Genomic DNA, 57,671 nt, shown 5'->3' on the forward strand with positions numbered 1-57,671 from the left:
AATTTATTCAATTCAAATACTGTATTTATGATGTTAAAGAAGGAAAAGTAATTGATGTAGAAACAGGAGAAAACAGGTTTACGCTGGCTAATCCTTTGGAAGATGTTCTTCAGATAGTTTCCAATCATTATTTCAGATTTAAAGGATATCAGATGTATCATGATGCGGGAGTAGCCGTTCCTGTGTTTTCTCTGAGAAGCGAAAATGGTTTTGGAGTAGGGGAATTTTCTGATATTAAAGAGCTGGCAGACTGGACAAAGGAAACCAATCTGGGAATTATCCAGATTCTGCCAATCAATGATACTACAGCTAATTATTCCTGGACGGATTCTTATCCTTATGCAGCTGTTTCTGTGTATGCACTTCATCCGCAGTATATTTCATTGGAAAGCCTTGATTTCCCTTTACCGGAATCTTTAGTTTTAGAGTATCAGTCTGAAAAAGAAGCTTTAAATGCCCTTGATCTGATTGATTATGAGAAAATGATTGAAGGCAAATGGAAATATCTAAAAGCGGTTTTTAACGCAGAAAAAGATAAGATTTATAAAGACCGGAATTTTAAGAAGTTTATAAAAGATAATGATCATTGGCTTCTTCCTTACGCCGCTTTCTGTGTGCTTCGGGATAAATATAAAACTCCGAATTTCAACGAATGGAAAACCCATAAAAAATATATTGCAGGGAAAATAGCTCCGTTTTTCACCAGCAAGAGCAAAGATTATGATGCTTCAATGCTTCATGCATGGGTACAGTATCAGCTTCATTTGCAGTTGAAAGATGCTGTGGATTATACCCATAAATTGGGGATTTCGTTAAAAGGCGATCTTCCAATCGGTATTTACAGGTATTCTGTAGAAGCATGGACAGAACCGGAATTGTTTGGAATGGATTTCCAGGCAGGAGCACCACCAGATCAATTTACAGAATTAGGACAGAACTGGGAATTCCCAACGTATAACTGGGAAGCTATGAAGGCCGATGATTACAGATGGTGGAAAAATCGTTTCAAAGCATTGGAACAATATTTTGATGCGATGAGAATTGATCATATCTTGGGCTTTTTCAGAATATGGAGAATGCCGATCTCCGCTGTGCAAGGAATTTTGGGATATTTTTATCCGGCAGTTCCTATCGTTACAGAAGAATTTAAGGCATGGAATATCTCATTTGATTTTAACCGATACTGTAAACCATTTATCAATGACAAGATCCTGTGGGATTACTTTGGTGAAAATACCACTGAAGCATTAAAATATATTAACCATAATAGTGACGGAACCTATTCATTTAAAGAAGAATTTGATACTCAAAGAAAAATATCCGATTTTTTTAAAAAGAATCCTGGAAGCTCAATAGAAGATAAGCTTATTTCACTATGTGCGAATGTATTGTTTCTTACTGAAGAGAGAAACGGAGAAACGGTTTATCACCCGAGATTTAATGTTTATAACACAGAGTCTTACCAATACCTGCCTGAATGGGATCAGAAAGCAATTTATGACTTGTATCACGACTATTTCTTCAGAAGACAGGACCATCTTTGGTATGAGAAAGCCATGGAAAAACTTCCGGTTATCCTGAATGCAACCAAGATGCTGATCTGTGGAGAAGACCTTGGAATGGTACCTTCCTGTGTACCTGTTGTCATGGATGAACTGGCTATTATCGCCCTGAAAGTGCAACGCATGCCTTCTGAAAATATTCCGTTTTATAATCCTAAAAATGCAGATTATATGAACGTGGTAACTGCTTCTTCCCATGACAGCTCTACTTTACGGCAATGGTGGAAGGAAGATCCTGCTTTGACACAGAAATACTTTAATCAACAGCTGATTCAGTATGGAAAAGCCCCTGAAGAAATGGAGGCACATCTGGCGGAAATCATCATAAAGCAACATCTTTACAATGAGGCGATGCTGGCTATTTTCCCAATTCAGGAATTTATGGCAACAGATCCGGAGCTGACAAACAAAAATATAGATAACGAAAGAATTAACGACCCTGCCGTATTTCCACATTACTGGCGTTACAGGATGCATCTGAAACTGAAAGATCTCAAAGCCAGCACAAACTTCAATGAAAAGATAAAACATTGGATAAAAGATAGTGGTAGAATGTAAAATTAACAATTGATTATCAGTCATTTAATAATAAATTGAAAGAAGTTTTATCTTAGGATTTAACTTCTTTTTTTTATTTACATCAAAGAAGTAGAATAGAGATATTCTGCTATATACTAACCAATTAACGACTATCGGGATGAAAAAAATATTTTTGGGATTTGCTTTGGGACTGGCAGCTTTGTCTTCCGCCCAGCAATATCCAAATAACGGATGGGGAGACGACGGATATTATCAAAATGGGAACGGTTATTATTCTGATGAAGATGACCGAAATTATTTCCCTGATGATTATTACTACAATTATCCTCAGGATTATTATCCAAGCGAGTATTACCAGAACTATTATAGCGACTACCGAAACAGTGTTGTCAATATCAACTGGAATGTTTTCTTCAGACAAAACGGGCTGAACCGTTGGCAGATTGATCAGATTTTGCGGCTGAATAATCTGTATGCAAGTTTTTCAGCTTGGGATAACTTTTACCGATATAATCCGGACAGATGGTATTACGACAGATTCTATGCGCTGGAAAGAATTTTAGGACCAAGAGTATTCGTGGTATTCCAGAATAATTATTATCACGGAGGAAGCCCAATCGTTTATTTCCAGAATTACAGAAGAACATACTATGCTCCGAGATATGCAGTAATGCCGAGATACAGAAATGTGAATATCAATATTTATCGTGTTGACCGGTCAAGATTCAGCAGAATGGATAATCCTAGTTTTAATGGATTCAGAGGAAGTGACAGACCGAACAACGGATTCAGAGGACCGGTAAGAGACGGCAGCAATAGTGGCGGTTTCCGTAATCAGGCAGATAACAGAGACAGATCCAATAATTCCGGAGGATTCCGAAACGACAATAACGGGGGAAGAAGTAATGGTGGATTCAGAAGAGAATCTGATAACAATAACGGAACCAGAGGTGGATTTGGAAATAATGGAGGTTTCAGAGGAAACAGTGAAATAAAAAGAGATGCTCCGAGAAGAGAAAACAGTAACGGAGGATTCAGAGGAAATAATAATGGTTTCAGATCTGAAAGCTCCTCTCCAAGACCGCAGAACAATAACAACAGTTCCGGAGGTTTCCGAAGCAGATTAGCAAATAATTAATTTTCATATATTATATTTAAGTGGTGTGAAGGGCAGGTTTTAGGATCTGTCCTTTTTTTTATTTAATTATTATTTTGATAATAAAATTTAACAATTTTTATGAATATGTTCATTTAACTTCTGTTTTAACTTATAATCAAAAAGATGTATAACAATTAATTAAATATTTTTTAAGATGAAAAAATTAGTTTTAGCAATAGCAATGATCGGAATAAGTGGTTTGGCAATGGCACAACAGACTACTCCTCAGGACAGACAGGCAAGAGCTGTAGAGATGAAGCAGAAAATGCAGCAGAAAGAACAGGAACGTATGGCACAGATGCAGAAAGATCTTAACCTGAACCCATCTCAGGTAGCTCAGATTAAAGCCCTTCACGAACAAAGAAAAGCTGAAATGAAAGCCAATTTTGAAAAGAACAAAGATGAAAGAATGGCTAAAATGGAAGAAATGAAAGCGAAAAGAGCTCAAATGGATGCCGATATGAAAAAGATCCTGACCCCTGAGCAATATGATAAATGGCAGGCGGACAGAAAAGCAAAGATGGAGGAAAGAAGGGTAGCAATGAAGGAAAGAAAAATGATGAAAAAGCCGATGAACACGGCTGTTCCTGATGCAAAATAAACGTTCATAATTTTGATTTTTTAATGTGTGAAGGATGGGATTTTTCCCGTCCTTTTTGTATTAATTTTCATTAAAGCTTTTGATTTCGGGCTTTTATTCCCTATTTTTGACTATAAATTTATACTTATGATCAGCGAAAAAATTGCAAAATTAATTAACGAGCAGATTGCTCACGAACAATATGCTGCACAATACTATCTTTCAATGTCTGCCTGGTTTTCAGGACAGGACCTTGACGGAATTGCCAACTATTTCAGAGTTCAAAGCAAAGAAGAGTTGATGCACGCAGATAAAATGTTTGATTACCTGAATGATGTAGGCGGAGAAATCATTATCGGAGAAATTGCAAAACCACCGCATCAGTTTGAAAATGCAACAGATATTTTCGAGAAAGCATTGGAGCATGAGAAAAAAGTAACAAAGAGCATTTTCAATATTGTAAAGAACGCTAATGATGAAGGAGATTTTGCAACAACATCTTTCATGCAGTGGTTCATTAATGAGCAGGTAGAAGAAGAAGCAAGCGCTTCGCAGTATGTGACGAAGATCAAGATGGTATGTGACAACCCTTCTGCATTATATCTTTTCGATCAGGAGCTGGCTCAGAGAGTTTTTACTCCTAATACTACCGCTTAATATCCATAATAAGCTAAAGAAATAGCCCCGCCGTTCAGAGAACGGCGGGGCTATTTTATTTTATTAAAAGTCTGGAATGGGTAGATTCCTTAATGAAGATCAGATAATCGAAATCAGCGGCAATATTGGTTTTCTGAAACTCTTCCGGAACTACCGTGGAACCGGCTCTTCTGAATTTTATTTCATCCCTGGTTATCCATCTTGCAGCCTCATTATTTTCTTTTTTAAGGCTTTTAAGGTCCAGAATGAAGATAGGAATGTCTAGGGAGTTCAACAGATATTCTGCTGTACCTTCATAGGCTGTTTGTGCAGGAAAAGGACCAGTTGTTTTGGACTTTCGGTCAAAAGCAGTATAATTTCCGCTGTAAAATGCAAACCCGAAAGTGACATAATCATTTTTTAAATCACGTTTTAAATATTCTCCCATCTTTCCTTTGTAGCTGTTGATATGACCGTTATGAGCTGAAATAATCATTCTGAAATCAGGATTTTGAGAGATGATCCATTCAATATTCTGGGCCATATAAAGATCTCTTTTCATCGCTGATTTATCTATATTCTGTTCAATGATGCGGAGATTCTGAAGAAACCAGTTCCTTTCTTTCTCATCTTTTATTTTCTGGGAAGATACTTTGAGATTTTCAAGAAGAGTGTTCAGAGTTTCTTTTTGACTGCCGGTAATATCCGTTTTTTTAGATTTACCATTACTTTGTGCAAATATTTCAGAAATCTGGGCGGCATCATTTTGTGAAAAATTGTTGGCTGTGCAGATTTTCTTTATTTCTTCTGTAGCACCGTTAGTAAACAACATATCAAATCCTGTGAATTGTACTTGATGAGAACTGGTCTCATTGTATTTTTTAATCCAGTTGATGATTGATAGCATTTCCTCAGTCTGCCACGTCCAGAATCCCATTTCATCCAGAAAAGCTTTAGGATCCCCTTTTCCACTCATCGTATATTCGTTCATCATGTAGGATTCAGGCATGGACGCCTCAAGAGAAAATATACTGAAATTTTTATTAGGAACCAGGTATCTTACCAGTCGGTCTTTCATTTTATAAATCTCGCTGGAACCATGGGAAACTTCTCCCAACGCAACAATTTTAGAATCTCCGATTAATTTATCAAATACATTCAGATCAGAAGTTTCAGGATACCCCGGTTCAACAGATTTTAAAGGATAAATGAATTTTTTTAGATAAGTTTTCTCTTCCTCCATCAAACTTTTTTTCTGTGCCTGGACATTGAAAGATATAAGAAAGATGAGGAGAGTAAAGGTTGCTCTGTAATAATGTGTCTTCATGGCTTATTTTTTGTACCGCAAAACAAAGTCAAAAAATAATTTATTTAAAAAAATCAGACATAAAGTTTTATTAAATTTTGTTTTAAAAAGTTAATAAAACTCTAATTAAGAGCCTGTACTTAACATCAGTCTGTAATAAGAATTTCTGATTTTAATATAGGTTTGAAGCTGGGAGGGGGAAGAGGGAAGTTATGAAGGTCATTAAGAATAATTATTTATTTGTTTTTTACTTTTCTTATAATATTAAAATTTTATAGTGACTGTCAATACATATAACTAAAAGTAACTTCCAGCTTCCAACCAATTTCCTTAACCCTAATCCATTTATCCTTTATCTTTTCTGCCTTCGCCTCAGTATTCTGACAGAAATGAAGAAGGAGAGAATGGCCGAGAGAAAACCATATACCAAAGCAATAAAAACATTTCCCGTAGGCATATATCGGTGGCCATCTGTTGTTATAGGTGGCCAGATATAGTCTGCTGTCTCATAAACTGCCACCATTGTAATAATCAGTATGGCAATACTTATAAGAAAAGAAATAAGGTAAATTTTCATGGTATAGAGCTTTCATGTTTATCCCTTAAAAATAAGAATGTTATCCGGATTAGAAGTGAAAATAAGATGAAGAATTACTGAAGTTTTTAAAATAAAAAAAGACCATCTTTAATGAAGATGATCTTTATATATGGTAATAAGCAGGAATTAAGACGGCCAGAAACCGAAGTACTTAGAGTTACCGTAATCGATAGTTTCTGCACTTACGATAAAGCTGATCAGCATACTGTTTTCATCCACTGCATCAAATTCTACCTGATGCTGGACTACATAGCCGTTTTCCCAGCTTAAAGTAATAAGAGTACCTTCTTCGTGAGATTTATTGAATGTAATTTCTCCTGTTGTAGGCTTATACTTTCCGTTGAGTAAGCTTTCCAGAATGTCTGATTTTTCCGTTGCTTCTACTGTAATTTTAATAAGTGCATTAGAGGGATCTGACGCTACACGTCCTGAAACGTCTGTAGATCTAGATACGCTGTAGTTCAGCTTTAATAATTTCTGACCTTCCCCACCATTGAATTTTAAAATTCCTCTTGAGTTTGCTGCCATGATAATAAATTTTTAATGGTTAATAATATTTGCATCAGTGATTGTACTACAAATGTATATTACTTTGTATTATTCTGGAAATTTTTTCACATAACTTTCAGATTTTGTAGTACTTCTACGATTTGATGTAGTACTTCTACGATTATGGCTAATATAAAAAATTTATAGATAGATCAGTTGTATTTTCAAAACTTTTCTTCCCAGCTTTTCCAGAATATTCCGGTATCCTTCAATCTGTAGCTGATCTTTTTCTGTTGGCTCTCCGGTTTTGAAATCCACGATAATATATCCTTTATCATTTTTTAAAATACGGTCGGGCCTGAATAGATGACTTTCACCATTTTCAGAGATCATAATATCCTTTTCATTGATCACCTGCCAGCTTTCATCAAAGAATTCAGCATACTTTTCAATGATATGGAGTAGCGTTTCCTCTATCTCGTTCTTTTCTTCCACGGTGATCTGTCCTTCCATCACATACCGTTCCAATACTTTGGCGGTATCTTTTTTCGTATTGATTTTTGAAAGCAGCTCATGTACAAAAAGCCCTATTCTTACCTTTTCATTTCGAACCTGATAGTTTTTGGATGGAGTAGCGATTTTAATAGAAGTACTCTTTTCATTCACATTTTTCAGATGCTGAATATCTTTGGTCTTAAAGGAAGATATTTTATCTTTTGAATGCTTCTTTAGACCTTCAGGAGTTGTTTCATACAGATCAAACTCATCCGCCTGATTTGTATTTTTACCATTGAAAAACTCAAGTAACTCAAGATTGTTGGACGTTTTATTGGCTTTTTGAAGATAAAAGAACAATTGCTCAACAGGACGGGTGGTTGCTACATATTGAAGGCACAGTCTGTCAATAAGGTTTTTATAGGAGTTTTTTTTGTTGAATTTTTCAATTTCTTCATCGTAAACTTCCAGTGTTTTGCTGAACTGATTGATATTGACGGATTTCAGAGCATCATCATTCTGAGTATCAAACCAATTGGTAAATTCGCCGTCCCGGTTCTTGTTCATCATCGGAATAAATACGATCGGGAATTCCAGCCCTTTAGACTTATGGATAGTCATAATCTGCACCGCATCTATATTTTCCGATGCCTGAATGGTATAGGCAGATGCTTCTTCATCCCAATATTTCAAAAATTCTTTGGTGCTGGCTCCGGCATTCTGGGTGAAATTGAAAAGCATTTCCAGAAAGTTCAGGAGAAAATCGGTTTCTTTATTTTCAACAGAAAATTCGTTGATATAATATTCCACAAAATTATACAGATTGAATCTTGGGAAATGATCCTGCTTTAGCTTTAAAGTATATTTTATCTGAATGAACTGAAGAATGTCCTCATGTTTTTCAATCTCCAGGATCTCTTTCATTTCCAGAGTGAAATCTGCCATATGAATCCTGCCTAAAGTATTCAGATAATACATCAGCATGATCAGATTAGTTCTGTTTTTGGGATTAATCTCCCACCTCAGGAATTCAATAACCGCTTTCAGGGTATTGGAAAGTTCCAGAGTAAGCCCTTTATCCGAAATCGTCTTGATGTTGGTTTCCTCACCAAGGTAATTTACTTTCAGATTTCCCAGTTTCTGTGAATAGCTGAAAATATCAAAATTTCCACGGCATAAGATCGTGATATCAGAAAACTTAAATCCGTTGTCAAGGCTTTCCTGAATATCTTTCCGCATTCTTTCAGACGTGTCGTTGTAAAAATCTTCATTGGTGAGATTTTCAATGAGATTTACCTTTACACGACCGTCAATCTTCGATTTCGGGTTTTGCTCAGCATCTGTTCCGAAAATATTCTGATGTTCCTCTTCCAGCCCCTCAGAATGATACCGATAAAGTTCGTTGTTGAACTGAACAATATTTTTAGCACTTCTCCAGTTGTCTTTCAGTACCAGAAGATCAGCCTGTCTCGGAGCAAATTCCTTTTTATTGATAATATCCAGCATCAGCTTGCTCTCCCCGCCACGGAACCTGTAAATACTCTGCTTGGGATCGCCCACCAGTGTAAAAGAAGTATATTCTGTAGAAACACTGTGGTCACGCAGCGGAACAAAATTCTGCCATTGAAGTTCCGAGGTATCCTGAAATTCATCAAAGAAATAATGCTGAAACTGGGAACCTACCTTTTCATAAATAAAAGCAGACGGCTCATTTCTGAGATTTTCGTTGATCAGAATATTGAATTTTGATAACAGTACCAGATCATTCTCCTCTTCAATCTTTCTCAGTTCATCCTGAATATCCTTATTAACCTTCAAAGGCAGTAGGGCCGATAGGATTTTTTCTTTCTTTTGGGTTTCAATATACAAAAGGATCAGCTGCATCCTGTTAGCAAGAAGCTGATCGAGAATCTCAAAAATTTCAGGTTCCTTATTCTTTGATTTAGAGGAAGCCCCTTTTCTGTAATTATTGACAACGGATTCTTCCTGGGTCGTTGGAAAAGGAAAACCAGGTCTTTTCTGCTGATAAAAGTCAATAACTTTCGTGAAAAATCCTCCGATTCCGTTTTTACCCTGCGCAAAATCTTCAATCTCTATATTTCTGGAACGGAATAATTTCACTGATTCTTCAGCTAGTTCTGCCGATTTTTTTTTATTCTGAACAATCTCTTTCCGAAGCGTATTTTTGATATTCTCATAATTCGTATCATCAAAATCTTTATTGCTTTTCAGATGCTCGTAATGGATATCTTTTACGAATTCTTTGGCCGAATCGTAAAGGTTTTTATTGAGGTTGATCCTTTCGTTGTTTTCAAGACTGTAATCCACATAATCCATGAAGGAGTTCGAAATCGCATCATTTTCCCCGATCTGATCCAGCATTTTATCAACGGCCTCAATCAGGAATGGTTCCGCTTCGATTTCCAGATTGAAGTTTTTGGCTAATCCCAGCTCATAAGAAAAACTCCTTACCAGCCTGGAATTAAAACGGTCAATCGTTCCGATGTTCAGGGTTGAATAATTATGAAGTACATAATCCAAGAGTTTCTTTGAACGGATATGAAGCTCATCGAGGGTAATTTTCAATCCTTCTGCTTCAAATGCCAGTTGGATATTTTTAAGATCTGCATTGTCTGCAAAATTATCCGCAGTGAAATTTCCCAGCCATGACAAGATTCTTTCTTTCATCTCGTTGGCAGCTTTGTTGGTAAACGTAAGTGCCAGTATATTCCTGATCGACTGCTGCTGATTAGGATAACGGAGACAAATCATCAGAAGTCTCTGAACAAGGGCATATGTTTTTCCCGAGCCCGCTGAAGCATTGATGACCGTATAAGAATTATGCATTGCTGAATTTAGAATTGAATCTGCAAGTTAGCTAAAATTTAAGTGAAATTTTAACAATTATAATGGGCTCTTTAACACTTTTACAGGCAAAATTCAAAAAGAAATCCTAAAACACGTTAACTGTGGTTAAACTTGTAGTTTGCTTTGAAAATAATTTTAGATTTGTTGCATAAAAAACTGCCAGTGAAACTCAAACTATTCTTTATTTTATTCACTCTTTTTTCCATTTATTCTCATGCCCAGAATTATATCTTCGGAAAGGTAACTTCTGAAGATGGTTCCGAAATGCCGGACGTGACGGTTATCAATATAAGAACAGATGAAACCGTTCTCACCAACAGGGATGGTCACTTTATGGTTTCCGGAAGAGGCGGGGATGAATTAAGGTTTGTAAAGCTTGGATATGTGCGCCTTGTAAAGAAAGTAACTAAGGAAAACATTGAAGCTCCCCTCAATATAAGCCTGGAAAGGGAAACCATACAGATTGCTGAAGTTGAAGTAAAAAAGGGTGTTACCGGAGATTTGAAGATTGATTCCAAAAATCTTAACAGACCCAAAAAAGTAGAGAAGCTGATAAAAGATATAGACCGTTATATTGCCCAGAAATCAGATCCAAGGATACTTGCTGCAAAACCCGGTGAATTTGTACAGCCTAATGGAGGTGGATTCTCCATTGGGAAAATAAAAAATAAATGGGATGATATTGATCTGGGAAGTTACCTGAAAACAGCTCTTGGTGAAGAATATTTTGCCGATCTTAAAATAGAACCTTCTCAGGTAGACCATTTTATCAGCTATGTTCTGGCTGGTGGTTTTGAAAGAAAAGCAATTCTGAAATACGGCTTCTGCAGTGATACTGATCTGAACCGTTTTAAACGGTTCGTTATGATGAGAATATCATCTTACAGAGCTCCACAGACGAAAAGATAACCTAATGAAAGCCTATAGTAAACAATATCTCAGTGGGACTCTGGTCCTGATCTCTGCCACTGCTTTTTCACAGCAAAAAGTAACCGGGAGAATTACAGATAACAGCAGTACAAATATCAATCCGGTGCTGGTGATCAATATCTCTAATCAGAAGAACGTATTAAGCAGTACTTCTGGTGATTTTACCATTGATGCCTCGGAAAATGATGAGATCAGGTTCGTAAAAGAAGGGTATTACCGCTTTGATAAAAAGGTTTCAAAGGAAGATTTCAATACTCCTTTATCCATAAGTCTTAAGAGAATAGAAATTGAGATTCCTGAAGTGAAAGTGACTTATACACCCACCGGAAATCTGGAAAAAGATAACAAGTATCTCAATGAATCGAGAAAGATTGGGGCTTTGAAATCAGGATTAAGTGAATATATGAGAAGCCCTTTGAATGAGCCGCTGCCGGTTAATTCCATTTCCCAGAACTTTAAAGGTCACGATTTTAAAGCCGGGTATGTAAATGTGTTCAGTGTTCTTAAAGTAGCTGCTAATTTCATCAAAAAATCAAGGAAACCTAAAATTACCAAGGCTAATTTTACGGAAACACAGGATTTTATAAGCAGAATTAAAACAGACATCGATTTGGGATTTCTTAGAAAATATGGAATGGAAGATGAACAGATAGATCATTTTCTTATTTACGCCAATGATACGCGGACCATGGCGAAGAAATATAGGAAAGATTTTAAAAAAGACGTTATCATCATGGAGCTGCAGGTTGCTTTTGCTGAATACAGCAAATTGAACAAACTGGATAACCAATAACAGCTCTGAGTTTATTACATTTGAAATAAAAAGAATTGGATTATATAGACAGAAATATTGAATTTTTTAAAGGAAGGAAAATTTTTCTTTTCTTTATTTTCCTGTTCAATACCTTCTTTTCCCAACAGACTGTTACGGGCCGTATCACAGATAATGATGGCGAGACTATCAGCTCTGTGATTGTCATCAATATGTCTACCGATCAAAAAACATACTCTAATACAGCAGGTATTTTTGCTATTGAAGCTTTCCCCAATGACGAGTTGAGGTTTGTAAAAGAAGGCTTCAACAGGGGCTCAAAAAGAGTGCTTACAAACGGTATTAATTCAGAGTTTATGATTACCCTTATTCCGATACCAAAAGACGTTGGAGAAGTAAAAGTGGTGAGAAAACCAACAGGAGATCTTGCTGTAGATTCCAGATTAGCTGCCAGAGAAGATAAAGGTGAAAGAGTGAGACAGGCGGTAGGGCTTCCTCAGCCTGTAGGAAAAATGAGGGAAAGGCCTGCTGAGGTTAAGAAGGTTTTACTGCCGATACTTTTAGGATCGCTGGATGTACAGGGAGCTTTTGACCTGATCAGCGGTAAGGCAAGGAGGCAGAAAAGGAAGTACAGATATGATGATCTTCAGACGGATATTACCTGGGTAACAGATAGAGTAGATAAAAGTTATTTTACGGAGGTAGGAATTCCTGCAGATAAGGTTTCTGAATTTATAGAATTTTCATTTGCCCAACAACCTCTGGTTCGTAGTTACGTAAGATCCAAAAATATATCCGGTGTTTTACTGAAAATGGAAGATCTGATTCCTGTTTATGTTGAACGTCTGCAGCAGCGTAAAAACCAGGAATAATGTTAAAAATTCTTAAAAAGGGAATGGAAATTGATGTAGATGTAACTTAAATATGCATCAAATCAATATTTTATGAACAAAAATAGTATCGCAGTAGCAATAGCGGCATTAGGCTTCGTTATTGGACTTGCCTTTTTAGGCAATGCTGTCAAGAACAGAAATAAATCCGAAAATACAATAGCTGTGACAGGACTTGGAACGAAACAGTTCGTATCTGATCTTATTACCTGGTCCGGAAGTTTTTCTAAAAATAACATAGATTTAAAATCAGCTTATGATGAGCTGGCATTGGACCGGAAGGTGATCCATGATTATCTGACCTCAAAAGGAGTGAAAGAAAATGAGATTGTCTTTTCTTCTGTAGATATTCAAAAACAGTTCAGAAGCTATAACGATTCCAACGGAAACTATGTACAGGGAGAGTTTTCAGGCTATAATCTAACACAGAAAGTCTCTATTGAAAGCAAAGATGTGGCAAATATTGAAAACCTTTCCAGAAACATTACCGAGATCATCAACCGCGGTATCGAATTTACGTCTTCTTCACCTTCCTATTTCTATACCAAGCTGGCTACAGTAAAGCAGGAAATGATTGCAAGTGCTACAAAAGATGCTAAGGAAAGAGCAGAAAAAATTGCAGAAAACTCAGGAAGCAGCCTGGGCAGCCTTAAAAAAGCAACGATGGGAGTGATTCAGATTACTGCACCCAATTCCAATGAAGATTATTCCTACGGTGGAACATTCAATACTTCTTCCAAAGAAAAAGAAGCCAGTATTACCATAAAACTTGAATATCAGGTGAATTAGAACTAAAAATATCATAATCCTCAAAGAGTTTTAAAAGACATAAAGATAAAACGCCGGAGAATATTCTTCGGCGTTTTTATATTTTAATGATCCACATATCATCAATTTTTATAATTAATTTATCCATTCACAAATAATGGTGAAGTTATCTTGTTTGTCATTATTGGAGGTATACAACTTAAATATACGGCTTGCATTTTTTGGAATTTTTGCAGAAGAAGCAATTACACCAATTTTAAAAGCCTCCCCGGCTTGTAATACTTTTGGATAACTATCCACAATACAATCGCTTGCAGCCGACCGGATGGAATTTATAAATATTGTTTTATCTGACTTATTTTGTCCCAATATCTCAAATTTTTCATTGGAGAGCTTAACAGCAGCGGTGTTTAATAAAAGTCCGGAATTGTTGGTCGTGGTGTTAATCTGTACACTTCTTTCTGAGATTTTTTCACTTTGTAAGGTTTGCCCTGCAGGTTTTAGGCTGATTAACAGGGTATCGGTTGGTAATTTTGAAAGATGAAGAGTTGTCGATTGGTCTATATAATAAGAATTTACAAAGTTTAAATATATTTTCCTTCTGGAATAATTGGCTTTTACAATAGCAGTAGCTACCCCTCTGTAATCAGTTAATATTGAATCTATTAGTATTGAAGCCGGAATTTTATTCTGATTATTCATTTTATTATATTTCCTGAGCTTAATAGGTTTTGATGTTAAAATAACCTTATACGATGGAATAGCCTCGTTAATTTCATCGACCAATTTAATAACAATTTTTTTCTGAGTAGTATTTTGTGAATACAGAACAGTATTTGCCAATAATATGCTCATCAAAAGGGTGATAATTTTAATCATAACATTTTGTTTTATAGATTATTAAAGGTAGTTAAAAAATCCTTACCATCATTTTTTATACTTTTGAATTTATAGCAGAGGCCATAACTTTAAGTATTAGGTTAAAAGAAAAAAAGAAAGGGATAATTTTAGAGTAGAGAATCTTTATCCTGGAGAATAATAAATATTTAAAGAGAAGTGATGAATAAAAAATAAACTTCCCTGTTTTGCCATTTTAAAGTTGACCTAAAAAATAATGCAAAAAAGGGAAGCCTTCATTGAGTGGAAATTATATTTTAATGATATACTACATCATAAATTTCTTCTTTGATCTCCTTCAGGTGTTCAGGGGCATAGTTCGCAAGCAGCCACAGATCTAATGGCTTTTTGCCTTCACCATAACTGGGCTGTACATACATTTCATCAATCAGGGTGAATCCGTTTTTCTGATAAAAAGCATAGCGTCTTTTAGCATCTTCTCCCAAATGATCCGGCTCTATTTCCAGAACAATTCGGGGATAAGTTTTAAACAGGTATCCTGTAATGTGTGATCCTAGCTTTTGGCTTCTGAAGGTCTCAAAAACCTCAAAATGTTCTACAAAAACATAAGAACTCAGTTCCCAGATGATCAGGTATCCTATCGTCTGTGAATTGTGCAGTACAGAGATTACTTTTACATGAGGATTGGAAAAAAGAGCAGTAAATTGATTCCAGTCTCTTCGCTCGTCTTCAGGAAAAGTTGAGGTATAAGAAGAGTAGATTTCCTGAACTCTATAGTCTTCAGCGGTAGTAATTGGTAAAAATTCCATAATTATAAATCAAAAACACTGGGTCTTCTGGTAATAAAAATATCTTTGATCCAAAGCGTGAAAGCCAATCCAAGATAGATCAGAAAGAAGAAGCCGGCAGTGGCAAAAGTTGAATAGATAAAGAATATCCTTAGCTTGGATACAGGAATTCCCAGTTTAGCCCCGGTTCTCGTAAGAACACCGAACCATTCTCTTTCCATCTTATGGCGGATATTATCAAACATTTGAAGATTCTTTTAAAAGTTTAAATCCAATACTGCAATTTAAGCAATTTTTTTCGGTACACGAGTTTTTGTAATGATAAATCAGGCTCTGGCTTTCCAAAGCATTTTTACAGTTCAGACCTATTTTTTTCCATCCGGAGGTTATCGTATTTTTTTCAGTGGTTATATTCCGGTAAAAGTCAAGGACTTCACCTGCAATTTCTTCTTTATGGTATTTATGGTAGGTATATTTTAAAGGTAAAACTGTATTCAGGATAACCAGTTCAATAAAATCTCTGCTCAAAATTTTGGGCTGAACCTTTGAGATTGTTCCGAAATTAAAATGACAATCCCAGTATTCCGATGCTTTGATGGGTGAGAATACATGATACAATTCTTCCGTACTTTCCGCCCTGATGAGTTTTGAAAATAAATTCTGGTGTTGGTAATAAAGATCGGCCAGCTGAGAGAGACGGATAGTAGGGAAATTAGGAGGACGCAGGCGTAAAAATTTAGGATGAAATTTCAGATCAGTAATATTGAACTTCTTCTTAATAAATTCAAATTCCCGTTTCCAGAGCATCATTTGCCCGTCCATAGGTTGATCAAGCCATCCTGAAACTCCGAAAAACAAGGATTCAAGCTGTATTTCATTCTGCCGGATTTTATTGATGATACTAAAATCAATGCTTTCTGCAATCTGTCTGAAGATATGAGCATTTACTTTTAAACCGAAAGAGTAGGCTAGACTGTGAAAAAGTACCGCCTCAAAATTGTTTTTATGAAGATCCAGACTCTTTTCCAGTTCCAGAGATTTTTCATCCAGTTTTTTCAGGATATTCTCTTCATGAAAAGCAATCGGAATTTTAGCAGGATTGAAAATATTTTCACAGGGAATGAAAGTCTTACCACTTACCAGCTTTTCATATTTCCAGAGAACATTTTCATCAATATGATCTTTCAATTCCAGAGTGGGAACATTTCGCCGGCTGAGGTCATCAATTTCTGCATCGTTCAGGAATACCACATGAAGAATAATATTCTGGTAATTAGGATCTGTGGAGTGATTGTGAAAGATCCAGTCCGAGGTTCTTATGTGTAGCTCTATATTTCCGGCAATCAGAAGCCCTTTTGTTTTAATCTGGGCGTCTAAGAAATCAGGACCAGCATTCGTATTCCATTTCCCGTAATGGATGATTTCAACAGGGTTCCCCTCAGTGTCTCTGAAGTCAAAATGTTGGAAAATTTTATAATTCCAAAGATATTGAAGGAGTTTTTCTGTCATCAGTGCTAGCATAAAAATACTCTAAATAACAGATATTTCGTAACCGCTTTTTGAAATTTTCAGCAGTTGTTCTATACATTTCTTTATTAAGAGAAAGAATGTTTTTCAGATCTTATTTTTTAATTTATTCTTTCATTATACTTTAGGTTTTAGATAAAAATTATACAAATTATCTGTGGGCTGTGCTATAAAAAAATATCTCCCGTTTTCACAGGAGATATTCACTATTTTATGCTTGTTTACCGTATTGTCAGTTGATTCCTGCAACGGTTTCTTTCTTGAAATTTTCTATGGTTGTTCTGTACATTTCCTCATAGATCGGAAGAATGTTTTTCAGATCAAACTTGATCGCCTGGTCTTTGGCATTCTGCTTCATCTGGGTTAAAAGCTCATCATTGCTCAGGAGCTTGATCGTATAATTGCTCATGGCTTCCACATTTCCGATCTCAGCAAGGAATCCGGTTTCTCCCTGAATGTTTACCTCAGGAATTCCGCCCGCATTGGAACTGATGACCGGAGTATAAGCAGCCATGGCTTCCAAAGCAGCCAAACCAAAACTTTCCTGTTCTGAAGGAAGAAGAAATACATCGGAAAGCTGTAAAATTTTATACAGGTCATTTACTTTTCCTAAAAGACGGATCTTGGAAATAAGATCAGGATTTTCCTCCAGAAACTGATTAACCTTTTCCATATCCGGACCTTCACCAATGATGATCAGTTTTGATTTTACCTTTTTCTCTACATTCTTGAAGATCTGAAGCACTTCTTCCACGCGTTTTACCGGACGTAAATTGGAAACGTGAATCAGGATTTTTTCGTCAGGATTGGCAAATTGTGTTCGCTGGCATTCCGAACAGTCATCAAATTCAGAATTATCAATAAAATTGGTAATAACCTGAATCTCTTTTTTGATATTGAAAAACTGAAGGGTATCTTTTTTCAGACTTTCAGAAACAGAAGTGATAGCATCTGACTGATTAATGGAAAACTCCACAGCATGTTTGTAGCTTGGATGTTGTCCCACCAGCGTAATATCTGTTCCGTGAAGGGTGGTTACCAAAGGTATGTCATTATTGTCTTCTTTCAGCATCTGTTTGGCGGTGAATGCTGCATATGCATAAGGAATAGCATAATGAGCGTGAAGCAGATCCAGCTTATAAAGATTCACGACACGATAGATCATCGAACTTAAAGCAATATCATAAGGCTGATACTGGAAAAGCGGATAAGTCTGAACATTTACCCTGTGAAAGAAAATATTGGGATTGGTGATGTCTAATCTTGCGGGAAGCGCTGAGCTGATGAAATGTACTTCATAGCCTTTATTAGCAAGAGACATTCCGAGTTCTGTTGCTACAATTCCGCTTCCTCCGTAGGTTGGATAGCAAAGTATGCCTATTTTCATTAGATTATTGTTGTTTTGATGTTGATGAAACGGTTGTGTTCACGCCGGCATTAAGGTCTATACCCATACCTGCTTTAAGCTGGTCGTTAACCAGAACAGGCAGTCTGCCCCAGATTTTTGTCTTTCCATTCAGAGCATTGGCTGCAGCTGTCATTGAATCGTCATTGTTTTCGTAAGATACAAGAACAGTAGACACATTTGAAATATCAATGTCTTTCAGCGCGTAAGCACTTCCGAACACATTTAAAATAACGTTTTGTTTTTTGGTAAGGTCAGCTAGTATTTTCTTTGATTCTGCTGAAATCTTATAAGGTTTATAAGCCGTTGAATTATCTTTATGGAAACCAACGATTACCATTGATCCTGCAGGAATAGTATTGATTTCACTGGCTTTTTTGATCATAACATTAGACCCAAGCTGATTAGCGAATGTTTGATACGGAGCTTCTTCCAATGGAACGTAATAGACCTGCTTTCCTGTAACAGGAAGTAATTTCTTGTCGTCTTTTAATAAAGTCAGAGCATTGGCATAAAGATTCTGAACAAGGGTTTTATGAGAGTCATTGTTCAGGTCGCTGTTGATATTTTCCGGGTTTTTTGGTGTGTATTTGTCAAGGCCGAGAAAATATTTCGTCAATAAAATTTTCTTTACACTTTCTTCTACTCTGGATTGTGAAATTTCACGATTATCAATAGCTTTCTGGATTAATTTTTTTCCTTCGGAAACTCCTTGGGAGAATAGCATGATATCATTTCCTGCCTTAAACGCTAAAGCATCAAGTTCACCCGGTTTATATTTATTGGCTACAGCACCCATATTTAATGCATCAGTGATAATTAAACCTTTATAGCCTAATTTATCTTTCAGTAATCCTGTAATAATATTTTTAGAAACCGAAGCAGGAATGCCTTTTCCGGATTCTAAGCTCGGAACATATAAATGGGCTACCATCACTCCTCCGATTCCTTTATCCATTAAAGCTTTAAAAGGAGCCAGCTCAACAGTGTTCAGTCTGTCTAAGTTATGGGAAACAACAGGCAGATCAAGGTGAGAATCTGTACTGGTATCACCATGTCCCGGAAAATGCTTGATGGCAGCGAGGATGGTATTATCCTGAAGACCGTTGGAATAGGATAGGGCAGAGCTGATGACATTATCTACTTCCGATCCGAAGCTTCTGTTTCCGATGATCGGGTTGCCTGGGTTGGTATTAACGTCAACAACCGGCGCAAAGTCCCAGTTGATCCCCATTCTGTGACAGTCGTCAGCAATTTTGGCAGACATCTGGTAAATAAGGCTCTTATCCTGAATAGCACCAAGAGTCATAGCCCATGGAAATTTATGAGCTGTAGCGATCCTCTGGAACAATCCCCATTCAGCGTCCATTCCGATCATCATCGGAACTTTGGATTTCTGTTGAAATTCATTCACCAGACTGATTTCTCTGGCAGCGTCATCCTGCATCAGGATCAGACCTCCAATCTTATCATTAACCACGATGTTTCTTACCTGCTCAATATAGCCTTCGCCTTTATTCGTGTACAATGCTACGATAAACAGCTGGCCCAGCTTTTCATCCTGGGAAAGTGATCTGTAGGTCTTGTCTACCCAGTGATGGGCCTTTTTCAGATCGTCTTTGGAAAGGTTTTTGGGCTGGTACTGTGCTTTGGCAGCAGGGCTTATGAATGCACAAATAAAGAGGGAAGTATATATTAATTTCTTCATGATCTTTTCTATAAGAACAAAAATACAATTAAAAAAATGATGAAAAACAAAGTTTTTGAAATTTTTGGTATATGATTTGAATACGCTATATAAATAATAACTAAACTTTTATGAAAATGAAAAAAATAATTCCATTTTTACTTCTTGCCTTTGCAACATTGTTTGTGTACAGTTGTGATAATAAGGATGATGTAGTGGGGGATGGAGATACCTATTCCAGAATGAGAGATATCACAGGATCATTAACCAATGCAAACGGTTATGCATTTACACAGGGAATTAATATTGAAGCAACAGATGTAGTCCTGGTATATAGAGCAGCTGGTAATGCATGGCAGCAGATTCCAAAATCTGTATACCTTCCCAATGTAACGGGTATGCCGAACAACAGAGTATTTGATTATAATTTTGTTTTTGATTCTCAGAACGTACAAATCAGAGTTGATGATGAAAATTTCGATCTTGATACACAGTTGACACCAACTGAGAGAGCCGATTATTTAAATAATCAGAGATTCAGAATTGTACTGGTTCCGGCTTCAGCAAGCAAGAATGCAGCAACAGTAGATACAAGTGATTATAATGCCGTAGTAAAATATTATAATCTGGATGAAACTAAGGTAAAAACTACCAAAGTGAATTAATTAAGAATATCTTTTCAGTTTTTTATAATTAAAAAAGCCTCAGGAGCAATCCTGGGGCTTTTGATTTTTTAGTCATAAAGAAAGATATAATAATATAAAATACTAGTGCTTAAGATAAAAACAACGCGATCTTGTTTATCTTTGAAACATCGGCTGCTATTTAACCCGAATTGAGATTGGTTCTATTTTTGTAAAAATGGAGGTATTTGAACTTTTTTCAACATACTTCTTAGGAGCACTCTGTTCATAGAATTTAATACATTATTCAAGGTAAGCTCCGTAGGAGCGACCTGATAATTATATTGATTAACATGTCATTCTTGATTTTACAGAGGTTTTCAGTATTTATAACTAAAAGTAACTTCCAGCCTCCTTCTTCCATCTTCCAACCTTTTATATTTAAACTCCTTAACCCGATTCAGGATATTTACTTTAGAAATGCATGATTTTTTTCTCTTCTTCTAATGATTGGGCATAAAAAAAGCTCCAGAAATCTGAAGCTTGTATTATTTTTATTTAATTATCATTGTCATCCAGCAGATGTCCGAAGAAGTCTTTTTTTGTCTTCAGATAGCCTTTGCTTATTTCATTGGCCGGAATCTGTAAAGGAATCCGTGAATTAAGGTGTACATTGCTTTCTGTTACATATTTTACCTTTTCAGGATTGTTGGTTAGCAAATTGACATCTTTTACATCTAACAGATTAAGGATCTCAATAGCCACTCCGAAATTTCGGTCATCAGCAGGAAGTCCCAGTTCCAGATTTGCCTGTACAGTGTCCAATCCTTTTTCCTGAAGCGAGTAGGCTTTCAGCTTATTGATGATTCCTATATTTCTTCCTTCCTGACGAAGATAAATAATCATTCCTCCGTTCTCATGGATATATTTCATTGCGGCATCCAATTGTTGTCCGCATTCGCATTTTTTTGAGTGAAAAACCTCTCCGGTAATGCATTCTGAATGAAAACGTACGTTCACCGGTTTTGTGAAGTCTGTATTTTCTGCTACGATGGCCATGTGGGGCATCCAGTCATTTTCGTTTTCAGAGAAAGCGATCATTCGGAAAGTCCCGTGCTCTGTGGGAACATTGGCTTCCGCCTGAATTTTAATCATTAATACTGCAGTTAATTATTAATTTTTCAAAGAATCTTCAATAACAGAGATATTCGTTTTCAGACGAACCAGATACCTGTTAAGAACCTCATTGTCATCCTTTTCAATATTCTGTCTGAGTTTTTGAATTTTCTTATATGATTTTTCGAAGCTTTTAATCGCTCTGTTTTTCCCGTTTAAATTATTAGCGTCAATAGCATACAGATAATTCTGAAGGCTGTATTTTAAGCTTGTTATCTCTTCATTCAGACCATCATTCTTAAACTTTGGAAAAGTAGAAATAAGGTTTGAGATTTCAGAAGCGTTAACATTTTCTTTGATATTGATATCAAAACTCTTCTTTGAGCCTCTATCTGAATCAGAGCCTTTAGTTTCGCTATAAAAATTATTGGACAGCGGAGAAAGGTTAAGCTTTTCCGTTGCACAGGAAGTGATGATGATTAGTACTCCAAAAAAAAATAGTTTTTTCATTTCTGTTGCCCCTTTTGATAGAGGATTGGGTTAAGACTTTCATCGTTATACATTTTCATTTGTTTGTATACCTTCATCTTAACTTTACCGTTTTCAATATCAGCAAGCAACTGATCTATAGAAGTGGATAGGTCTTCTTTCTGGGTAAGCAGTACATCCAGTTTTGCCTGGCAGTTTGCACGGTGCTCTTCAGAAGCGGAATCTCTATTAGCTTCTAATGACATATGATAAACCTTTAATGCAAGAATTGATAACCTGTCTACTGCCCAAGCGGGAGTTTCTGTATTGATTTTTGCATCAGGTTCAGGAGTTATATTTTCAAACTTTCTAAGGAACCAGCCGTCGATATATTCTACCAGATCTGTTCTTTTCTGGTTAGAAGCATCAATTGTTCTCTTCAGTTGAAGAGCTTCAGCAGGATCGATATTTTCATCTCTAATAATATCTTCTAAATGCCATTGAACGGTATCAATCCAGTTCTTTGCATACAAAATCCGTTCCAAACTGTCTTTTTCAAACGGGTTATTAATTAGAGTGTTAACGTCATCAGACACGTGATAGTCTTCAATAGATTGATTGAAGACTTTCCATGCAGTTTCAGTGAAATTCATTAATTCTGGGGCTTTTTAGTTGCTGGAAGAATTATTATTTGAGTTAGAAGACGTTTTGTTTTCTGAGCCAGGTTTGTCTTCTTCCTTTACCGCATCTTTAAATTCTTTGATCCCTGAGCCTACTCCTCTCATTAGTTCCGGAATTTTCTTTCCTCCGAAAAGTAAGACCAAAAGTATGGCTACGATCAGAACGTGCTGCCAAGATAAGGCAAGTATTGTTAGTGTATTCATCTCTTAAAATTTTTGCAAAGTTACGCTTTTTTTAATATGAAATCCAACCTAATGGATCAACTGGTGTACTTCCGTTCCATACTTGGAAATCAAGGGTATAAGCACCGTCAAAATCCTGAGCAACGGTACCCACTGGCGTACCGGCAGAAACCTGCTGTCCTTTGGAGACACTTACGCTTCCTAAGTTGGAATAGATCGTAAAATAGGTTCCGTGTTTCACAATAACGGTTTTTGTTCCGTCACTGTTAGCCATTACTGAAGAAACAGACCCCGGATATACAGACTTCGCGCGTGTTCCTGAAGGAACTGAAATTTTAACACCGTTATTTTCTTCCGTAATATTTTTGAAAACCGGGTGCGGCTGTCTTCCAAATCGGTGGGTAATCTGTCCGGCTCTGTCTGCTGGATATCCCAATCTCCCTTTGCTCTCTGCAAAATTACTTCCGGCAGGAGCTGCAGACACCCCGTAATTGGTCATCGCTTTAGTTTCTGCGGCTTTTTTCTCTTCTTCTTTTCTCTTGGCAAGGGCTGTTTCTGCTGCTTTGGCTGCTGTTAGTTTTTCTGCAGCTTCTTTGGCTCTGGCATTCGCTTCGTCATATGCTTTTTTAGCGGCAACTCTTCTGGCTTCGTCTTTGGCATTGGCTTCAGCTCTTGCGGCTTCTTCGCTTCGTTTTTTCTCTTCTTCAGCTCTTTTAGCGGCGAGTTCAGCTGTTTTTTTAGCTTCTGCTTCAGCGAGTTTTCTTTCTCTTTCAAGAGCTTCTGCTTTTGCTTTTGCTTCTGCTTCAATTCTTGCTTTTTCTCTTTCAGCAGCAAGTTTGGCAAGACGTATTTTTTCAGCTTCGGCTTTCTTTCTGGCTTCTTCTTCAGCTTTTGCTATTCTGATTTCTTCAGCAATAATTGCTCTGATCTGCCCCTCTATTACTTTATTCTGAGCCTGCTTTTGTCTAAGTTCAGCCGTAAGTTTTGATTCGTTCTTCTTGAAATCTTCCACCAACTGTTCCTTTTGGGCTCTTTCCGCATTAATGGTCGTAAGATCTTTCTGCTGGTTCACCAGAAGATTTTCTTTTTCCTTAACGGAGGTTTGCTTTTGAGCAATGGATTTTTTAATCTGATTAGCGGCATCAGTAATTTCAGAAGCTTTTTTATCCTGGTAATCAGAATACTGTTTCAGGTATTGTACTCTTCTGATGGCCTCGCCTAAATTTTTGGCAGAAAGAATGAAGGTTACTTTGTTCTGTACCCCTTTGTTTTTATAAGCATTTACAAGAACTTCCGCATAATTCTTTCTAAGAACGGCCAATTCTTTGTTTTGGCGGTTAATTTCCAGCTGACGCAGATAAATCTCATCTTCAATAAATCTTTTTTCTTTCTGAGTATTGGAATACACCTTTTCTCTTAAAGATAATTTTTTATTAACGTTGGTAAGATAGGCTACTGAAAGTTTAGATTCGTTTCTTGTTTTCGCTAAATCTGTATTTATTTGTGCAATTTGTTTTTTAAGTTCGGCATTCTGCTTCTGAAGCTGTTCCTTGTTCTGCTGCCCCTGATGCAGTCCGAACATCAAAATACCTATTAAAAAGCTAAATTTTCTAATCATTTAATCTCAATTTTCTTGTAACTGGATGGTACAGAATAAGGTGTTTCCATCCTCGAAAAGTCAAATTTCGTATTTTCCAGTAAAATCTGACTAGATTTTGAGCCTTTTATAATTATTTTAACATTTTTTGGAAGACGGATTCCGTTGTATTCATTCCAGTTGCTGTAAGAAATTTCCAGTTCATCAGAAGACAGAACATCCTTTAAATTAACGCTCAGCAAATCATAATTGGTATCATAGAGCAGAACAATTTTATATTCCCTTGTTTTTTCATCGGTAACAATCTTCTGGTTGGCATTGGAGACCATTTTAAACCCCTGTGCATTTTGGGTTAATGTAAAATTTGAATCATTGATTTTAACAAAAGTTCTTCCCATCAGAATTTTTTCCAGGGATTTATAGTCGATGAAGTTTACATTCAGTAAATTATTGAGGTAATCAAAATCTGAATCGATATATGTTTTACTGGTCTTATCCTGGCCTTTAATCCCCTCCGGAGTAGCAATTCCTCTGGCTACATTAAATAGAAGGGCCTGAAGGTTCATCCAGACTTTTTTATCATTTTCAATATAAATGGTAGCATCAAGAGTCGGAATAAAGCTCCCTGTCTGTACGTTTACTTTACTGTTTATTTTAATCTGCTCAAATTTGGGAGGGATAAGCACATGTTCAAAAAAGGTGTATTTGTCTCTCACAGATTCACCGTTATCTTTGGATTTTCTACCATCTTCTGAAACTACAGTGCTGTCCTGCACATTGCCGCTGTTGTTTTTTGCGGCATTTCTTGTTTTGCACGATGATAAGGTAAGAAGTACTAAAAGTATCAGGATACAGTTTTTCATGTGTTTATCTTTCAAATTAAAGAATACTTTGCAATATTAACGCCAAACCACACAAAATCTTTTGTGTGGCTTGGATTATCTTGTTTGGGAATAATAAGTTTTGGTTTATTTAGATAAAAAATCCAGTACGGAATAATCACCTAAAGAAATTTCTCTTGCAACACCGAAATACTGCGCCGAATTTCCAATCATGGAATTGGAAAGATTTCCGTGATTGATTCTTGTATTCTCCTGAATCAGGGAATTCTCAATATTGGAGTTAACAATTATTGTATTATTTCCTAATGATACTCCCGGGCCTACTTTTGAGTTGGATATTTTTACATTCTCTCCAATAAAGCAAGGCTGGATAATCAGTGAATTTTCAATAACAGCCGAAGCAGGATATTTCATCATTTCTTCTCTTTCGTATTCAAGAATTTTGCTGTTGGTTTCTACGGTTGCATTTTTGTTTCCGCAGTCCATCCAGTCATTTACCTTTCCTAAAGTGAATTTTGCCCCTTTGGCTCTTAAGTTTTCCAAAGCCATGGTTAATTGGTATTCACCGCCGTTTTTAATATCGTTATCAATGATATGGTTGATCTCATCCATCAGCTTTTCAGCACTGTTGAAATAATAGATCCCGATGATGGCAAGATCAGAAACAAAAGTCTGAGGTTTCTCTACGAAATCTGTAATAAAACCGTAATTGTCCAGTTTTACCACACCAAAAGCAGACGGATCTTCTACACTTTTGACCCAGATCACACCATCTGAATTTTTATCCAGCTGGAAGTCTGCACGGAAAAGAGTATCCGCAAAGGCAATGACCACATCTCCTTGCATGGAAGCTTCTGCACACTTGATAGCATGAGCTGTTCCCAGAGGATCATTCTGATAGTATATGCTTCCTTTTGCACCCAGTTTTTCTGCGATATGGATTAACGATTTTTCGATCTCAGGTCCGAAATCTCCGATGATAAATGCTACTTCTTCAATAGGTTCTCCCGCTACTTTAGCAATATCTTCCACCAGTCTCTGAACAATTGGTTTTCCGGCAATAGGAATAAGAGGTTTGGGAACAGTAAGAGTATGTGGACGTAATCTGGAACCGCGTCCAGCCATAGGAACAATTATTTTCATAGACTATTTAAGAATGTTTTTTTATGTTAGTTAGTTTGATTTGTAAGGTTAAAGATAGCAATTAAAACCTTCCGTATGATATGATTTATATCCGTGGAAAATTGTTAATTAATAACAGGCTTGAAAAGCATCAAATTAAAGACCAAAGCCTAAGACCTTTTTATAATTCTGGATAATATCGCCTTTTCCTTATAAGCTACCAGTCCTATAAAAAGAAGAAGGAACAGGTTACTCACCAGATAATTGGTTCTGAACTCATAAAAAGACAGCAGTGAGAACCCGACAGTAAAGGCCAAATACATTAATATTTTCCCTGTATTATAATGAATAGGGTACTGTTTCTGCCCCCATACATAGGAAATAATCATCATCGACATGAAGGTTACCAAGGCAGCAACTGCACTGGCCCAATATCCGTACTTTGGAATGAACAGGAAGTTGATGAGGATCGTAATACATGCTCCTATGATTGATATATAGAGTCCTACCCGTGTCTGATCTGATAGCTTATACCATATAGACAGGTTAAGATATATTCCTAAAAATAAAGCGCCCAGCATTACAAAAGGAATGATTTCAATTCCTTCATAATAAAGCGGATTTCCTAGGTATTTTTCAGAGATCCACTGAAGGTTGACCATCAGCCCCATATAAATAATGCAGCTGCAAATGACGAAAACATCCATCAGTACGGCATACGTTTTATGAGAGTCTTTATTCTTAAAGCTTGAAAAGAAATAAGGTTCAATACCCAGCTGATAAGCCTGCCTGAAAACAGTAATAAAAGTTGCTATTTTATACACAGCTCCATAAACCCCTATCTGATGACGGGCCTGGTTCTCCGGAAGTAAATATTTCAAAAACTGTCTGTCCAGGGTCTGATTAACAATACCTGCTAATCCTGCAATCATTACAGGCCATGAATAGTTCATAATCCTTTTCCATAAATTGAAATCGAATTTGGAGATGCTGAAGCTGAAAAATTCCTTTCCTACAATTAAAAGAGTGATGATACTTTGGATAAGGTTGGCCACAAAAACATAACCTACCCCGAAATCCGGATTGTATTTCAGTCCGAATATGCCTTCAGGATGCTTAGGAAGCCATCGGATAAAAAATACAACCAGCAGGAAATAAACTACAGAACCGGCTACCTTGGAAAGCATATACTTAAAAGGTTTGCCCTGAAGTCTTAATATTGCAGACGGAATCGTGGAAAAAGCATCTAATGACAGAATGAATAAGAAAATGATAAGAAAATTGACCTGATCCGGAGTTTCAAAGGCCTGCGCCAACTGATACCTGAATACATACCCTAAGATAAGGTAAATAAGACCTACGCTGATGATACTTACCGAGCAAGTGGAGATTAATGTTTTTTTATCAATATTATCCTCCTGTGCAAACCTGAAAAAAGAAGTTTCCATACCATGGGTGAGTAATACGGTAATTACCCCTGCAATGGAATACCAGTCTACAAAGGGAGACGATGCAGCAGGTCCAAAAAATTTTGTGACAATGGGTGCGACGATGAAAGGAAAAATACGCACCAATACAGAACTCAGTCCATATACAGCAGTCTGCCCAAATAATTTCTTATACAAATCGAAAATTTTATGCAAATGTAAATATTTAGAAATTGATTTTTAACGAGCGTCTTTAAATTCATTCATAAATCTTAATTTTGTTTTTTATAGAAGCTGAAGAGTAGAAGCTGGAACTCTGTAATGACATTTTATATTGACAGCACAAAACTTTTCTGGCTTCTGATATGTAACATCTAATTTCTAAAAAGTACAATGAAAATCCTTATCAAAAATGTAAAAATCGTTAACGAGGGCCAAATCTTTGATGGCGATGTTTTAATAGAAAATGACCTCATCTCTAAAATAGATTCCCAAATTTCCGAAGATGCAGACCAGATTATTGACGGCTCCGGAAAATATCTTCTTCCGGGTGTTATTGATGACCAGGTACATTTCAGAGAACCGGGACTGACGCACAAAGGAGATATTGAAAGTGAATCCAGAGCAGCGATTGCAGGAGGAATAACCAGTTTTATCGATCAGCCGAATACGGTTCCTAATGCAGTTACGCAGGAATTATTGGCCAATAAATATGAGATCGCTTCTCTAAAAGCATACGCCAACTACGGTTTTATGATGGGAGGAACTAATGATAACCTTGAAGAAGTTTTAAAGACCAATCCCAGAAATGTTCCGGGAATTAAGTTGTTTTTAGGTTCCTCTACAGGAAATATGCTGGTTGATAATCCTGAAACTCTTGAGAATATTTTCAGCAGCACAAAAATGCTGATTGCTGTTCATTGTGAAGATGAAGCAACAATTAAAGCCAATACTCAAAAATATATTGATGAATACGGTGAAGATATTCCTGTAAAATTCCATCATCTGATCAGAAGTGAAGAAGCCTGCTATAAATCTTCTTCAAAGGCGATTGAACTGGCGGAAAAAACAGGAGCAAGACTTCATGTTTTCCATCTTTCAACAGCAAAAGAGACTGCACTTTTCAGAAATGATATTCCGTTAAAAGATAAAAAAATTACCGCAGAGGTTTGTGTTCATCATTTAACATTTACCAATGAAGATTATGAAACCAAAGGCGGTTTAATCAAATGGAACCCTGCAGTAAAAACCCAACAGGATAAAGATGGTCTTTGGGAAGCTCTTCTGGACGGAAGAATTGATGTGATTGCAACTGATCATGCGCCGCATACTGCTGAGGAAAAAGAGAATAAATATTTAAAATGTCCATCCGGGGCACCTCTGGTACAGCACTCTTTGCCTGTGATGCTGGAGAATTACAGAAATGGTAAAATATCTCTGGAAAAAATCGTTGAAAAAATGTCCCATAATCCGGCCATTCTTTTCAGAGTTGAAAAAAGAGGATTTATTAAAGAAGGCTACAAAGCAGATTTGGTTTTAGTAGATTTAAATGCAGACTGGACCGTTGCCAAAGATAACCTTCTGTACAAATGTGGCTGGAGCCCGTTGGAGGGAATGAATTTACATTCTAAAGTAACCCATACCTTTGTGAACGGACATCTTGTTTATGACAACGGGAAGATAGCCGAAGGGAAATTCGGGGAAAGGCTGCTTTTTGAAGTGGAATAAAATTCGGAAAGACAAAAATATAAAAAGGCCAATCTGCATATCGCGGATTGGCCTTTTCATTTTATCAGACTATTACTTTTGGGGTTTAGGGCCCATATGAAATGTCAGTTTTCCGCCTTTTATCATCTCTGAATGTTTCAGTGTAAAATCTTTGATCTCTTTGCCGTTTAAAACAACTTTCTGAACGTATACATTTTTTTGACTTTGATTGATTGCCTCTATCTCAAAAATCTTTCCGTTTTCCAGGTTAAGGATGGCGTGATCAACAGCCGGACTTCCTATTGAATAGTCTTCAGACCCCGGAGCTACAGGATAAAAACCAAGAGAACTTAAAATATACCAGGCACTCATCTGTCCTGCATCATCGTTGCCACCAAGACCATCCGGAGTGGCTTTATACTGCATTTCCAGAATACGTCTGATCTGGGCCTGCGTTTTCCATGGCTGGCCTGCCCAGTTATAAAGATAAGCCACATGGTGAGCTGGTTCGTTGCCATGAACATAACCACCGATAATTCCTTCACGGGTAATATCTTCTGTATCGGCAAAAAACTCATCAGGAAGATGCATGGTGAACAGCTCATCCAGCTTTGACGCAAATTTTTTCTTTCCACCCATCGCATTGATCAGCTCATTAGGGTTTTGTGGGACAAAGAAACTGTAGTTCCATGAGTTTCCTTCAATGAAGCCCTGTCCGTGGGTGCTCAATACATCAAAATCTTTTTTGAAGCTTCCGTCTGCCAGGCGGGGTCTCATAAAGCCGATGCCTGGATCAAAATTATTTTTCCAGTTTTCAGACCGTTTGATAAACTGATTATAGATCTCTGTTTCTCCCAGGTGTTTGGCAAGTTGTGCAATGGCCCAGTCGTCGTATGCATACTCTAATGTATTGGAAACGGATGTTCCATTCTTTTCAGCAGGAATGTATCCTTTATCAATATAATATCCTATTCCTTCATAATCTCTTTTGTTGGCAGTAGCAATACAGGCTTTTAATGCTTCTTTGGCATCACCGTTGTAATTTCCTTTGATAATGGCATCTGCAACAACGCTTACACTGTGATAACCGCTCATACACCAGTTATCATTGGCGTAATGCGACCATATCGGCAGCATTTTCATGGAAAATTGATTATAATGAGCCATCATGGATTTAACCATATCATTGTTCCGTTTGGGCTGGATGATATTGAATAAAGGATGAAGGGCACGGTAAGTATCCCAGATTGAAAATGTAGTATAATTGGTAAAGCCTTCCGCTTTGTGGATATTCTGATCCAGACCTTTGTATTCTCCGTTGATATCCATATAGGTAGTAGGACTGATAAAAGTGTGATACAGGGCAGTATAAAAATTGACTTTTTCAGTTTCAGAACCTTTGATGATCATTTTATTCAGTTCTTTATTCCATTCTTCCTGAGCTTTTGCTTTCACCTGGTCAAAGGATAATGTGCCTGTTTCCTTTTCCAGATTTTCCAGAGCGTTGGTTTGGCTGACTGGTGAAATGGCCAGTTTGATTTCAATAGCTTCCTGTTCTTTAGTATCAAAATCAAAATACATTTTTAAGTTGTTGCCTGCGATCTCCGGGAAATTTTTTGTCTGATCAAATTTTCTCCAGAATCCTTTGTAAGGCTGCTGTCCGTCATAATTTTTCTGTCCGTAAGATTTGAAAGGCTTTGAAAACTTCATGGCAAAATAAACCGTTCTCGTTCTGGCCCAGCCGTTGGTTTGGCGGTAACCAGTCACAGTTCCGTCATTTTCTACCCGTACATAGGTCCAGATATTTTTACCCTCATAATTATAAATTCCGGCGGTAAGATCTAAGATGATATGCGCCTGATCAGATTGGGGAAAGGTATACCGATGAACTCCGGTTCTTGCAGATGCAGTCAGTTCTGCCAGAATATTGTAGTCATCAAGTTTTACTTTATAATATCCGGCCTCGGCTTTTTCATTCTGATGAGAAAATCGGCTTCTGTATCCGCTTTCGGGATGGGAGGCAGTGCCTGGATTTAGCTGAAGCTTTCCAACGGTTGGCATAATCAGGAAATCTCCAAGATCTGAATGTCCGGTTCCGCTGAAATGAGTAGAGCTGAATCCCGTAATGGTTTTATCTTCATAACGGTATCCTGCACAATATTTATAAACCTCACCGTTGTATTTGCCGTTAAGCTCATAAGAAATGGTATCCGTCTCCGGGCTCAGCTGGACAGCTCCGAAAGGAACAGTCGCTCCGGGATACGTATGACCCATTTTTTCGGTACCGATTAACGGGTTGACATATTGGATTAATTTTTCAAATTTTTGAGCAGGAAGGCTTACGCTGAACAATAAAAGAAAGATAAAAACAGATGGAGTGGTTCCGTGATTTTTCATTAATGCCGAATTTTCAGAGATTAAAATTAATTAAAAATCAGAGAAAAACGGTTTAATAGGTTATTTCTTTTCCAGTTGCGGCTCTCTTTATCTTATGTTTTTTCGGAAAATCGGAACCCTATTCCATGGAGGTTTTCAATCAGGATATTCTGTTCACCGGCAAGAACTTTCCGTAATCTGGAAATAAATACATCCAGGCTCCGTCCCATAAAGTAGTCATCGTCTCCCCAAATGGCTTTCAGGATGTCCTGTCTCTTAACAACCGTGTTTTTGTGACGGATAAAATACAACAGCAGTTCAGATTCCCTCTGGGTAAGGGCGATGCTGCCTTCATGATCTTGTAAAGTATAGTTTCTGGGATCAAAATCGAATTTTCCAACTTTGTATTTCAGCGGAAAATGATCTGTTTTCTTCGTGCGCTTCAGGAAAACTTCAATTTTCAGGATTAATTCCTCAATGCTGAATGGCTTAACAAGGTAATCATCAGCACCAATCTTAAGACCTTTGATCCTGTCTTCTTTTAAAGCTTTTGCAGAAATAAAAATAATAGGAATATCAGAGTTCTTGCTGCGGATATACTGGGCCAGTTCAAATCCATTAAGTTCAGGCATCATAATATCCAGCAGGCAGATGTCAAAACTTTGGCTGTTGAAGGCTTCAAGGGCAGATTTACCGTCCGGGCAGCAATGGATGTCATAATAACTTTCCAGGCTGTCCTGAATCAGGAAAGCGATTGTTTTGTCGTCTTCGGCATATAAAATTTTAGATTTCTCCATTACTTCTCCATTATTAATTTAAAAGGGGGAAAAAGATCGTGATAGTAATTCCCTGGTCTGTATTATTTTCAACTGAAATTTTCCATCCATGCTGCTGGACGATTTTCTTTACATAAAATAATCCTAATCCGAAACCAGTGACCTCATCGCTCTTTTGGGTACTCACCCTGTAAAATTTATCAAAAATATGAGGAATATTTTTAGCAGGAATCCCCATTCCATTGTCTTTAAACTTTAAATATAAACCTTTTGAATCTTTATGAGATGAAATGGTAATCTCGGGGTGCTTTTCACAATACTTCACAGAGTTGTCTAAAATGTTGTATATGATGTTGGTAAAGTGGAATTCATCCGCCATTACAGATACATTATTTTCAATATCTACACGAATGCTGAGGTTTTCATTCTTTTGTTCTATAGTCTCTGCAATTTCCTGAACAAACGGAAGCAGTATGATCTTCTGAAGCTTTAATGATAGTCCTGAAGTATCAGTTCTGGCAATATTCAATATTTTCTCAATATGGCTGTTGAGCTTGTGGCTTTGGTTGATGATAATGGAAGTATACGTCTGAAGTTTGGTGTTCTCCTGTATCGCATTCTGTTTGTTGAGTGCTTCTGAAGCAAGAAGAATAGATGACAGCGGAGTCTTGAACTCGTGGGTCATATTATTGATGAAATCGCGTTGCAACTCAGAGAATTTTTTCTGCTGAATAATGGTATAGATGGAATAGACATATACTAAAAGAATGATAATGAGAGCAAACGTGAGTAAATACCAGAACCTTAACGAGCTGATCAGATAAGTGGTTTTATCCGGAAATCGTATGGAAAAATAATACGTCAGATTCTTATGTTTTGGAAAACTAATCCCTTTATTATTGGAGCTTTCCTGATTTTTAGGAATGTATTTTCCATAAATCATTTTATCGCTGTGGCAGTTGTATAAGGCATATACATAATCGGTATTGATCTGAAAGCGGTTAAATTCCGTCTTCAGGTAATGTTCAAGAACTACAGGGTGAAATTCATTGTTAATATTAACCACATAGTAATCATTAGCGATATTCTGTACCGGGTTTTCAGTGAAAGACGTTTTCCCTTCGGATAATTTCTCCACGACCTCCAGTAAAGCAATATTTACTTTTTGATTAAATTTTTTATCCTCAAGGTTATAAGCCTGGCGGGTCCAGAGAAGCTGGGCTATTAAAATCCCGATAATAGCAACAAACCCGAGCGTTATAATAATATTGAGTCTTTTTATTTCCATTTTCCTAAACAATATTATCTAAAAATATCTATATATCTTTTATCATTAACAACTCGTTAACAAATGTTTGATAGCAGTTAACAACTTCTGTCGGTTTTCCGCTCTATATTTGTTATACCAAAAATAAATAAAGAATTCCTTTGATCTTTTAACTATAAAATTTATATACATGAAAAAATTAACTATCTCTGCACTTTTGGCTGTTTTTGCCTTCTCTCCGTTTTATGCTAATGTATCGGCTACAGAAAACCCTGCTGTGGTAAAAATGATTGCAGATGCTGTTAAATGGAAATCAGAATCTATTGATGTTGGAAATATTCCTCAGGGAAAACCAAAGTTAATCAGATTTGAATTTACCAACACTACTTCAAAGCCAATCATTATTGAGAATGTAGCACCATCATGTGGATGCACAACCGCAGATTACACCAAAGAACCTATTGCGCCAGGGAAAAAAGGGTTTGTAGAAGCAAGCTATAATGCAGCAGCAGCGGGCCCATTTATCAAAAACGTAAATGTAACGACAAGCGACAGTAAAACTCCTAAAACACTTTCATTTAAAGGAGTGGTTGTTGCATAATTAATTTTTAAAACAATAAAACAAAGCTGTTTCACAACAATGAAACGGCTTTTTGTTTTAATTATACCGTCGTTATTATCTCCCGCATAATTTTTAAAATCAACCGCAAGAATAATTGTATTAAATTTACATAGTAAGCATTTAGCGATCTCATGTTTATTTTATAGCTGCTCTGATATGGTCTGTAGAATCTACGTGATAAACTGTATTTAAAATAATAACATTTATGAATATGTACACACAACCAATGCTGCGTGAAGGCGCATTGAAAGATAAAGTAGCTATTGTAACAGGAGGCGGAAGCGGACTGGGAAAAGCGATGACTAAATATTTTCTGGAGCTGGGAGCCAAAGTGGTAATCACTTCCCGCAACCTTGAAAAACTCCAGGCTACTGCGAAAGAACTGGAAGAAGAAACCGGTGGAAAAGTGCTTTCCGTATCCTGTGACGTCAGAAACTGGGATGAGGTAGAAGCTATGAAAGAAGCAGCTTTAAAAGAATTCGGAAGAATTGATATTTTATTGAACAATGCAGCAGGAAATTTTATTTCCCCAACCGAAAGACTGACACATTCTGCATTTGATTCTATCCTGGATATTGTTTTAAAAGGAACCAAGAACTGTACACTATCTATAGGAAAACACTGGATTGATTCTAAAACGCCGGGAACCGTTCTGAATATTGTGACAACATATGCGTGGACAGGTTCTGCTTATGTAGTTCCTTCAGCATGTGCCAAAGCAGGAGTTCTGGCTATGACAAGATCGCTTGCCGTAGAGTGGGCAAAATATGGAATCCGCTTCAACGCCATCGCACCGGGACCTTTCCCTACCAAAGGAGCATGGGACAGGCTGCTTCCGGGAGATCTTCAGGAAAAATTCGATATGAGGAAAAAAGTTCCTTTAAGAAGAGTAGGTGAACATCAGGAGCTGGCCAACCTTGCGGCCTATCTGGTTTCAGATTATTCGGCTTATATGAATGGAGAAGTCGTGACAATAGATGGCGGAGAATGGCTGCAGGGAGCAGGAGAGTTTAATATGCTTGAAGATATTCCTAAGGAAATGTGGGATGCCCTTGAAGCAATGATCAAGGCAAAAAAATCCAATTAAAATAAAAATAAACTAAAAAAGATCCCGGAGTGTAACGATTCCGGGATTTTTTATAACTTATACCCTGAATTTACTAAATTTTTTCAAATGAATTTTAAGCTCCCAGGTCTTGTTGCTGCGGCTGCAGTTTTTCTTTTATCAGGAACAGCCTTAGCACAAGAAGCTCCAAAATACAGTTATGTAGAAGCATTTAAACCTTTCTTTTATCCACAGACAGGAACAGAAACCCGGTCTGCAAGCGGACAGCCCGGGCATGCCTATTGGCAGAACTCTGCAGATTACAACCTGAATGTTTCACTGAATGAAACCAAAAACGAAATTTCCGGTACCGCTGAAATTACCTATACCAATAACAGCCCTGATAAATTAGGGTTTCTCTGGCTGCAGCTGGATCAGAACCTGTTTGCAGAAGATTCCAGAGGAAATGCTTTGGTTCCGCTTTCGGGAAGCCGAAACGGAGCCCGTGGCGAAAAACTGGAGGGAGGTTATAAGATCAAATCCGTAAAACTGGACGGAAAAGAAGTAAAATATACCATTATGGACACCCGGATGCAGATTGACCTTCCAAATGAACTTAAAGCCAAAGGAGGTAAAGCTAAAATTGCCATCGAATATTCATTTATCTCTCCTGAATACGGTTCTGACAGGATGGGAGTTCAGAAAACCAAAAATGGTAAAATCTTTACCATGGCACAATGGTATCCGAGAATGTGCGTGTATGATGACGTAATGGGCTGGAATACCCTGCCTTATCTTGGAGCATCAGAGTTTTATCTGGAATACGGGAATATTACAGCCAATATAACCGTTCCTGCCAATCATTATGTAGTAGCTTCCGGAGAACTTCTGAATGCTAAAGATGTTTACAGCAAAGAAGAGAATAACCGCTGGCAGCAGGCAAAGGACAGCGATAAAACAGTAATGATCCGTACAGAATCCGAGATCGGAAAAAATCAGACTTCAGGAACAAAAACATGGAAGTTTAAAATTGAACAGACCCGTGATTTTGCCTGGGCTTCTTCACCTGCATTCATTCTGGATGCTGCAAAAATAAACCTTCCGAGCGGTAAAAAATCACTGGCTATATCAGCTTATCCTGCTGAAAGCGGAGGAGAGAAAGCCTGGGGCAGATCTACGGAATATACAAAGGCTGCTATAGAGCATTATTCTCAAAAATGGTATGAATATACTTATCCTGCGGCCACTAATGTTGCAGGAAACGAAGGAGGAATGGAATATCCGGGAATTGTGTTCTGCCATATGGATTCTGCAGGAGAAGATCTTTGGGGAGTAACAGATCATGAATTCGGGCACAACTGGTTCCCAATGATCGTTGGTTCAAATGAAAGGCTTTTTGCCTGGATGGATGAAGGTTTCAACACCTTTATTAATGAGTTATCCACAAAAGCATTCAACAATGGGGAATACTATAAAAAGAAAGACCTGGCCAGAACCGGAAGTTTCATGATGGGGGATAACCTGGAACCTGTGATGGTAGGTCCTGATAACATGAAAGAAAGAAGCATCGGAGCTTTGGCTTACTATAAACCGGGGCTTGGGCTTGAAATTTTAAGGGAGGCCGTTTTGGGACCTGAAAAATTTGACAAAGCTTTTAAAACCTATATTGATCGCTGGGCCTTCAAACATCCTACCCCTTGGGATTTCTTCCATACAATGGAAAACGTTTCCGGAGAGGAACTCAGCTGGTTCTGGAGAGGATGGTTTATCAACAAATGGAAGATTGATCAGTCGGTGAAAGAGGTAAAATATGTCAATGGTGATTTTAAAAACGGAGCGCAGATTACCGTTGAAAACCTGGGACAGCTGCCAATGCCAACGACCGTTCAGTTAAAATTCAAAGACGGAACCAAACAAACTGTAAAAATTCCTGTTGAAATCTGGAAACGAAATACAGAATGGACCTTCAGAGTTAATTCCACTAAAGAAATTACGGAAGTAATGCTGGATCCGGATTCCGTAGTTCCGGACGTCAATACTAAAAACAATACCTGGACACCGGCATAAATATTCTGCTGGTATAGGATAAGAATATATCAATGATCAAAAGCCTGAGCTTCACAACCGTGAACTCAGGCTTTTATTTTTTAGGGTGTTTTTCCGGGGCAGATCGAGGGGTTTTCCTGTAGTGTTTTGATTATTAGTGGGATAATTTTGCCCCACAGTATTAATTTAAAAACAAAAGAACATGGAAACATTAAAATCGGTGCTTGAAGCAAGCCACACCAAAAAAACAAAAAATGAGCTGATCGACCTTCTGTCAGGAGTAGAAAAAGTTCTTACTCCGGCAGTTTACGAAAAAGTTTCAGGAATAGAGACTTCAGAATTGGCAACCCTTACCAATAAAGAGCTCTTGAATATCGTGGAGGATTTCAAAAAGAATTATGATGAAAAGTGGGAAAAATCTTTTTCCGGAGCATCTGCAGAACTTATGAAGCTTATTGCCGGTAAAATGGCTGCCGATGAAGAGATTTTCAAAACTTCAGACGCTGCCAGCGCAGATTTTGCTGCAGAACTGGGAAGTATTGATTTTGCCACCATTATCGGCGGACCTTTGGATGCCTGCGTAAAAGCACAGTCTAATGCCTCTATTGCTACCGTTAATTTCATCAATGAAGTAGGTTTTGAGCTTACAGATCCTGCCAATGCAGCCAGTCCGAAAAAACTGAGAATGGCAGAATTTAAATACAAAAAAAATATTCCGAATCCGGATTTTAAACCTGATGAGGCGGTAAGCGCAACTAATCCTAAGACTATTCCTGATGATGTGGAAATCACAGTGCCTTTTATTGCGCTGCTGAACGTTCCAAGCTTTAGAATTGAAACCTGTGAGGTAGATTTTAACGTTAAACTTAATTCGACTTACACCAAAGATGTAAGTGATGAATTTGGAATCAATGCCGGAGTTTCCGGAGGATGGGGACCTGTAAAATTCAAAGTGGATGTTTCATACAAAAGAACTTCCAGTACAGGAATTAAAGTGGAAAAAGAATACTCTCTGGGAGTAAAAGTACGGGCTACCAATGATGAAATGCCGGCAGGACTTGAAAAAGTTCTTGGACTTCTTTCACAATAACAATTTTTACGAAAATGATCAAATTATCAGATTACCTGGATTATCTCAATAACGAGATAATTCAGGCTCGTAAAAAAGCTGATGAGAATGCTGTTCTTATTGCAAAAGAATATGCCAAGCATGAGTACCTTAAATATTTTAAGGTTCCACGTTATGCCCTGCCCAGTGTAAAGATGGATATTCCCATTAAGATTACCGATATAGATTCGGCTCCCAAATACAATTTTAAGCTGAACCAGGATCAGTTTGTCTCGGAAATGAACGAAAGAATCCAGCTGGTGAATAAAGAGAAAAAACTGAATATTCCTGTAATTACCAAAAGACAGATTCAGACGGAAGAATTTAAAACATTGTTCAGTAAACTGGAAAAGAACGACCAGAAGTTCGGGAAGCTGCCTGCCAATGAAGTGCTTAAACTGGATCTCAGAAACAGAATAAAAGTTCTCAATAGCGGAATTTTCCGCCCTCAGGACGGAACAGGAGAAGAGGAAATTGATGAGCTGAAAGAAATCTTTTCAAAGGTTTTACTGAATAAATATACACTGGTGAATGCAAAGCTGAACAACATTTACATAGATCCCAATACATCAGCAGCAGAAGATAAAGACAAATTATTCATCAACCTTCATGTGGAAATGGAGGAAGAAGGAATAAGGATTGTGTCATACAAAGATAAAGACGGCAACGAAATAGAACAGATAACTTTTGAATAATGCAGGAACTTATTCATTACACCGTACAGAAAATCAAAAAACTTCTCGAGCATTTCAATGAAGTTCAGGCTTTATACCTGTCAAAATCGTTTGACTTTGATGCCCGGCTGGAAGCTTTTCTCAACGAGGTTCTGGAATATTTCCGTACAAAAGGAAGTACCACTCATGAATCTGAAGTTTTGAAGATCATGAGTATGGTTGCAACCGTGAAAAGAAGCTTTAATCCCATAAAAATGGAGAAAATAACGGCTGGAAAACGTGATCTTCTCTGGGGATTTTCATTCAATGGAATGGAAAGTATTTATGACATTCTGATGGAAATATACGCTAAGGAAAACAAAAAGCTGGACGATGCGGAAGAACTTATTTCCGGAATCATTGTTTCACTATACCAGAACGGGATTCTGGATGATGAAAAACTGAAGGAAATGGATTCTGTTTCGAAGATTGAAAGTTTCTGGACCTCACTGGTAACACAGAATACAGCCATCTCCGGAATTAATAAGAAGCTCAGACTAACCATTATTCCGGAAGATATTTTCCTCATTCTGGAAAAAATATTTCAGAAGTTAATTTAAAAAAAGATCATTATGGAAACCGGAAGATATATTGTGCTGCTGAAAGACCAGCAGAAAGCATCGCTCAAAAAAATTGAGAAAGAGCTGGAAGTAAATATTACCTCTTCAGAACTTCTTTCCAAAGAAAACCGTGCTTATGATATTATTGATCAGGATAACAGTGTACTGTACAAAAACCTGGGAGTCCTCGTTGTGGAGAATATGGATGAAGAGCAATTGAAAAGTGCGGTGAAAAACGCATCAAACTCTATTGTTTATTATGAAAAAGAACGGGAGTTTTTCCCGGCAGATGAATTACAGCTGATCAATGAACTTAAAAAACAGTCAGCTGGAATCGCAGAAAAAATTTCAGAACTTGAAAAATACATGACCAATAAACCATTGCCACAAAAGTCTTTGGTTGAAATGGAATGGGGTTTGAAAGCTATCGGACTGGAAAATGCTCAATATTCTGGAAAGGGTATTGATATCTGTATACTGGATACAGGTCTTCAGCTTTCTCATTCTGATTTTTCATCCCGGGAAATTGAAGGTAAATCCTTCATTGACGGAGAAGACTGGAACAGAGATCCCAACGGGCATGGTACCCACTGTGCAGGTGTTGCTTCAGGAAATATCCGAAATGACATCGGAAAACGTTACGGAATTGCCAAAGACTGCAATCTGAAAATTGCGAAAGTACTGTCAGATAGCGGAAGGGGCACTACGAGCAGTGTGATTGATGCGATAGACTGGGCTATTACGAAAAAGTTCAGGATCCTGTCTCTTTCACTGGCTGCTCCTGTAAAACTTAATGATTCACCTTCAGTTCTTTTTGAAACGATAGGGGAAAGAGCATTGGAAAATAACTGTCTTATCATAGCTGCGGCAGGAAATGATAGCAGCAGACCGCAGATTCCGCAGCCCGTTTCAATGCCGGCCAATTCAAAATCTATCATGGCGGTTGCAGCAATTGACGGACAGATGAAGGTGGCCAGGTTTTCAAATGCAGGACTTAATCCTTCAACAGGAGGCAATGTCAATGTCTGTGCTCCCGGAGTGGATATTGTAAGTACTTATCCTAAAAATTCAAAAAATAAAAATAATCTGTATTATGCTATGAGCGGAACCAGTATGGCTGCCCCTCATGTTACCGGGCTTGCGGCTTTGTATATGGAACAGTTTCCGGATAAATCGGCAAAAGAAATCTGGGAACTTATTGAAAAGAAAGCCAGACCTATCGAAGGCATAAAATACAGAGACATAGGAAACGGTTTAATACAGATATAAATATGATCACCTACCTTGCTGTTTTAAAGAAAGATATAAATTTAAAAAAACTTGAAGCGCTCCTCAAAACTAAAGCAATCATGCTTACTGCTCATTATAAAACCATAGGGGTTGTAAAGCTTGAAAGTGAGCTGCCGTTTTTGAAAACTGAATTTCAGGATTATTTTATATCTATAGAAGAAGAAAAAGATAATTTAACAATATAATCATATCAATAAAGCTTCCCTGTCGCAGAGAAGTTTTATTTTTGTCTCTTATTGATAAAATAAGCTTATGAATTTCAGATTTTCAATGATTCTCCTGATGTTTTTTGCATTGGGATTTTCACAGGACCTTACCGTAATGAGTTTCAACATCAGGCTGAATGTAGCATCAGACAAAGATAATGCATGGCCGGAAAGAAAGCAGGATGTTGCAGATCTGCTCACCTATTATCATCCTGATTATTTCGGAGTACAGGAAGCACTTCCTGAGCAGATGAAAGATATTAAAAACGGACTTAAGAATTATGATTATGTGGGTGTAGGAAGAGATGACGGAAAGGAAAAAGGTGAATTTTCTGCTATTTTTTACAATACAAAGAAACTTGAAGTGGTGAGGTCCGGAACATTCTGGCTATCTGAAACTCCGGAGAAACCGTCAAAAGGCTGGGATGCCGCATTGAACAGAATCTGTACCTATGCTGTTTTTAAAGATAAAAAGTCTAAAAAAGAATTTCTGGCGATGAATCTTCATTTCGATCATGTTGGTAATGTAGCGAGAGTGAAGTCTGCTGATCTGATCCTGAAGAAGATCAAAGAAATCAATCCTAAAAACCTTCCGGTAACGTTAAGCGGAGACTTCAACCTGACCGATGATACGGAACCTGTAAAGATCCTTTCACAGAACCTGAAAGACAGCTTTTACCACTCAGAAACGAAACATTACGGTCCGATAGGAACGTTCACCGCATTCAATGTAAATGAAATACCAAAAGACAGAATTGACTATATTTTTGTAAAAGGATTCAAAATAAAGTCACACAGACATATCAACGACAGAAGGGAAAATCTGTTGTATCCTTCAGATCACTTTCCTGTTTTGACAGAGCTTTCCTTTTAAACTGAATTAGTATCTGGGAAAATCAATTTCAAATCCGATTCCTCTGAGGGATTGGATTTTTATTTCAGGATCATGGATGAAATATTTCCTAAGTCTGCTGATGAATACATCAAGGCTTCTTCCCGTAAAATAATCATTGGTTTCCCAAAGGGTATCCAGAATGTCATCTCTTTTGATGGTACTTTGATTATGCTTCAGAAGATAGAGCAGAAGTTCCTGCTCACGGGCTGTAAGGCGAATATTTCCTTCATGATGGGAAAGCAGAAGTTTGTCTGTATCGAGGGAATAAGTGCCGATTTTTATCATTTGTGGAAAAGTCGCCGGCTGGATTCTTTTCAGGATATTCCGGAGCCGCAAAACAAGTTCTTCCGGATCGCAGGGCTTGGCAATATAATCATCAGCTCCAATCTTTAGGCCTGTAAGACGATCTATTTTCTGGTTTTTGGCAGTCAGAAAGAGAAGCGGAAAATCATTTTTCTCTTTTAGTATCATTTTGGCCAGAGAAAATCCATCAATATTCGGCATCATAATATCCAGAATCCCGATATGAAAAAGAAAACCTGATTTTAAAAGAGGCAGAATATCCTCAGGATTCTGAAACCACGTTACCTCAAAATCTTCCAGTTCAAGATACTGTTTCAGAATCATTCCGAAATCCGGATCGTCTTCTGCCAAAAGGATTTTAGTTTTCATAAGGAAGGATTATTTTAAAGGTGGTTCCCATTTCAGGGTGGCTTGAAACATCAATTTTTCCGTGATATTTATTTACAATGTTTTTAACAAAGTAGAGCCCGAGCCCGAGGCCTTTGCTGTTGTGAATATTATTGGACTGAACCCGGTAAAATTTTTCAAAAATATTTTTAAGTTCCTTTTTTTCTATGCCCTGCCCGTTATCCGTTACTTCTATTTCTACATGTTCCGTAAGCCTGTTGATGTTGATTTTTACAACTGAAGAGCCATATTTTACGCTGTTTTCACATAGGTTTTTGATAACGGTTTCCATCAGGTTTTTATCAAAAGGAAGTACACCTGAAATATGATTCTTCAGTTCGAAATTAATCTGAGGATAAGTGAAGGCAAGATCCTGGATGAAAAAATTCCAGTCTTCAGGCTGGGTATGGCTAAGATTGCCTTCTGTCTCATCCTTGTGCAGCTGGAACATCAGGCTTTCAAGGCGACTGATCTGCCGCTCAATAAGGGGCAGTGTTTCCGTATTCCAGTCCTTCTTTAATGCTTTTGATGCAATTTTCAGAGTGGCTATTGGTGTTTTAAACTCATGAGAAATGTTATCCACAATGGTGTGGAGAACTTCCACCTGCTTTTGCTGGCGGACGAGATTCCTGACGGTGAAAATAAACAGCATCATAACACCTGTCAGTAGGGCAATACAACACAATATCAATAAAATGAGCTCTTTAAAGACGATACTTTTGATATTTGAAATTTCAAACTCAGTATTGCTTTTAATAAGAAATGAGTTGTTTTTAAGCTTTCCTTTCCCGGATTCATTTTTTGATGAGGTTTCCCAGCTTCCTTCATTGGTAATTTTGGGATTGGTAACTTTATTCTTTGTTTCAAAAAGAAGAATGGGCTTATCAATCAAGCGGGTGCTGTCCGGAATATGAATAATGGAAGTATATTCTATTTTTGCAGCAATATCATAGCCGTTTGTTTTCATACGATAGTCGAGATAACGGAGAAGCCTTTCTTTGATGGCTCTTCTGTTTTCAACAAAGAAATCAAGAAATTCCTGTTTACTGATTTCTTTATCATAATATCGGATAAAGGTTTTCTGAAGGGAGTCATCTTTCATTTCCTTAATACTGCTGATATCTTCCAGCTTATCAGTATATCCGGAAAGCCCGTCCTGAATAGTTCTGTAAACCTCACGTTCCTTCACCTGATAGGTTTTGTAGATAAAGTAAACCTGTATTCCTAACAATAGCAGGAATAAAGTTGCAAATAAGGCAATCAGGTATTTACTTTTGGATATCATCACAGCAAAGATAAAACTTTCGCCTTTCCCCAAACAGGCATTAACCTGCCATTAACCTTTTATTAACCGATATTCTCTGCATGAATGCGGAAGTTTGTACGGTAAAACTAATGATATGTATAAAGCTTGTTTTTTTCTGCTTTTTCCATTGATGTTTTCTGCCCAGATACAGAAGACGGAAGGAACAGTGACGGATGCAGAGAACCGGAAAATACCGGCTGCCGAAGTAGAAGTATTTAATCTGAACAATGAACTGATCAAAACTGTAAAATCTGACATAAAAGGTTATTTTGTACTGGAAGGAATTTCCGGTGATTCTGTAAAATTGATGGTAAAAAAAGCAGATTATGCACCGTTCGAGAAAATAGTTGCACTAAAAGACAGTGGTGAAGCTCTCAAAGTTATTCTGGAAAAGGAAACTCAGGAAATCGAAGGGGTTGTAATGACCAAACAGAAACCTCAGGTAACAAGAAAAGTAGACCGCCTGGAATTCAATGTGGAAAACAGTAATATTTCTTCTCTTAATGCTTGGGAAATCCTAAAAAAAACACCCAATGTAACCGTGAATAATGATGTGCTTACCGTAAAAGGAAGCACAGCCATTCTGGTGACCATCAATGATAAAAAAGTAATGCTGACGGGGGATGAGCTGAAGAATCTTCTTGAAAATACACAGGGAAATGATATAAAATCAGTGGAGGTGATTACCAATCCGCCTGCCAAATATGAAGCTTCCGGAAGTGCCGTGCTGAATATTGTTATGAAGAAAAATAAAATTGAAGGCTATCGTGGAATTCTTTCGTCCAAATATGTTCAGACTCAATATGCCAAAGGAAATATGGGACTTTCCCAATACTACAAAAAAGATAAACTTTCCCTGATGGGAAGCTATTACAGGGGAATGGGAACTTATTACCGCGAAGGAACAGATTATGTGAATTATCAGGAAAACCAGACCCGCTGGGTAAGTATCATGAACCGGAAAGATAAGAATAAGGCACAGAACACCGTGAATTTCAATGCTGAATATGAAATAGACAGCCTTACCAATATCAGCTTGAATTATTCAGGATATTTTTCTCCGAAATCTTTCGGTACCTATTACGTGCCTACCCTGATCTATAATGCTCAAGATATTGTAGAGTCTCATTATACCACAATCAATGACCACTACTCACGAACCAGCAATAATTCCCTGAGCTTCCAGGCAGACCGGAAGCTGAATAAAAAAAGCAGTATTTCCTGGATCAGCTATTTTACCGGAAACAACGGAGATAAATACCAGAATGTAATCACCGAGCTGAACTTTGCCGGGCAGGCACCCAGAAATGATAATTTTTTAACCCAGAATAAAACAGATGTGAAATTATATTCCACACAGGCAGATTATCAGTGGAAAGGAGAAAAATTAGAACTTGAATCCGGGGCAAAATACAGTTTTGTGAAGACCAGAAGCGGCCTCGATTTTTCTGATAATCAAAACGGAACTCTTTTGCACAGACCGGAAAAAAGCAGCCTTTTCGATTATAAAGAACATAATTTTGCAGTGTACTCCTCGCTGGCTTACAATCTTGGAAAGTGGAATTTCAAAGGAGGCCTCCGGGCAGAAATGACAGACCTGGAAGGAGTGGTATCCGAACCCTATGAACAGAATAAAAATAACTACTGGAGCCTGTTTCCTACTTTTTATGCCCAATATACCACCGACAGTAAGCATGAATTCGGGTTTTCTTATGGAAAAAGGATCAACCGCCCTTACTATTCATGGCTAAACCCTGCAAAGTCTTATTATAATCTCTTCTCCTATTATCAAGGAGATCCGAAAATGAAAGCAACGATTATTCATAACCTGAATCTTACCTATTCATGGAAAGGCTGGAATGCAGACCTTTATTACAGAAAGGAACTCGATCCGTCTATGGAAATCTCTTTTCAGGAGCCAAGCACTAACCAGATGATCTATTATTTCACCAATATTGAGAAGGATCAGGCGTATGGGCTAAGTCTTTATAAAAACTTTCAGGTTAAACCGTGGTGGAATTTTGTTTTGTCTCAAAATCTGGAACATAATGAGAACTATTTCAAAGGAATTGACGGTCAGCTGTACAAAAACGAAGTCTGGAACTGGGTATCTGATGTCTCCACAAGCTTTACCCTGGATAAGAGCAGCGACTGGAAAATGGAAGTTGGGCATAAGTATTATTCTCCCGGTGTACAGGGAACGTTCAGAATTTCCAATATGTGGTCAGCTTATTTTGTAATGAATCGTAAATTTTTCAATAAGAAATTAGAGGCTTCTTTTGTTTTCAATGATATTTTCAGAAGTACAGGGCAGAAGGTCAGTACGAAATATGCTAATCAGGATAATTATTTTCTGGATTATTCAGATACGCAGGGCTTTACTCTTTCTTTAAAGTATAATTTTGGAAATCAGGCTGTAAAGAATGCAAAAAATATAAAACGAACAGATGAACAAAGCCGGTTATAAATAATTTCAATAAAAAACTAATATCCATAAAACATTATTATAAAAGAAATGGTCATTCTGTGTCACATTTTCGCTAATTTTGATACCAATTTTTAAAAATTGGAGACATGAAAAGACTTCTTTATGCCCTGGCTGTTGCTGTATCTATGCAATTGGTCTCTGCTCAAGAATTGTATATGCCGAGAAATATTAAAAAGGCGTATGAAAAAGGAACCCGGGATATTTCCGGAGCACCCGGTAAAAATTACTGGCAGAATAAAGGAGTTTATAATGTAGATGTAAAGGTAGATGCCGGTACAAAAATAGTTTCAGGAAAAGAAACGATTGTGTACAGCAATAATAGCCCGGATCAGCTTAATGAGCTGGCGATAAGATTTGTGAATAACCTTCATAAACCGCAGTCTCCAAGATCCGGTTTTGTTTCAAAGGATTTTTTATCTTCAGGGCTTCATATCAAATCATTCATTGTGAATGGTGAGAAGTATAACATCAACAGTGATGATTGGAGTACTGTTGAAAAAGTAAAACTGAATAAACCCCTTAAAGCAGGTACAAAAGCTGAGGTGAAAATCGAATGGGAATATCCGCTTTCTGTACAGAGTGGAAGAGAAGGGCAGATTGATCCTGAAACTTTTTATGTAGCCTATTCATTCCCGAGAATTTCAGTTTATGATGATTACAACGGTTGGGATATGCTGCCTCACTCCGACAGACAGGAGTTTTATAATGATTTTAATGATTATAGCTTCAGCATCACCGCTCCGAAGAACTTTGTGGTCTGGGCAACCGGAGATTTCCTGAATCCTGACGCTGTTCTTCAACCGGAATACCTGAAAAGATATAAAAACTCATTGAAAAGCGATAAGGTGATACACATTGCCACTGAACAGGAAATGAGATCCGGAAAAGTAACTAAACCGAACAAATGGAATATCTGGAAATTCAAAGCCAGCCATATCACCGATTTTTGTTTTGCATTAAGCAACCATTATGTTTGGGATGCAGCAAGCGTTCAGCTGAAAACCAAGAGAGCAAGCGTTCAGGCGGGTTATAAAACAGATGCCAAAGATTTTGAACATTATGTAGACTGGATGCGTTATAACCTGGACTGGTTTTCGAAAAACTGGCCGGGAGTAGAATATCCTTATAATGTAATGACTGCCATCCAGGGATATGCCGATATGGAATATCCAATGATGATCAACGATAGCAGTATTCCGGATAATTTCCAGGATGCAAGACTAACGGCAGACCATGAAATAGCCCATACTTATTTCCCTTTTTACATGGGAATTAATGAAACCAGATATGCTTTTATGGATGAAGGCTGGGCAACCACACTGGAATATCTTATCGGAATTGATGAGAACGGTGAGGCAGCCGCAAAAGAATTCTTTAAAAACTTCAGAATCAAAAGGTGGATTAAAGATCCATCTGCAGAACAGGACCAGCCCATCATTACCATGAGTACACAGGTAAGCGGAGCCGGATATGGAAACAATTCCTATGTAAAAGCCTCCCTTTCTTATCTGGCACTGAAGGATTATCTGGGCGATGAACTGTTCAAAAAAGCATTACATCATTATATGGATAATTGGAACGGAAAACATCCTGTTCCATGGGATTATTTCAATTCTATGAGCACCGGATCCGGTAAAAACCTCACCTGGTTCTTTAATAACTGGTTCTATACCAATAATTATATTGATTTAAAAGTAAAAGGAGCTTCACAGCTTAATGATCTTCTTACGGTAAACGTTGATAATGTTGGTGGATTTGCCATTCCTTTTGACGCTGTTTTGAGCTACGAGGACGGAACCACAGAAAAACTTCATTTTTCACCGGCTTTGTGGGAGAAAAATCAAAAACAGACAGACCTTGTTATTCCTATAAAAAAGAAAGTAAAATCGGTTACTTTGGACGGAGACCTTTTTATGGACTACACACCGGAAGATAATACAAGACCTTTATAAACTGAAAAGCCTGAACAAATCGTTCAGGCTTTTTATATTTTGGGTTGATTTTAATAAAGTCTTAATCCCGATCTTGGACCGGATGCTGCTACTACAGCCTGCATTCTCTGCTTCTGATTGGCTGTAAACATATGCATTGCTCTGTCGTCCACATAATCCATGTAATTCATGAACATCTGAGAACGGCTTACCCCGCTGCAGGTACGGTTAAGAGGATAGGATGGAACTCCGTAATTCGGGCCGGGAGAAAGAGGGGTATCATTGGAATAATCCGTTTGACAGCCTGTATTTGATGATCCCCAAAGGTGTGGAAGATTCAGATAGTGGCCTACTTCATGAGTCGCTGTTCTGCCCAGATTGTATGGAGCAGAAGTTCCCGAGCCAGTTCCGATATAAGGAGCTGCAATAACAACACCATCCAGTGATGATGAAATTGTTCCCGGATAATAAGCGTAACCAAGAGTACCGTTACTCATTTGGTTAACAATCCAGATATTCAAATAATTGTCTGGTGAAGTAGCTGCAATTCCTGTACTTGCCGCTTTCATTTTATTCTGATCAGGATTCCATAGAGTAGTGTTGCTCTGTTTTCTGACAACTTTTGACAGCCTGAATCGGATCTTCGTGTCTCCGGCTTTTACAGGAACAAACTCTGCAGGGGTATTGTTGATATCGGAATTGGTAGCTCCATAATCTTTGTTCAGGACATCAATCTGAGATTGAAGTCTTGCATCGGAAACATTTTCGGCAGCTGTTTTATACACGACATTGAATACGACAGGGATTTCTACGGTCCCATCGGCCAATACTTTGCCTACCTTGATGTCGTTAATGTGGTTTTCTGTATATTTTTCAATGGCTAGGACTCTTGCGCGGGCCTCGGGATCTTTGTTTAAAATTTCATCCCTCATTTGGTCTGAAGGACAGGTTCTTTTGCTGGAAACCTGTGATGTCTGCGGTTCTCCTTCTGAAGATTCGTTGTTTAGATTCGTGTCGTTGCTGCAGGAGGCCAGAAAGACTATTCCGGCTCCTAATAGAACTTTTTTCATACTATTTTTTTAAGTGGTTTGAATTGCTAAATTATAGTATAAAAAATTAATATGCAAAATTAATTTAAAAATATTTATATATATCGCATAATATAGCGCGTATTATTATGTTTTATTTATGTTATCGCGTATTTTATTGATTTAAATTTATTTTCGATAAACATAACAGGATATTTTAATTAAAAATTAATCTTTATAAGGTGAAATATTGTAGATTAAATAAAGAAATGATTGATTTTTTTCGGAATATATTTCCTGATCAATTGGCGAAACCATTTTTGATGGCAAAAACTGCAAGACCTACCCGGGTTTTAAGATCTAATTTATCGCAGAGCTGGTCACGATAGCTTTCCACCGTTCTCGGGCTGCAGCACATTTTATCTGCAATCTCTTTATAGCTTAGTTCGGTAACGGTATATTTCAGAAACTCTTTTTCACGGTCTGAAATTCGTACTGTATTTTCAGTGTCCATTTCTTTTCCGATATTGGAAAAAATGATCTTTGAGGCCCATTCTGGATAGAAAAAACCTTCGGAATTTAATTTAGTCAATGCCGTTTCCAGATCTTTTGGATGAGTATTTTTTAATAAATATCCTTTTGCTCCGCTTTTAATCATTTTGATGACGCTGTTATCATCACCCTGCATGCTGAGGGCCATCACTTTAATATCAGGATGATTTTTTGTAAGCCAGGCTGCCGTTTCAAAGCCGTTCATGATGGGCATGCTGATGTCTAACAGAATAATATCCGGAATCGGGCTTTTGTTTTCAAGCTTCTGGATCAGGTCTTTACCATTTTCACATACATAAATTACCTCAAATTCACTGAAGTTACCTATGATGCCTTCCAGAGCTTTGGCAATAAGAATGTGGTCGTCAACGATCACTATAGTTTTTTTCATGATTGTTTCTTTAAAATAATGTTGAGCGAGGTACCGATGTTTTCTTGGCTTTCAAATTTGAATTCTGCTCCTATAATGGCTGCCCTGTTCTTCATATTGGTCAGTCCGATACCGTTGGATGTGGTCTTGGTACTGTCAAATCCAATACCGTCATCCCTGAGATTGAGTTCCCAAAGAATATTTTCAGAAGTATTCAGGTTGATGAAAATATTTTTGCAATTGGCATGTTTGATGCTGTTCTGGATAAATTCCTGTGTAATCCTCAGCAGTACATTTTTATGAACAAACCCAAGATCCAGCTGTTCAAAATTGTGCTCAAATGTGATATGGCATCTTTGAAAAGCATTCGTATTATCTACCTCTTCCTGAATCAAAGTTACAATTTCCTTCTGGGTTATATTGTCATCAGTCAGGGTTTTTGAAAGGCTTCTGAGATCCTGAAGCGATTGGTTGATAATTTGTGAAACCTGATCGATTCTTTCACTTACTTCAGGTACTTTGTTTTCATATAGGAGCTGCTGGGTGTATAGGCTTACCAAAGTCAGCTTCTGTCCGATATTATCATGAAGCTCACGGCCGATCTGCTGCATGGTAGCCTGCTGAATCTCCAGCTGTGTGGCCAGAAGTTCGCGTTTGTGAATTTCATTTTTTATTTCAATTTCATTGATATATTCTCTTTTGCGCTGTTTGTATTTTCGGATGTATATAATTACAGCTACAACAAACAGCACAAAAAAGATATTAAAGAGAATAATTGTTATGATGAGCTCTGTTTTCCCCATATGAATGAAATTGAAAATAAAAGATACATAATAATTCCGGTGATCAGAAAATAATTAAAATAGAGATTCCAGAGTTCTTTATACTCGCTGAGGAGGCTAAAGAAGGTCCAGAATGGTAATGTTCCGATATAGAATAATGTAACTCCCAGGTTAATGTAAAACATCTTGTTTCTGCTGAAATTTAAAATTTCCGAGGAATTGACCTGTTTATAATATTCCATAATTACGAGTACCATCAGAATGAGACATCCGAAGGTATAATTAAATGAGAAGATTATTTTTTTACTGGTAAAGAAAAACTCACTGGGTAAAAAAGAGAGTAAATACAGAAATGACAGGATGTAAAATAGCTTGGGCTTTCCAAAAGATTTTGAAGCATACAACCAATAGAAAAAAATGAATTCTGCAGGAATCACAAAGTAATTGAAAAACTTAGGTTTATCATATTCTATAAGATGATGTCCCCATTTTCCCATTGCCTCACATAGAAACATCAGAACAAGGTACAGTGAGAAATACTTCCAGGTATAGTCTTTTTCACGTTTGTAGTAAAAAAGAGAAACTATGGCAGCAAATCCTTCTGTCCAGATTAAAGATTCCTGAAGTAATTTCTGAAAATCAGTCATATAGGGTGTTACGTGAAATGGGTGAGCTCAAATTAAAAACTTTGTACTTTAGGATCTGATGGAGGAGCCAGTGTTCCATGATTTTCTGCGAACGTAATATCAGGGAATGTGCCGCCTTTTGATTTTGAAAACAAAGCCATTGATTTTCCTGAAATCTCATTTAACGGGTTAAAATCATAATCCAGCATCTCACCATTTTCATCAGCTTTTTTCATCGTAGGAATCATAACAAGCGTATGTCTCTCTGCATATTCCTTTTCCACAGGATGGTCTGCCATGATATCCCATTCTTCTGCTTTTGGATAGGCTGCATAGTAAAACCGGATTCCCATATCTTCATCTGAAACATCAGGATTACTACTTTTGATCTCATCCTCCATGGCTGCTATGAAATTTTTCAGCTTGGGAAGATCAAACCAGATCGAGTTAGAATCGGTAATGCCTAATCCTTTGTTAACCAGATTCATCTGGTTGCTTCTATAATTGTTAATAAGTGTCTGAACAAGATCTGAGGCGATCGTATTTGTTCCGTGGGCAGCTGCTAAAGCATCACCTTCTGGAGTAATTTTTGTCTTCATAACGTAGTTTTATAGTAAAATGTTAGTTGTTAATGCAAATTTCGTGAAATTTTATGTTAAAACGTATGTGTTTTTTCCCCTTAATTCTCCGTGTTTTTACGGATTGTATAAAACTTGAAAAAAAAATAAGTCTCCAAAATGATCTGGAGACTTAATATAAAAAATGTGATATTGTGCTTATAATATTCTCAACCCGGCCCTTGGTCCGTTAGCAGAAATAGAAGCCTGCATTCTGTCGTTTTGTTTTTTGGTAAACATAAACAGTGTTGTTTCATCAGAATAATCCATATAGTTCATGAACATTGTTGAACGCGATACACCACCGCATGTTTCCATTTTAGGATAAGAAGGAACGCCTCTGTGGTTAGTGATCTGCTGTGGCGTATCATCTACGAAATCGTTTCCGCAGTTGGCATCACCCCAGATGTGTCTAAGGTTTAGGTAATGACCTACTTCGTGCACTGTTACTCTTCCTTTATTATGGGTAGCTACTGGTCCGCCTTCACCTACGTATTCGTCCATCATAACCACTCCGTCATTCCAGAGACCTGCAGATTCAGGGAAGGTAGCATATCCAAGTACGTAGCCGGTTTGGTATGGCATATAATTAACCACCCAAATATTCAGATATTTCGTAGGGTCTGTAGCGTTGATTCCACCTGTAGAGGATCTTTTCATATTATCATTAGGAGCCCAGTTGGAAGTAGTTGTTGATTTTCTGTTAATCTGAGCCAGTCTGAATTTGATCTTCGTATCTCCGGCATTCACAGGCTGGAATGCAGAAGGAATGTTGGAAACATTAGCATGAGTTGACGCAAAAGCTTTGTTCAGTACATCAATCTGTGAGTTGATTCTCGCATCAGACACATTATTCGTTGAATTGGTGTACAGAACATTGAAGATCACCGGGATTTCAACACTGCCATCCGGAAGAACTTTGCCCATCTTTTTCTGTTCAATAAATTCAGCGGTGTTGTTCTCTATCTGCATCATACGTTGTGCTGCATCGGGATTTTCTGAAAGGAGCTTCTGTCTTACTACATCCGAGCCGCATATGGCGCCGTCTTTAGCAAGTGCTGTGGATTGATCCTGAATTGGATTTTCGGCGGTAGGATTTTCTATTTCATTGTTACATGAAACAAAAAGAGTAATTAATACTCCTAATACTGTTTTTTTCATAAAATTTATATTTTGTGGTTTGGTTTATCACAAATGTATGAAAAATATATATTGATTATGTATTATTTAGCATTTTAACATTTTTTACATTAAAGTATGTATTTTTTGTAATTTAAATTATCCTTTTTTATTTAATTTTTATTGAAAATTTTTCATCTTATATTTTAAAAAATAATATGAGGCACATGAGAGTAAAATTTACCGTGAAAAAAATAATTTCATCAAAAAGACAAAAAAACCGGAAAAATAATTCTCCGGTTGGTGTTTTTATTAAATAACCTTAGTTCGGGTTAAGGAGTTAAAAGGTAAAAGGTTGGAAGATGGAAGAAGGAGGCTGGAAGTTACTTTTAGTTATACGTATTGAAAACTACCAGAAAATCAAATTAAATAAAAACAGATCAATATTTGTTCTTAATGGCTTTGAAAACTTCCCTCTTCCATCATCCAGCTTCAAACCTGCATCCATCAAATATTCTTATCCCGAACTGAAGTTAAATACATGGATATCTTTTCGGGTCTCTGCAGATATTTCCGGTGGAGCAGCAAAGGCCTCGCGGGCAGTTCATATTGATATCACATTCTGTAATTACCGCGGCTGCACCGCCGCTGATTTTCTTTAATTCATTTCTTTTTAACTTTTTCATAATGATTTTGTTTGAGTTGATAATTTGTGGTATTGTAAATATAACGATATTTCACTTTGTTTTGATAAATGATGGTTAAAAAAATAAGTGCTGCAGATTGGGCTGCAGCACTTACTTACAAAAATAATATATATGAAAAAAAACTACTTATTGTTCTGACGGTCTGAAAACAAGACCGGTTTCGTCAAAATAATCTAAAGTGATACGGTCTCCGTCATTCACGGTTCCGGCAAGAATTTCTCGGGATAATTTATTAAGAACTTCCTGCTGGATCACTCTTTTTAAAGGTCTCGCTCCGAAAGCGGGATCATAGCCCTTGTTCATCAGATAATCTACGGCATCCTGAGTAGCAGTCATGATGATGTTACGTTTTGCAAGCATATCATTAAATCCTCTCAACTGATACTGAACAATTTTTCCGATTTCTTTTTTTCTGAGAGGCTGGAACAATACTACCTCATCAATTCTGTTCAGGAATTCCGGACGCAGAGTCTGTTTCAGAAGGTCAAAAACTTCGTCTTTGGTTTTATCCACAATCTCATCCTGGTTTTCATCCGTAATATTTTCAAAATTCTCCTGGATCAGATGTGAACCTAAATTCGAAGTCATGATGATAATAGAATTTTTAAAATTCACCACACGTCCCTTGTTATCCGTTAAACGTCCGTCATCTAAGACCTGAAGAAGCGTGTTGAATACATCCGGATGAGCTTTTTCAATTTCATCCAGAAGAACTACAGAATAAGGTCTTCTTCTTACCGCTTCAGTAAGCTGTCCGCCTTCATCATATCCTACATATCCCGGAGGCGCTCCCACTAATCTTGAAACACTGTGACGTTCCTGATATTCACTCATGTCAATTCTCGTCATGTTGTTCTCATCATCAAATAAGAATTCTGCTAAAGCTTTTGCCAATTCAGTTTTACCAACTCCGGTTGTACCCAGGAACAGGAATGATCCAATTGGTTTTTTCTCATCACTCAGCCCGGCTCTGTTTCTTCGGATAGCATCTGCTACAGCCTGAATAGCCTCATCCTGGCCAACAACCCTGTGGTGAAGCTCTGTTTCAAGATTCAGTAACTTTTCCCTTTCTGATTGTAATAGTTTTGTTACAGGAACACCGGTCCATTTTGCAATCACCTCAGAAATATTTTCAGAAGTAACTTCTTCCTTGATAAGCTCATTCTGATGGTTCTGCATTTCTAGCTCCATCTTACTGAGTTCTTCTTCTTTTTCGCGGAGTTTTCCATACTGGATCTCTGCTACTTTTGCATAATCTCCGGCTCTGGATGCTCTTTCTGCCTCCAGTTTCAGAGATTCAATATCTTTTTTGATCTGGGTAAGATCTTCACTTTTCTGTTTTTCTTTCAGCCATTTGGCATTGATCTCGTTTCTCTCCTCGGAGATTTTGGCAATATCCTCCTTCAAATGATCAATTTTCGTCTGGTTGCCTTCTCTGGAAATAGCCGCTAATTCAATTTCAAGCTGCATCAGTTTTCTGTCCAGTACATCCAGATCTTCCGGTTTTGAATTGATTTCCATTCTCAGTTTTGCAGAAGCCTCGTCAATAAGGTCAATTGCTTTGTCCGGTAGAAAACGGTCTGAAATATACCGTTGAGACATTTCTACTGCTGCAATAATCGCTTCATCTTTGATTCTTACCTTATGGTGAGCTTCATATTTATCTTTGATTCCACGAAGAATGGAAATAGCGGATTCAGTATCCGGTTCCTCCACCATTACTTTCTGGAAACGTCTTTCCAAAGCTTTATCCTTTTCAAAATATTTTTGATATTCGTTTAAGGTAGTCGCTCCGATAGCTCTCAGTTCGCCTCTTGCCAAAGCTGGTTTAAGGATATTGGCAGCATCCATAGCTCCTTCTCCACCTCCTGCTCCTACAAGGGTGTGGATCTCATCGATGAAAAGAATAATCTGTCCATCAGACTTGATGACTTCATTCACAACGGATTTTAAACGCTCTTCGAATTCACCTTTATATTTGGCGCCAGCGATCAGAGCTCCCATATCCAGTGAGAACAATGTTTTGTCCATCAGGTTTTCCGGTACGTCCCCGCTGATGATACGGTGTGCAATTCCTTCAGCAATAGCGGTTTTACCTACACCGGGTTCCCCGATAAGGATAGGGTTGTTCTTTGTTCTTCTGGAAAGGATCTGAAGCACTCTTCTGATCTCTTCATCACGTCCGATTACCGGATCCAGCTTCCCTTCAGCAGCTAACTCGTTGAAGTTTTTTGCATATTTATTTAAGGATTGATAGGTTTCTTCTGAGCTGGCAGAAGTAGCTTTGCTTCCTTTTCTTAATTCTTTGATGGCGCCTTCCAAAAGATTTTTGGTTACGCCCATATCTTTAAGCATCTTGGAGACCTCCGAAGTTGTTTCTAAAAGGGATAGCCATAAATGCTCAATCGTTACATATTCGTCACCCATTTTTTTAGCGATGTTGGGGGCATCTAATAATACTTTGTTAGCAGATTGTGATAAGTAGATATTTCCTCCCTGTACTTTAGGAAGTTTTTCTAAACTTTCACGGTTGCGTTCTCTTACCAGATTGGCATCTGCTTCAGATTTTTTTAATAAGAAAGGCGATATATTTTCATCCACCTGGAAGATTCCTTCCAGAATGTGTTGTGGTTCGATACTCTGGTTGCCAAACTCCATTGCAGTCTGCTGTGCTGTCTGGATGGCTTCCTGTGATTTTACAGTATATTGGTTTAAGTTCATATTTTTATGTTTTTTGTAATGATATATTCAGGTTTAATTTTTTTAAAAACATCAAGAAACTAAATTTTAAGGCTTAGTTTCTTAATGCCATCAGTTATTTAATCATTTAATCGATTACCTTACCGCAAAAACTGTTCAATTATTAAATTTATAAAAAATATGGACAAAATTTCCGGATTTGTTATTTTTAACGTAAAATTAACTTGA

Annotated in this window: 51 protein-coding genes (1 of these 51 cut by a window edge); 21 read left to right on the plus strand and 30 right to left on the minus strand. The window is 37.4% G+C overall.

Translation table 11 applies throughout. The features are described 5' to 3' along the window. The 4 genes from FW768_RS18020 to FW768_RS18035 form a co-directional block, all read left to right on the plus strand. Positions 1-2,120: the 3' portion of a 4-alpha-glucanotransferase gene (locus tag FW768_RS18020; RefSeq protein WP_153397758.1), read on the plus strand. Its footprint begins 535 nt before the window's first position; only the last 2,120 of its 2,655 coding nucleotides appear in the window; its start codon lies beyond the left edge, outside the window; the stop codon is at positions 2,118-2,120. A 139-nt stretch (positions 2,121-2,259) separates the two neighbouring features. Next, a complete protein-coding gene (locus FW768_RS18025) occupies positions 2,260-3,240 on the plus strand; it encodes a hypothetical protein (protein WP_153397760.1) in 981 nt (326 codons plus the stop codon). A 175-nt stretch (positions 3,241-3,415) separates the two neighbouring features. After that, a complete protein-coding gene (locus tag FW768_RS18030) occupies positions 3,416-3,862 on the plus strand; it encodes a hypothetical protein (RefSeq protein WP_153397762.1) in 447 nt (148 codons plus the stop codon). A gap of 126 nt (positions 3,863-3,988) precedes the next feature. Then, positions 3,989-4,498, plus strand: a complete 510-nt coding sequence (locus tag FW768_RS18035) for a ferritin (protein WP_153397764.1) — start codon at positions 3,989-3,991, stop codon at positions 4,496-4,498. 55 nt (positions 4,499-4,553) lie between these two features. On the opposite strand, the gene FW768_RS18040 is transcribed toward FW768_RS18035, so the two are convergent. The 3 genes from FW768_RS18040 to FW768_RS18050 form a co-directional block, all read right to left on the minus strand. Beyond that, positions 4,554-5,804: an erythromycin esterase family protein gene (locus FW768_RS18040; RefSeq protein WP_153397766.1), complete on the minus strand. Its 1,251-nt coding sequence runs from the start codon at positions 5,802-5,804 to the stop codon at positions 4,554-4,556. 703 nt (positions 5,805-6,507) lie between these two features. Further along, complete coding sequence (tssD, locus tag FW768_RS18045) at positions 6,508-6,909, minus strand: type VI secretion system tube protein TssD (protein WP_185152003.1); 402 nt, start codon at positions 6,907-6,909, stop codon at positions 6,508-6,510. Positions 6,910-7,071: 162 nt separating this feature from the next. Further along, positions 7,072-10,227 carry a UvrD-helicase domain-containing protein gene (locus FW768_RS18050; RefSeq protein WP_394349982.1) on the minus strand — a complete coding sequence of 1,052 codons (3,156 nt, stop codon included), beginning with the start codon at positions 10,225-10,227 and terminating at the stop codon, positions 7,072-7,074. A 168-nt stretch (positions 10,228-10,395) separates the two neighbouring features. On the opposite strand from FW768_RS18050, the gene FW768_RS18055 reads away from it, so the two are divergent. The 4 genes from FW768_RS18055 to FW768_RS18070 all read left to right on the plus strand — a co-directional run bounded on the left by FW768_RS18055 (position 10,396) and on the right by FW768_RS18070 (position 13,614). Next, positions 10,396-11,142, plus strand: coding sequence for a carboxypeptidase-like regulatory domain-containing protein (locus FW768_RS18055; RefSeq protein WP_153397771.1), 747 nt, complete (start codon positions 10,396-10,398; stop codon positions 11,140-11,142). A 4-nt stretch (positions 11,143-11,146) separates the two neighbouring features. Next, the gene (locus FW768_RS18060; RefSeq protein ID WP_153397773.1) at positions 11,147-11,956 is read left to right on the plus strand and encodes a hypothetical protein; all 810 of its coding nucleotides are present in this window, start codon (positions 11,147-11,149) and stop codon (positions 11,954-11,956) included. A 35-nt stretch (positions 11,957-11,991) separates the two neighbouring features. Next, positions 11,992-12,807 (plus strand): carboxypeptidase-like regulatory domain-containing protein, encoded by an 816-nt coding sequence (locus FW768_RS18065; RefSeq protein WP_231128723.1) that lies wholly within the window; start codon positions 11,992-11,994, stop codon positions 12,805-12,807. A gap of 72 nt (positions 12,808-12,879) precedes the next feature. Then, positions 12,880-13,614, plus strand: a complete 735-nt coding sequence (locus FW768_RS18070) for an SIMPL domain-containing protein (RefSeq protein ID WP_153397775.1) — start codon at positions 12,880-12,882, stop codon at positions 13,612-13,614. 114 nt (positions 13,615-13,728) lie between these two features. On the opposite strand, the gene FW768_RS18075 is transcribed toward FW768_RS18070, so the two are convergent. From FW768_RS18075 to FW768_RS18100, 6 genes are all read right to left on the minus strand, one after another. Then, positions 13,729-14,472 carry a hypothetical protein gene (locus FW768_RS18075; protein ID WP_153397777.1) on the minus strand — a complete coding sequence of 248 codons (744 nt, stop codon included), beginning with the start codon at positions 14,470-14,472 and terminating at the stop codon, positions 13,729-13,731. Between the two features lie 275 nt (positions 14,473-14,747). Beyond that, positions 14,748-15,260 (minus strand): GNAT family N-acetyltransferase, encoded by a 513-nt coding sequence (locus FW768_RS18080; protein ID WP_153397779.1) that lies wholly within the window; start codon positions 15,258-15,260, stop codon positions 14,748-14,750. A gap of 2 nt (positions 15,261-15,262) precedes the next feature. Next, positions 15,263-15,484 carry a PspC family transcriptional regulator gene (locus tag FW768_RS18085; RefSeq protein ID WP_034725857.1) on the minus strand — a complete coding sequence of 74 codons (222 nt, stop codon included), beginning with the start codon at positions 15,482-15,484 and terminating at the stop codon, positions 15,263-15,265. Then, entirely contained in the window at positions 15,477-16,748 is a 1,272-nt protein-coding gene (locus tag FW768_RS18090; RefSeq protein WP_153397781.1) for a DUF2851 family protein, read from the minus strand. Before FW768_RS18090 ends, FW768_RS18085 begins: the two co-directional genes overlap by 8 nt. Before the next feature lie 250 nt (positions 16,749-16,998). After that, on the minus strand, positions 16,999-18,153 hold the full coding sequence (gene bshA / locus FW768_RS18095; RefSeq protein WP_153397783.1) for an N-acetyl-alpha-D-glucosaminyl L-malate synthase BshA: 1,155 nt from the start codon (positions 18,151-18,153) through the stop codon (positions 16,999-17,001). Between the two features lie 4 nt (positions 18,154-18,157). Further along, positions 18,158-19,879: a glycoside hydrolase family 3 protein gene (locus tag FW768_RS18100; RefSeq protein WP_153397785.1), complete on the minus strand. Its 1,722-nt coding sequence runs from the start codon at positions 19,877-19,879 to the stop codon at positions 18,158-18,160. A 116-nt stretch (positions 19,880-19,995) separates the two neighbouring features. On the opposite strand from FW768_RS18100, the gene FW768_RS18105 reads away from it, so the two are divergent. Then, entirely contained in the window at positions 19,996-20,523 is a 528-nt protein-coding gene (locus FW768_RS18105) for a hypothetical protein (RefSeq protein ID WP_153397787.1), read from the plus strand. Positions 20,524-21,039: 516 nt separating this feature from the next. On the opposite strand, the gene ribA is transcribed toward FW768_RS18105, so the two are convergent. The 8 genes from ribA to FW768_RS18145 all read right to left on the minus strand — a co-directional run bounded on the left by ribA (position 21,040) and on the right by FW768_RS18145 (position 28,114). Continuing rightward, entirely contained in the window at positions 21,040-21,636 is a 597-nt protein-coding gene (ribA, locus tag FW768_RS18110) for a GTP cyclohydrolase II (RefSeq protein WP_153397789.1), read from the minus strand. A gap of 18 nt (positions 21,637-21,654) precedes the next feature. Next, positions 21,655-22,107, minus strand: coding sequence for a hypothetical protein (locus FW768_RS18115; RefSeq protein WP_153397791.1), 453 nt, complete (start codon positions 22,105-22,107; stop codon positions 21,655-21,657). Further along, positions 22,104-22,718, minus strand: coding sequence for a DUF4254 domain-containing protein (locus tag FW768_RS18120; RefSeq protein ID WP_153397793.1), 615 nt, complete (start codon positions 22,716-22,718; stop codon positions 22,104-22,106). Before FW768_RS18120 ends, FW768_RS18115 begins: the two co-directional genes overlap by 4 nt. A gap of 15 nt (positions 22,719-22,733) precedes the next feature. Further along, positions 22,734-22,949, minus strand: coding sequence for a twin-arginine translocase TatA/TatE family subunit (locus FW768_RS18125; protein WP_153397795.1), 216 nt, complete (start codon positions 22,947-22,949; stop codon positions 22,734-22,736). A gap of 31 nt (positions 22,950-22,980) precedes the next feature. Beyond that, complete coding sequence (locus FW768_RS18130; RefSeq protein ID WP_153397796.1) at positions 22,981-24,546, minus strand: murein hydrolase activator EnvC family protein; 1,566 nt, start codon at positions 24,544-24,546, stop codon at positions 22,981-22,983. Next, the gene (locus tag FW768_RS18135) at positions 24,543-25,388 is read right to left on the minus strand and encodes a DUF4292 domain-containing protein (protein WP_153397798.1); all 846 of its coding nucleotides are present in this window, start codon (positions 25,386-25,388) and stop codon (positions 24,543-24,545) included. Before FW768_RS18135 ends, FW768_RS18130 begins: the two co-directional genes overlap by 4 nt. Before the next feature lie 105 nt (positions 25,389-25,493). After that, on the minus strand, positions 25,494-26,510 hold the full coding sequence (locus tag FW768_RS18140) for a sugar phosphate nucleotidyltransferase (protein ID WP_153397800.1): 1,017 nt from the start codon (positions 26,508-26,510) through the stop codon (positions 25,494-25,496). A gap of 149 nt (positions 26,511-26,659) precedes the next feature. Then, the gene (locus FW768_RS18145) at positions 26,660-28,114 is read right to left on the minus strand and encodes a lipopolysaccharide biosynthesis protein (protein WP_153397802.1); all 1,455 of its coding nucleotides are present in this window, start codon (positions 28,112-28,114) and stop codon (positions 26,660-26,662) included. Positions 28,115-28,309: 195 nt separating this feature from the next. Between FW768_RS18145 and FW768_RS18150 the strand changes: the two genes are divergently transcribed. Next, complete coding sequence (locus tag FW768_RS18150) at positions 28,310-29,644, plus strand: dihydroorotase (RefSeq protein WP_153397804.1); 1,335 nt, start codon at positions 28,310-28,312, stop codon at positions 29,642-29,644. A 72-nt stretch (positions 29,645-29,716) separates the two neighbouring features. On the opposite strand, the gene FW768_RS18155 is transcribed toward FW768_RS18150, so the two are convergent. The 3 genes from FW768_RS18155 to FW768_RS18165 all read right to left on the minus strand — a co-directional run bounded on the left by FW768_RS18155 (position 29,717) and on the right by FW768_RS18165 (position 34,063). Next, complete coding sequence (locus tag FW768_RS18155; protein WP_153397806.1) at positions 29,717-32,020, minus strand: GH92 family glycosyl hydrolase; 2,304 nt, start codon at positions 32,018-32,020, stop codon at positions 29,717-29,719. Between the two features lie 92 nt (positions 32,021-32,112). Further along, positions 32,113-32,796, minus strand: a complete 684-nt coding sequence (locus FW768_RS18160) for a response regulator transcription factor (protein ID WP_153397808.1) — start codon at positions 32,794-32,796, stop codon at positions 32,113-32,115. Between the two features lie 13 nt (positions 32,797-32,809). Next, entirely contained in the window at positions 32,810-34,063 is a 1,254-nt protein-coding gene (locus FW768_RS18165) for a sensor histidine kinase (protein ID WP_153397810.1), read from the minus strand. A gap of 169 nt (positions 34,064-34,232) precedes the next feature. On the opposite strand from FW768_RS18165, the gene FW768_RS18170 reads away from it, so the two are divergent. The 9 genes from FW768_RS18170 to FW768_RS18210 all read left to right on the plus strand — a co-directional run bounded on the left by FW768_RS18170 (position 34,233) and on the right by FW768_RS18210 (position 42,506). Further along, on the plus strand, positions 34,233-34,643 hold the full coding sequence (locus FW768_RS18170; protein ID WP_153397812.1) for a DUF1573 domain-containing protein: 411 nt from the start codon (positions 34,233-34,235) through the stop codon (positions 34,641-34,643). A gap of 226 nt (positions 34,644-34,869) precedes the next feature. Beyond that, positions 34,870-35,751, plus strand: a complete 882-nt coding sequence (locus tag FW768_RS18175) for an SDR family oxidoreductase (protein ID WP_153397814.1) — start codon at positions 34,870-34,872, stop codon at positions 35,749-35,751. An 87-nt stretch (positions 35,752-35,838) separates the two neighbouring features. Then, entirely contained in the window at positions 35,839-37,776 is a 1,938-nt protein-coding gene (locus tag FW768_RS18180) for a M1 family metallopeptidase (protein ID WP_153397816.1), read from the plus strand. A gap of 181 nt (positions 37,777-37,957) precedes the next feature. Then, the gene (locus tag FW768_RS18185) at positions 37,958-38,845 is read left to right on the plus strand and encodes a DUF2589 domain-containing protein (protein WP_196782927.1); all 888 of its coding nucleotides are present in this window, start codon (positions 37,958-37,960) and stop codon (positions 38,843-38,845) included. 14 nt (positions 38,846-38,859) lie between these two features. Beyond that, positions 38,860-39,558, plus strand: a complete 699-nt coding sequence (locus tag FW768_RS18190) for a hypothetical protein (RefSeq protein ID WP_153397818.1) — start codon at positions 38,860-38,862, stop codon at positions 39,556-39,558. Further along, on the plus strand, positions 39,558-40,136 hold the full coding sequence (locus tag FW768_RS18195; protein ID WP_153397819.1) for a hypothetical protein: 579 nt from the start codon (positions 39,558-39,560) through the stop codon (positions 40,134-40,136). Before FW768_RS18190 ends, FW768_RS18195 begins: the two co-directional genes overlap by 1 nt. Before the next feature lie 12 nt (positions 40,137-40,148). Beyond that, positions 40,149-41,405, plus strand: coding sequence for a S8 family peptidase (locus FW768_RS18200; protein WP_153397821.1), 1,257 nt, complete (start codon positions 40,149-40,151; stop codon positions 41,403-41,405). Positions 41,406-41,407: 2 nt separating this feature from the next. Continuing rightward, complete coding sequence (locus FW768_RS18205; protein ID WP_153397823.1) at positions 41,408-41,611, plus strand: hypothetical protein; 204 nt, start codon at positions 41,408-41,410, stop codon at positions 41,609-41,611. 67 nt (positions 41,612-41,678) lie between these two features. Beyond that, the gene (locus FW768_RS18210) at positions 41,679-42,506 is read left to right on the plus strand and encodes an endonuclease/exonuclease/phosphatase family protein (protein WP_153397825.1); all 828 of its coding nucleotides are present in this window, start codon (positions 41,679-41,681) and stop codon (positions 42,504-42,506) included. A 6-nt stretch (positions 42,507-42,512) separates the two neighbouring features. Here FW768_RS18210 and FW768_RS18215 read toward each other — a convergent pair whose 3' ends face one another. Both FW768_RS18215 and FW768_RS18220 read right to left on the minus strand, forming a co-directional pair. After that, a complete protein-coding gene (locus FW768_RS18215; protein WP_153397827.1) occupies positions 42,513-43,199 on the minus strand; it encodes a response regulator transcription factor in 687 nt (228 codons plus the stop codon). Beyond that, complete coding sequence (locus tag FW768_RS18220) at positions 43,189-44,502, minus strand: sensor histidine kinase (protein WP_153397829.1); 1,314 nt, start codon at positions 44,500-44,502, stop codon at positions 43,189-43,191. The genes FW768_RS18215 and FW768_RS18220 overlap by 11 nt, the downstream gene beginning before the upstream one ends. A 115-nt stretch (positions 44,503-44,617) precedes the next feature. Between FW768_RS18220 and FW768_RS18225 the strand changes: the two genes are divergently transcribed. Further along, positions 44,618-46,990 (plus strand): outer membrane beta-barrel family protein, encoded by a 2,373-nt coding sequence (locus FW768_RS18225; protein ID WP_153397831.1) that lies wholly within the window; start codon positions 44,618-44,620, stop codon positions 46,988-46,990. Positions 46,991-47,097: 107 nt separating this feature from the next. Further along, positions 47,098-48,963 (plus strand): M1 family metallopeptidase, encoded by a 1,866-nt coding sequence (locus FW768_RS18230; protein WP_153397833.1) that lies wholly within the window; start codon positions 47,098-47,100, stop codon positions 48,961-48,963. A gap of 50 nt (positions 48,964-49,013) precedes the next feature. Here the strand turns inward: FW768_RS18230 and FW768_RS18235 are convergent, their stop codons facing one another. The 8 genes from FW768_RS18235 to clpB form a co-directional block, all read right to left on the minus strand. Then, entirely contained in the window at positions 49,014-50,012 is a 999-nt protein-coding gene (locus FW768_RS18235; RefSeq protein ID WP_153397835.1) for a zinc metalloprotease, read from the minus strand. Between the two features lie 259 nt (positions 50,013-50,271). Beyond that, entirely contained in the window at positions 50,272-50,913 is a 642-nt protein-coding gene (locus tag FW768_RS18240; RefSeq protein ID WP_153397837.1) for a response regulator transcription factor, read from the minus strand. Then, positions 50,910-51,695: a sensor histidine kinase gene (locus FW768_RS18245; RefSeq protein ID WP_153397839.1), complete on the minus strand. Its 786-nt coding sequence runs from the start codon at positions 51,693-51,695 to the stop codon at positions 50,910-50,912. The genes FW768_RS18240 and FW768_RS18245 overlap by 4 nt, the downstream gene beginning before the upstream one ends. Next, on the minus strand, positions 51,671-52,321 hold the full coding sequence (locus FW768_RS18250) for a hypothetical protein (protein WP_153397841.1): 651 nt from the start codon (positions 52,319-52,321) through the stop codon (positions 51,671-51,673). Before FW768_RS18250 ends, FW768_RS18245 begins: the two co-directional genes overlap by 25 nt. 32 nt (positions 52,322-52,353) lie before the next feature. After that, a complete protein-coding gene (locus FW768_RS18255) occupies positions 52,354-52,899 on the minus strand; it encodes a hypothetical protein (protein ID WP_153397843.1) in 546 nt (181 codons plus the stop codon). A gap of 177 nt (positions 52,900-53,076) precedes the next feature. After that, the gene (locus tag FW768_RS18260; protein WP_153397845.1) at positions 53,077-54,078 is read right to left on the minus strand and encodes a zinc metalloprotease; all 1,002 of its coding nucleotides are present in this window, start codon (positions 54,076-54,078) and stop codon (positions 53,077-53,079) included. Between the two features lie 491 nt (positions 54,079-54,569). Continuing rightward, a complete protein-coding gene (locus FW768_RS23560; protein WP_185152004.1) occupies positions 54,570-54,722 on the minus strand; it encodes a hypothetical protein in 153 nt (50 codons plus the stop codon). 147 nt (positions 54,723-54,869) lie between these two features. Continuing rightward, entirely contained in the window at positions 54,870-57,464 is a 2,595-nt protein-coding gene (clpB, locus tag FW768_RS18270) for an ATP-dependent chaperone ClpB (protein ID WP_153397850.1), read from the minus strand. Positions 57,465-57,671: the final 207 nt, after the last annotated feature.

It is taken from the genome of Chryseobacterium vaccae (genome assembly GCF_009602705.1).
Lineage (GTDB): Bacteria > Bacteroidota > Bacteroidia > Flavobacteriales > Weeksellaceae > Chryseobacterium > Chryseobacterium vaccae.

What these genes read in the sequence shown, in the direction of transcription:
- FW768_RS18080 (WP_153397779.1), bottom strand. Translation starts at nt 15,260, where the DNA reads ATGGAATTTTTACCAATTACTACCGCTGAAGACTATAGAGTTCAGGAA.
- FW768_RS18150 (WP_153397804.1), top strand. Translation starts at nt 28,310, where the DNA reads ATGAAAATCCTTATCAAAAATGTAAAAATCGTTAACGAGGGCCAAATC.
- FW768_RS18245 (WP_153397839.1), bottom strand. Translation starts at nt 51,695, where the DNA reads ATGGGGAAAACAGAGCTCATCATAACAATTATTCTCTTTAATATCTTT.
- FW768_RS18025 (WP_153397760.1), top strand. Translation starts at nt 2,260, where the DNA reads ATGAAAAAAATATTTTTGGGATTTGCTTTGGGACTGGCAGCTTTGTCT.
- FW768_RS18230 (WP_153397833.1), top strand. Translation starts at nt 47,098, where the DNA reads ATGAAAAGACTTCTTTATGCCCTGGCTGTTGCTGTATCTATGCAATTG.
- bshA (WP_153397783.1), bottom strand. Translation starts at nt 18,153, where the DNA reads ATGAAAATAGGCATACTTTGCTATCCAACCTACGGAGGAAGCGGAATT.
- FW768_RS18225 (WP_153397831.1), top strand. Translation starts at nt 44,618, where the DNA reads ATGTATAAAGCTTGTTTTTTTCTGCTTTTTCCATTGATGTTTTCTGCC.
- FW768_RS18040 (WP_153397766.1), bottom strand. Translation starts at nt 5,804, where the DNA reads ATGAAGACACATTATTACAGAGCAACCTTTACTCTCCTCATCTTTCTT.
- FW768_RS18035 (WP_153397764.1), top strand. Translation starts at nt 3,989, where the DNA reads ATGATCAGCGAAAAAATTGCAAAATTAATTAACGAGCAGATTGCTCAC.
- FW768_RS18070 (WP_153397775.1), top strand. Translation starts at nt 12,880, where the DNA reads ATGAACAAAAATAGTATCGCAGTAGCAATAGCGGCATTAGGCTTCGTT.
- FW768_RS18120 (WP_153397793.1), bottom strand. Translation starts at nt 22,718, where the DNA reads ATGAATTTCACTGAAACTGCATGGAAAGTCTTCAATCAATCTATTGAA.
- FW768_RS18115 (WP_153397791.1), bottom strand. Translation starts at nt 22,107, where the DNA reads ATGAAAAAACTATTTTTTTTTGGAGTACTAATCATCATCACTTCCTGT.
- FW768_RS18140 (WP_153397800.1), bottom strand. Translation starts at nt 26,510, where the DNA reads ATGAAAATAATTGTTCCTATGGCTGGACGCGGTTCCAGATTACGTCCA.
- FW768_RS18220 (WP_153397829.1), bottom strand. Translation starts at nt 44,502, where the DNA reads ATGATATCCAAAAGTAAATACCTGATTGCCTTATTTGCAACTTTATTC.
- FW768_RS18190 (WP_153397818.1), top strand. Translation starts at nt 38,860, where the DNA reads ATGATCAAATTATCAGATTACCTGGATTATCTCAATAACGAGATAATT.
- FW768_RS18170 (WP_153397812.1), top strand. Translation starts at nt 34,233, where the DNA reads ATGAAAAAATTAACTATCTCTGCACTTTTGGCTGTTTTTGCCTTCTCT.
- FW768_RS18235 (WP_153397835.1), bottom strand. Translation starts at nt 50,012, where the DNA reads ATGAAAAAAGTTCTATTAGGAGCCGGAATAGTCTTTCTGGCCTCCTGC.
- FW768_RS18195 (WP_153397819.1), top strand. Translation starts at nt 39,558, where the DNA reads ATGCAGGAACTTATTCATTACACCGTACAGAAAATCAAAAAACTTCTC.
- FW768_RS18105 (WP_153397787.1), top strand. Translation starts at nt 19,996, where the DNA reads ATGAAAAAAATAATTCCATTTTTACTTCTTGCCTTTGCAACATTGTTT.
- FW768_RS18200 (WP_153397821.1), top strand. Translation starts at nt 40,149, where the DNA reads ATGGAAACCGGAAGATATATTGTGCTGCTGAAAGACCAGCAGAAAGCA.
- clpB (WP_153397850.1), bottom strand. Translation starts at nt 57,464, where the DNA reads ATGAACTTAAACCAATATACTGTAAAATCACAGGAAGCCATCCAGACA.
- FW768_RS18250 (WP_153397841.1), bottom strand. Translation starts at nt 52,321, where the DNA reads ATGACTGATTTTCAGAAATTACTTCAGGAATCTTTAATCTGGACAGAA.
- FW768_RS18060 (WP_153397773.1), top strand. Translation starts at nt 11,147, where the DNA reads ATGAAAGCCTATAGTAAACAATATCTCAGTGGGACTCTGGTCCTGATC.
- FW768_RS18160 (WP_153397808.1), bottom strand. Translation starts at nt 32,796, where the DNA reads ATGGAGAAATCTAAAATTTTATATGCCGAAGACGACAAAACAATCGCT.
- FW768_RS18165 (WP_153397810.1), bottom strand. Translation starts at nt 34,063, where the DNA reads ATGGAAATAAAAAGACTCAATATTATTATAACGCTCGGGTTTGTTGCT.
- FW768_RS18255 (WP_153397843.1), bottom strand. Translation starts at nt 52,899, where the DNA reads ATGAAGACAAAAATTACTCCAGAAGGTGATGCTTTAGCAGCTGCCCAC.
- FW768_RS18155 (WP_153397806.1), bottom strand. Translation starts at nt 32,020, where the DNA reads ATGAAAAATCACGGAACCACTCCATCTGTTTTTATCTTTCTTTTATTG.
- FW768_RS18240 (WP_153397837.1), bottom strand. Translation starts at nt 50,913, where the DNA reads ATGAAAAAAACTATAGTGATCGTTGACGACCACATTCTTATTGCCAAA.
- FW768_RS18260 (WP_153397845.1), bottom strand. Translation starts at nt 54,078, where the DNA reads ATGAAAAAAACAGTATTAGGAGTATTAATTACTCTTTTTGTTTCATGT.
- FW768_RS18075 (WP_153397777.1), bottom strand. Translation starts at nt 14,472, where the DNA reads ATGATTAAAATTATCACCCTTTTGATGAGCATATTATTGGCAAATACT.
- FW768_RS18085 (WP_034725857.1), bottom strand. Translation starts at nt 15,484, where the DNA reads ATGTTTGATAATATCCGCCATAAGATGGAAAGAGAATGGTTCGGTGTT.
- FW768_RS18090 (WP_153397781.1), bottom strand. Translation starts at nt 16,748, where the DNA reads ATGACAGAAAAACTCCTTCAATATCTTTGGAATTATAAAATTTTCCAA.
- FW768_RS18130 (WP_153397796.1), bottom strand. Translation starts at nt 24,546, where the DNA reads ATGATTAGAAAATTTAGCTTTTTAATAGGTATTTTGATGTTCGGACTG.
- FW768_RS18185 (WP_196782927.1), top strand. Translation starts at nt 37,958, where the DNA reads ATGGAAACATTAAAATCGGTGCTTGAAGCAAGCCACACCAAAAAAACA.
- FW768_RS18215 (WP_153397827.1), bottom strand. Translation starts at nt 43,199, where the DNA reads ATGAAAACTAAAATCCTTTTGGCAGAAGACGATCCGGATTTCGGAATG.
- FW768_RS18030 (WP_153397762.1), top strand. Translation starts at nt 3,416, where the DNA reads ATGAAAAAATTAGTTTTAGCAATAGCAATGATCGGAATAAGTGGTTTG.
- FW768_RS18100 (WP_153397785.1), bottom strand. Translation starts at nt 19,879, where the DNA reads ATGAAGAAATTAATATATACTTCCCTCTTTATTTGTGCATTCATAAGC.
- FW768_RS23560 (WP_185152004.1), bottom strand. Translation starts at nt 54,722, where the DNA reads ATGAAAAAGTTAAAAAGAAATGAATTAAAGAAAATCAGCGGCGGTGCA.
- FW768_RS18135 (WP_153397798.1), bottom strand. Translation starts at nt 25,388, where the DNA reads ATGAAAAACTGTATCCTGATACTTTTAGTACTTCTTACCTTATCATCG.
- FW768_RS18175 (WP_153397814.1), top strand. Translation starts at nt 34,870, where the DNA reads ATGAATATGTACACACAACCAATGCTGCGTGAAGGCGCATTGAAAGAT.
- tssD (WP_185152003.1), bottom strand. Translation starts at nt 6,909, where the DNA reads ATGGCAGCAAACTCAAGAGGAATTTTAAAATTCAATGGTGGGGAAGGT.
- FW768_RS18205 (WP_153397823.1), top strand. Translation starts at nt 41,408, where the DNA reads ATGATCACCTACCTTGCTGTTTTAAAGAAAGATATAAATTTAAAAAAA.
- FW768_RS18180 (WP_153397816.1), top strand. Translation starts at nt 35,839, where the DNA reads ATGAATTTTAAGCTCCCAGGTCTTGTTGCTGCGGCTGCAGTTTTTCTT.
- FW768_RS18125 (WP_153397795.1), bottom strand. Translation starts at nt 22,949, where the DNA reads ATGAATACACTAACAATACTTGCCTTATCTTGGCAGCACGTTCTGATC.
- ribA (WP_153397789.1), bottom strand. Translation starts at nt 21,636, where the DNA reads ATGATTAAAATTCAGGCGGAAGCCAATGTTCCCACAGAGCACGGGACT.
- FW768_RS18210 (WP_153397825.1), top strand. Translation starts at nt 41,679, where the DNA reads ATGAATTTCAGATTTTCAATGATTCTCCTGATGTTTTTTGCATTGGGA.